General features: G+C 62.2%; 43 protein-coding genes and 1 pseudogene (1 of these 44 running past the window's edge). 30 read left to right on the forward strand and 14 right to left on the reverse strand.

All coding sequences use genetic code 11. The features are described from left to right. The coding region (locus D0T21_RS32590) for a hypothetical protein (RefSeq protein ID WP_229211673.1) at positions 1-321 on the reverse strand (321 nt) is incomplete at its 3' end. Between D0T21_RS32590 and D0T21_RS32895 the strand changes: the two genes are divergently transcribed. The 8 genes from D0T21_RS32895 (at position 202) to D0T21_RS27450 (ending at position 7,556) form a co-directional block, all read left to right on the forward strand. Continuing rightward, positions 202-993, forward strand: a complete 792-nt coding sequence (locus D0T21_RS32895) for a ferritin-like domain-containing protein (RefSeq protein ID WP_373995381.1) — start codon at positions 202-204, stop codon at positions 991-993. The genes D0T21_RS32590 and D0T21_RS32895 overlap by 120 nt on opposite strands. Continuing rightward, entirely contained in the window at positions 977-1,297 is a 321-nt protein-coding gene (locus D0T21_RS32900) for an SPASM domain-containing protein (protein ID WP_373995380.1), read from the forward strand. Before D0T21_RS32895 ends, D0T21_RS32900 begins: the two co-directional genes overlap by 17 nt. A 5-nt stretch (positions 1,298-1,302) precedes the next feature. Beyond that, the gene (locus tag D0T21_RS27425) at positions 1,303-2,463 is read left to right on the forward strand and encodes an NAD(P)/FAD-dependent oxidoreductase (RefSeq protein ID WP_116993158.1); all 1,161 of its coding nucleotides are present in this window, start codon (positions 1,303-1,305) and stop codon (positions 2,461-2,463) included. Next, positions 2,451-2,747: a hypothetical protein gene (locus D0T21_RS27430; RefSeq protein ID WP_116993159.1), complete on the forward strand. Its 297-nt coding sequence runs from the start codon at positions 2,451-2,453 to the stop codon at positions 2,745-2,747. Before D0T21_RS27425 ends, D0T21_RS27430 begins: the two co-directional genes overlap by 13 nt. Positions 2,748-3,107: 360 nt before the next feature. Beyond that, on the forward strand, positions 3,108-3,470 hold the full coding sequence (locus D0T21_RS27435; RefSeq protein ID WP_116993286.1) for a signal peptidase: 363 nt from the start codon (positions 3,108-3,110) through the stop codon (positions 3,468-3,470). Positions 3,471-3,619: 149 nt separating this feature from the next. Next, positions 3,620-5,320: a hypothetical protein gene (locus D0T21_RS27440; RefSeq protein ID WP_116993160.1), complete on the forward strand. Its 1,701-nt coding sequence runs from the start codon at positions 3,620-3,622 to the stop codon at positions 5,318-5,320. A gap of 114 nt (positions 5,321-5,434) precedes the next feature. Then, positions 5,435-5,587, forward strand: a complete 153-nt coding sequence (locus D0T21_RS32120; protein ID WP_158568057.1) for a hypothetical protein — start codon at positions 5,435-5,437, stop codon at positions 5,585-5,587. 1,009 nt (positions 5,588-6,596) lie between these two features. After that, the gene (locus D0T21_RS27450; protein ID WP_116994566.1) at positions 6,597-7,556 is read left to right on the forward strand and encodes an alpha/beta hydrolase; all 960 of its coding nucleotides are present in this window, start codon (positions 6,597-6,599) and stop codon (positions 7,554-7,556) included. A gap of 299 nt (positions 7,557-7,855) precedes the next feature. Here the strand turns inward: D0T21_RS27450 and D0T21_RS27455 are convergent, their stop codons facing one another. Further along, the gene (locus D0T21_RS27455) at positions 7,856-8,200 is read right to left on the reverse strand and encodes an ATP-binding protein (RefSeq protein WP_116993162.1); all 345 of its coding nucleotides are present in this window, start codon (positions 8,198-8,200) and stop codon (positions 7,856-7,858) included. 22 nt (positions 8,201-8,222) lie between these two features. Between D0T21_RS27455 and D0T21_RS27460 the strand changes: the two are divergent. After that, positions 8,223-9,458, forward strand: a pseudogene (locus D0T21_RS27460) (IS66 family transposase); the annotation flags it as partial. Between the two features lie 71 nt (positions 9,459-9,529). On the opposite strand, the gene D0T21_RS27465 reads toward D0T21_RS27460, so the two are convergent. Further along, positions 9,530-10,216, reverse strand: a complete 687-nt coding sequence (locus tag D0T21_RS27465; protein WP_116993163.1) for a hypothetical protein — start codon at positions 10,214-10,216, stop codon at positions 9,530-9,532. Positions 10,217-12,426: 2,210 nt separating this feature from the next. Between D0T21_RS27465 and D0T21_RS31860 the strand changes: the two genes are divergently transcribed. From D0T21_RS31860 to D0T21_RS31865, 3 genes are all read left to right on the forward strand, one after another. Further along, positions 12,427-12,735 (forward strand): hypothetical protein, encoded by a 309-nt coding sequence (locus tag D0T21_RS31860; RefSeq protein ID WP_147328181.1) that lies wholly within the window; start codon positions 12,427-12,429, stop codon positions 12,733-12,735. A gap of 240 nt (positions 12,736-12,975) precedes the next feature. Continuing rightward, entirely contained in the window at positions 12,976-13,209 is a 234-nt protein-coding gene (locus D0T21_RS27470) for a hypothetical protein (protein WP_147328182.1), read from the forward strand. A gap of 55 nt (positions 13,210-13,264) precedes the next feature. Beyond that, a complete protein-coding gene (locus tag D0T21_RS31865; RefSeq protein ID WP_147328183.1) occupies positions 13,265-13,576 on the forward strand; it encodes a hypothetical protein in 312 nt (103 codons plus the stop codon). A gap of 118 nt (positions 13,577-13,694) precedes the next feature. On the opposite strand, the gene D0T21_RS27475 is transcribed toward D0T21_RS31865, so the two are convergent. The 3 genes from D0T21_RS27475 to D0T21_RS27485 form a co-directional block, all read right to left on the reverse strand. Further along, positions 13,695-15,707 carry a methyl-accepting chemotaxis protein gene (locus tag D0T21_RS27475; RefSeq protein WP_229211657.1) on the reverse strand — a complete coding sequence of 671 codons (2,013 nt, stop codon included), beginning with the start codon at positions 15,705-15,707 and terminating at the stop codon, positions 13,695-13,697. 535 nt (positions 15,708-16,242) lie between these two features. Continuing rightward, positions 16,243-16,500, reverse strand: coding sequence for a hypothetical protein (locus D0T21_RS31870; RefSeq protein WP_147328184.1), 258 nt, complete (start codon positions 16,498-16,500; stop codon positions 16,243-16,245). Positions 16,501-16,694: 194 nt separating this feature from the next. Further along, entirely contained in the window at positions 16,695-17,090 is a 396-nt protein-coding gene (locus tag D0T21_RS27485; RefSeq protein WP_116994568.1) for a hypothetical protein, read from the reverse strand. A gap of 583 nt (positions 17,091-17,673) precedes the next feature. On the opposite strand from D0T21_RS27485, the gene D0T21_RS27490 reads away from it, so the two are divergent. The 3 genes from D0T21_RS27490 (at position 17,674) to D0T21_RS27500 (ending at position 21,231) form a co-directional block, all read left to right on the forward strand. Then, positions 17,674-17,901, forward strand: coding sequence for a hypothetical protein (locus tag D0T21_RS27490; protein WP_116993168.1), 228 nt, complete (start codon positions 17,674-17,676; stop codon positions 17,899-17,901). Between the two features lie 391 nt (positions 17,902-18,292). After that, positions 18,293-20,398, forward strand: coding sequence for a LamG-like jellyroll fold domain-containing protein (locus D0T21_RS27495; RefSeq protein ID WP_229211658.1), 2,106 nt, complete (start codon positions 18,293-18,295; stop codon positions 20,396-20,398). A gap of 218 nt (positions 20,399-20,616) precedes the next feature. Then, positions 20,617-21,231: a PEP-CTERM sorting domain-containing protein gene (locus D0T21_RS27500; protein ID WP_229211659.1), complete on the forward strand. Its 615-nt coding sequence runs from the start codon at positions 20,617-20,619 to the stop codon at positions 21,229-21,231. A gap of 38 nt (positions 21,232-21,269) precedes the next feature. On the opposite strand, the gene D0T21_RS32775 is transcribed toward D0T21_RS27500, so the two are convergent. Both D0T21_RS32775 and D0T21_RS32780 read right to left on the reverse strand, forming a co-directional pair. Beyond that, positions 21,270-22,874, reverse strand: a complete 1,605-nt coding sequence (locus D0T21_RS32775) for a methyl-accepting chemotaxis protein (RefSeq protein ID WP_116993170.1) — start codon at positions 22,872-22,874, stop codon at positions 21,270-21,272. A 119-nt stretch (positions 22,875-22,993) separates the two neighbouring features. Next, positions 22,994-24,589 carry a methyl-accepting chemotaxis protein gene (locus D0T21_RS32780; RefSeq protein WP_116993171.1) on the reverse strand — a complete coding sequence of 532 codons (1,596 nt, stop codon included), beginning with the start codon at positions 24,587-24,589 and terminating at the stop codon, positions 22,994-22,996. 393 nt (positions 24,590-24,982) lie between these two features. Between D0T21_RS32780 and D0T21_RS27515 the strand changes: the two genes are divergently transcribed. From D0T21_RS27515 to D0T21_RS27560, 9 genes are all read left to right on the forward strand, one after another. Continuing rightward, entirely contained in the window at positions 24,983-27,280 is a 2,298-nt protein-coding gene (locus D0T21_RS27515; protein WP_116993172.1) for an EAL domain-containing protein, read from the forward strand. Positions 27,281-27,623: 343 nt separating this feature from the next. Next, positions 27,624-29,189 carry a response regulator gene (locus D0T21_RS27525; protein WP_116993173.1) on the forward strand — a complete coding sequence of 522 codons (1,566 nt, stop codon included), beginning with the start codon at positions 27,624-27,626 and terminating at the stop codon, positions 29,187-29,189. Then, positions 29,189-34,534 (forward strand): two-component regulator propeller domain-containing protein, encoded by a 5,346-nt coding sequence (locus D0T21_RS27530; protein WP_116993174.1) that lies wholly within the window; start codon positions 29,189-29,191, stop codon positions 34,532-34,534. Before D0T21_RS27525 ends, D0T21_RS27530 begins: the two co-directional genes overlap by 1 nt. 98 nt (positions 34,535-34,632) lie before the next feature. Continuing rightward, positions 34,633-37,578, forward strand: coding sequence for a diguanylate cyclase (locus tag D0T21_RS27535; protein WP_158568058.1), 2,946 nt, complete (start codon positions 34,633-34,635; stop codon positions 37,576-37,578). 180 nt (positions 37,579-37,758) lie between these two features. Further along, entirely contained in the window at positions 37,759-38,391 is a 633-nt protein-coding gene (locus D0T21_RS27540; RefSeq protein ID WP_116993176.1) for a response regulator transcription factor, read from the forward strand. A 236-nt stretch (positions 38,392-38,627) separates the two neighbouring features. Beyond that, a complete protein-coding gene (locus D0T21_RS27545) occupies positions 38,628-41,801 on the forward strand; it encodes an ATP-binding protein (RefSeq protein ID WP_158568059.1) in 3,174 nt (1,057 codons plus the stop codon). Next, positions 41,785-43,347: a response regulator gene (locus D0T21_RS27550; protein WP_116993178.1), complete on the forward strand. Its 1,563-nt coding sequence runs from the start codon at positions 41,785-41,787 to the stop codon at positions 43,345-43,347. Before D0T21_RS27545 ends, D0T21_RS27550 begins: the two co-directional genes overlap by 17 nt. 15 nt (positions 43,348-43,362) lie before the next feature. Next, entirely contained in the window at positions 43,363-45,951 is a 2,589-nt protein-coding gene (locus D0T21_RS27555; protein WP_116993179.1) for a TonB-dependent receptor, read from the forward strand. Between the two features lie 158 nt (positions 45,952-46,109). Further along, on the forward strand, positions 46,110-46,505 hold the full coding sequence (locus tag D0T21_RS27560; protein ID WP_147328185.1) for a hypothetical protein: 396 nt from the start codon (positions 46,110-46,112) through the stop codon (positions 46,503-46,505). Positions 46,506-46,543: 38 nt separating this feature from the next. Here the strand turns inward: D0T21_RS27560 and D0T21_RS27565 are convergent, their stop codons facing one another. The 5 genes from D0T21_RS27565 to D0T21_RS27585 form a co-directional block, all read right to left on the reverse strand. Further along, positions 46,544-47,335 carry a Crp/Fnr family transcriptional regulator gene (locus tag D0T21_RS27565; protein WP_116993181.1) on the reverse strand — a complete coding sequence of 264 codons (792 nt, stop codon included), beginning with the start codon at positions 47,333-47,335 and terminating at the stop codon, positions 46,544-46,546. After that, complete coding sequence (locus tag D0T21_RS27570; RefSeq protein WP_116993182.1) at positions 47,286-47,744, reverse strand: cache domain-containing protein; 459 nt, start codon at positions 47,742-47,744, stop codon at positions 47,286-47,288. The genes D0T21_RS27565 and D0T21_RS27570 overlap by 50 nt, the downstream gene beginning before the upstream one ends. A gap of 200 nt (positions 47,745-47,944) precedes the next feature. Beyond that, positions 47,945-48,733 carry an enoyl-CoA hydratase/isomerase family protein gene (locus tag D0T21_RS27575; protein ID WP_116993183.1) on the reverse strand — a complete coding sequence of 263 codons (789 nt, stop codon included), beginning with the start codon at positions 48,731-48,733 and terminating at the stop codon, positions 47,945-47,947. 122 nt (positions 48,734-48,855) lie between these two features. After that, the gene (gene panB / locus D0T21_RS27580) at positions 48,856-49,686 is read right to left on the reverse strand and encodes a 3-methyl-2-oxobutanoate hydroxymethyltransferase (protein WP_116993184.1); all 831 of its coding nucleotides are present in this window, start codon (positions 49,684-49,686) and stop codon (positions 48,856-48,858) included. A gap of 77 nt (positions 49,687-49,763) precedes the next feature. Then, a complete protein-coding gene (locus D0T21_RS27585) occupies positions 49,764-50,705 on the reverse strand; it encodes a DMT family transporter (protein WP_116993288.1) in 942 nt (313 codons plus the stop codon). Between the two features lie 108 nt (positions 50,706-50,813). Here D0T21_RS27585 and D0T21_RS27590 point away from each other — a divergent pair, with 108 nt between their 5' ends. Further along, complete coding sequence (locus D0T21_RS27590; protein WP_229211660.1) at positions 50,814-51,734, forward strand: helix-turn-helix domain-containing protein; 921 nt, start codon at positions 50,814-50,816, stop codon at positions 51,732-51,734. Positions 51,735-51,762: 28 nt separating this feature from the next. On the opposite strand, the gene D0T21_RS27595 is transcribed toward D0T21_RS27590, so the two are convergent. After that, on the reverse strand, positions 51,763-52,662 hold the full coding sequence (locus tag D0T21_RS27595) for a LysR family transcriptional regulator (protein ID WP_199538597.1): 900 nt from the start codon (positions 52,660-52,662) through the stop codon (positions 51,763-51,765). 116 nt (positions 52,663-52,778) lie between these two features. Between D0T21_RS27595 and D0T21_RS27600 the strand changes: the two genes are divergently transcribed. The 5 genes from D0T21_RS27600 to D0T21_RS27620 all read left to right on the forward strand — a co-directional run. Beyond that, on the forward strand, positions 52,779-53,141 hold the full coding sequence (locus D0T21_RS27600) for an HPF/RaiA family ribosome-associated protein (RefSeq protein ID WP_116993187.1): 363 nt from the start codon (positions 52,779-52,781) through the stop codon (positions 53,139-53,141). A 41-nt stretch (positions 53,142-53,182) separates the two neighbouring features. Further along, a complete protein-coding gene (locus tag D0T21_RS27605) occupies positions 53,183-54,139 on the forward strand; it encodes a TerC family protein (protein WP_116993188.1) in 957 nt (318 codons plus the stop codon). A gap of 37 nt (positions 54,140-54,176) precedes the next feature. Continuing rightward, positions 54,177-54,599: a TerB family tellurite resistance protein gene (locus tag D0T21_RS27610; RefSeq protein ID WP_116993189.1), complete on the forward strand. Its 423-nt coding sequence runs from the start codon at positions 54,177-54,179 to the stop codon at positions 54,597-54,599. Between the two features lie 297 nt (positions 54,600-54,896). Beyond that, complete coding sequence (locus D0T21_RS27615) at positions 54,897-56,561, forward strand: DUF1302 domain-containing protein (protein WP_116993190.1); 1,665 nt, start codon at positions 54,897-54,899, stop codon at positions 56,559-56,561. A gap of 25 nt (positions 56,562-56,586) precedes the next feature. Continuing rightward, a protein-coding gene (locus tag D0T21_RS27620) for a DUF1329 domain-containing protein (RefSeq protein WP_116993191.1) crosses the window boundary here: on the forward strand, positions 56,587-57,671 show its 5' portion. The gene runs 280 nt beyond the window's last position; only the first 1,085 of its 1,365 coding nucleotides appear in the window; it begins with the start codon at positions 56,587-56,589; its stop codon lies beyond the right edge, outside the window.

Below are 57,671 nucleotides of genomic sequence, written 5' to 3' on the forward strand. Positions count from 1 at the left end.
CGGCTCCCCCTCCGCCCCCTGCCCCGCACCGGCACCGAACAAGGCTTGCCGTCGACCACGCCGCAGTTGTTGCGCGGCACGGTCGCGCCGGCGGCCGGCGCCAAGCCTGCCAGGACACCGGCGCTGAACCTGGAATTTTCGCCACGCGACTACATCACTTGCCTGCTGTCGATCGACGCAGAAATCGAACACTGTCTGATCGTGCAATATCTGTACGCCGCATATTCGCTTGGCGGCCCGCAGGTGCCCGAGGCGTTTCGCGACAGCGTGCGCACCTGGCAGGAGGTGATACTGGGTATCGCCAAGGAGGAGATGGGTCACCTGATCTCGGGGCAAAACTCGCTGCGCCTGATCGGCTCCCCGCTGCACACGGAACGCGAGGATGAGCCCTGGGACTCGTCGTTCTACCCATTCCCGTTCACGCTCGAACCGCTGACGCTCAACTCGCTGGCCAAGTACGTGTACGCCGAATCGCCGGTCGACTGGGACGGCGGCGTGCTGGGCGACGAAATCCGCCTGCGCGTACACGCCCGGGGCGAGGACCCGCAGCAGGTGGCAGCGCTGTTCAACACCCTGATTCCGCTGGTGGCCGATCCCGACTACCTGCCGGACGCCGCCTTCGACGCCTCGCCCCTGCCGGCCCAGGCCGACTTCGCCGAATGGGGCCGCGGCTACCAGGGCGGTTATCGTGCCCGCCCCAGCGGCCAGCGGCCAGCCGACGCAGACGCCGGACGTGTTGGTGGTGCCGCAGACCTGCTGCGACAACATGGTCGCCGCGCTGCACGCCATCACCCACCAGGGCGAGGCCACCAGCGGCACCACCGCCTCGCACTTCGTGCGCTTCCTGCGCATCTATGTCGAGATGCGCGAGCTGGTCGAGCTCGCGTCGCTGACGGCCGAACACTGGAACGCCGCCCTGCGCGAACTGCAGCGCGGCACGCACTGGCCCTACCCCTGCGGCGCCGGCTACTTCGGCGTGTCGGCCGTTGGTGATCTGTCGGCCTGCCACCGCTTCGTCGGCGACGAACAGGGCGCCATGGGCTCGCTCGATGGCGGGGGCGACCGCGCCCGCCAGGCGATCTGGCTGAACGAACGCCATGTGCACCGGCAGCAGCCCTGCTCGGCCTGCTGGGCGCGCTACCTGTGCGGCGGCGGCTGCCACCACGAGGTGCTGGCGCGCGGGCGCAGCGCCTGCGACTACATACGCGGCTGGCTGCACTACACGATAGGCGCGCACCAACGCCTGAGCCAGCTGGCGCCCGACTGGTACGCCGCGCCGACCGGCAAGCCGGACTGAGCCCGATGCGCGACGGCGACATCCTGTTCGACGCGCTGGTGATCGGCGCCGGCCTAGCCGGCGTCAGCACCGCGCTACGGCTGCAACAGCTGGGTTACCGCGTCCTGCTGGTCCAGCGCAGCGCCGTCTGGCCGCGGGCGCAGGTGGGCGAGGCGCTCACGCCCGGCGTGCGCAACATCATCGAACTGCTCGACGTCAACGACGCGCTGGCGGCGGTGCCCCACGTCGCCCATGCGGGCAGCCGGGTATTGTGGCGCAGCCGCACGCCCGACCTGCTGCAACAGGCCAGCTCGGCGATCGTCGACCGGGGCCACTTCGACGCGGCCTTGCTGGCGTTGGCGCAGCATCGTGGCGTCAAGCTCGAACAGCCGGCCCGTCTGCTGGACCTGGCCGGCGCGGCGGGCGACTGGCGCGTCAGCCTGCTGTGCGGCCAAGCGCGTAGCCGCCAAGTGCGCGCCCGCTTCATTTTCGACGCCAGCGGCCGCATCGACTGCGCGCCCCGGCTGGCGGCCTTGTGGAGCGAGGTCGACCAGTCGGCCCTGGCGGAGCTGGACGGCACCACCCAGGCCGAAGCGCTCGAACACGGCTCCCTGCCCGGCGGGCGCTATCGGCTGATGCTGGTCTGCGATCCGCATGTGGCCCGGCAGGCCACACCGGCCGGGCCGGAGGCCCGCCTGCGCGCCGCCTGCGCGGCCAGCAAGCTGCTGCGCGCGGCGGCCGAGCTGCCCATGCTGGGCGCGGTGAAAATGTGCTCGGCCACGCCCTACCTGGCGCCCGACAGTTGGCAGGACGGCCGCCTGAAGCTGGGCGACACGGCCTTCGCGCTCGATCCGGTTTCCTCGTCCGGCGTGGAAAAGGCGATGCGCTTCTCGCAGCAGGCGGCGGTGGCCCTGCATACCGTGCTGGGAGACGACCGCCCCGGCCGCCGCTGGCCCGCTGCTTCTTCGAGGGCCGGCTGGTGGAGGCCTGCGCGCGCCACGCACACTGGACCGAAGCGTATTACGGCCAGGCCTGGTGCGCCGACCAGCCCTTCTGGCAAGCCCGCGAGCGCTGCGAGGCCGGCGGCGGCGGCGCGATGCGGTCGGAACTGCTGGCCGCCCTTTCCGCGGAGCGCACCCGGCTGGCCGGCTACCAGCCGCCGGAACTCAAGCCGTTGGCGTGGCTAAACCCGGCCCTGCCGCTGCGGTTGCACGGCGGCGCAGCGATCGTCGAGCTGCCCTGTGTGGTTGAAGATCGGGTGTGCCTGCACCAGGCGCTCGACCACCCCCATCTGGAGCGGCCGCTGGCCTTCCTGGAAAACGAGGCGCTGTTCCCGCATCTGGCCAGGCTGGCGCAGCCGCTGCCGCTAGCCCAGCTGCTGCAGATGCTGGGGGACGGCATGTCGGGCCACAAGGCCCAGCGCATCGCCGTCTGGCTGTGGCAGCGCGGCCTGCTGGAAAGCGTCGGCTGAGGCGCGTGTCGTCGCATTGGATGCACCACACCAACAGGCACTTCTTCATTACTCATGCGAAACTGTGACGGCTGAGTGCGAGCGGTTCGTCACTGTACGTCCAGTTCGCTCACAGCCATGCAGCACAAGGCGATTATGTATTCTGCCGCTTGCGCCAGCTAAGCCATCCCTTCAATTGTATAACAGCCGCTCACGCTTGCTTTCGTTGGCGAGTTGCGATGTTCGTATTGTTAACTAAAACATTTTACCCATCAATCTATGCTGCGAGTGCCATTGGTGCCAGTAACCAGCTACCACGCTCGACATGGTCGCCTTCGGCTCAGGCTTCCGATTTATCCACATCATTGAAGGGTATTGAAAATGAATAACAGCAAAATCATTGGCAAAAAGACGATGTTCGCCGCAGTCGTGGTTGCTGCTTTGACGGCAGGCTCCGCTAGCGCCGATGAGACTCCTCCTGGTGCCAATAATGCCCATACGCCGGGAACTACACCGACCAGCACTACGCTGATGGGACAGAACTTCACCAAGGGTTGCGTGCGGTTCTATGTGAATGGTCAGCGGGATGTTCAGGCCGGCAAGAGCTCTAACTTTGGTACGGTGGCCGCGAATAAGCAGTTCATGGCTTCCGTTTATCAGAATGGTTGCGGCGGCGCCGCCGTCAAGAACGTCTGGTTCAAGACGTCGGGCGCACAAGCGACGAATTGGTGGACGATTCGATAAGCAAGCCCTGCTTAGATAAACACTTGCTCCGGGTGCTCATTTCGCTGCGCCTGCCGAATGGTCCTTCCTGTCTTTGCCGTGGTGGGGTTGCGTCGGGACTGTCCGATGAGACGCTTTAGGTCTCCCAACAGCCGAGCAAGACCTTAACGATGACATACGAATTCAATTCGGGCGATAACACCGCCAACGACTACCCCAACCCTTTTAAGACAGAGAACTGGTTTTTGCTCTTGTCCTTCCTCGCGCTGACCGCCGGCGCCGTCGCCATCTTGTTTGATGCGCGAACCTACTTTCATGACCGCGAAGATAAAGTGGCAGCGATCGCGGTCATCCTCGCAGCCACCCTTTTCGGCATCGCTATAAAGTTCCTGATTCAAGCGCTGTCGCAGATTCGTTTTTACTTTGGACGCAAGTATCCAATGGGATTGGCTGACGAAGTACCTGCGAACAGCTACGGCCTGGCGAAAGGCGGAACGGATGTGATCGATATGCTGCGCCAGGGTGTTGTTGAGTTCGCTGAGCCGCAAGGTCCATTGAATGGTGTTTTGTATGCCCTGATTAAGCCGCTGATCACGGCACCACCTCCCATCCAGGCGGCCGCAGTTCAGCACTTCCATGCGGGAATCGCGATGACAGGAATCCTGTTGTCGATGGCTGCGTCCTATTTTTTCGCTGCAGGGACAGAGTACGAAGGCGTGATCTCGTGGATGTATCTGCCGATGACGGGCCTGTCGCTTCTGACACCCTTCATGAAGTCAGCGGCGGAAGACTTCAATACGCAGGAGGTGGCCAACTCCGACAAGATGCTGTGGAAGTTGATCGGCCTCGTTACGTATGCGATTCTGGCGCCAGTCCTTGTGCCCCGCTATTTACCGGCGTTGCATGTCCCGCCGCTGTGGATTGCGCCGCTGCTGCTGTTGACGACGTCGATGGTAGCATCGGTAATCTTTCTAGTGTCGCTGTTGTCCCAACTGGACAATGTGGAACAGACCAGTGTCTCGGTAGAGCAAACCACGATTTCCATGAACTGCCATCCGGCCCAACTGTGGCCCAAGCTCAGTCGCGATATGCAGGACAGCTGGGTGGGCGGTATCCCGAACCGTGTCTACGGTAACGTTATCCCCGGCATGACCAATTCGGAGCGTGCCTCGTTCCAAGGTTATATCCTCGAGGAGACTCAACCTTCTGCATTTTTGAACATGAGTGCCGAGAGCGTGAGCGACAAAGTAGGTAGCCGTCATCGTCGCTACCTGATCGCGCTAGGCGCTTGGGGACTCGTCTTAAGTGTCCTGGCTGCGTCGGTTGGCGCGTACTATGCGCCGCTGTTTGTCGATATGCAGCGTATGGAGATTTTACGTGTTCTGCTCGTCGTCATAGCTCTCGGCGTTGCAATGGTACTGGCGTTCCGGATTGGCCATCTGTTGTGGTCCCGCATGTACTTCAAGTCACGCTTGATCTTGGTCGGGATTGAAGGAACATTCCAGACTGGCGAAATGCGCATCGGTAACCAGTTCAGTGGAAATGTGCAGTCGCATGCGACAGTCACGCGAGTGCAAGATGCAACGCTGCGCATGTGGGTCTCTGACATTGTCACCGTGTCTTTCGGCAAAGCAGGAAAACGTTTCGTTATGGCGCTGGCGCCGGCAGATGGCTTCGCCAGGGCGACTGTGAGCGGACTGAAGGAGTTCGCGATGAGCCAGAGTGCCGTTATCGCGCCGACGTCAACTGCCGATGTCGAGGTTGCCAAGTCGATCGGTCGAATGAATGAAGCGCTCGGTCCTTCGTTCGGCGGCACGATTCTGGGTGCTTCCACTGGCAACCGTGTATTGGCGCCGAATACGGTGCAATGAGCTGCATCCAAAACGGGGTTGCATGTGCACCACTCGGGCATACCATGAATTTACTGAAGCGGCGACGAACGAACGTCGCTTTAGCTCTCACTATCGACTGACGGAAAATGAATCATGGCTCACTTTTTGATGGACCACTGGCAGATAGTAACGCTGGTTTTGATGTTGATGTTTGGCGGCAGCGTTTGTACGGATGAACTGCCAGAAGAGGATGATTGGCATGCCCACCCAATGAATAAGGAGGGCATGAACTGGATGGGTGATTGATCCCTCTCGTTGGTGGTGGGGATGATCGGATGATTGCAGTACGACGATGCGCCTCAGGCTGTACGGTCGACATGTACCCAGCACCGACGAGAGCAAGGCGCTGGCACAAAGCTGGTTCCACGTTGGCCAGGCAGCGATCAGGGCAAAAAGAAAAGCCGCAGCTTCCACAGGATCATCCTCAGGTTACCTGGTCGAAGGTGTGTAAGGTGAAGCCGTCCGTCCGTGCGAGTCTGCCCTCGTTTCTTGGCGCATCAGCGTAGGTCGAAGTGTTGGTTTGTGGATTCTGTGAGGTAAGCGAACATGGTACGATCAGCAGTCCTGTCCGGTTCGATCTAACGATGATACGTCGATTTCTTGTCAATACCTTCCCGCGTTTGTCGATTTTCCTGGGCCGACCGTCTGAGTACGCTCGGTCGGCACACGCCGCCTGTGCAGGAAGAGGACGTTGACGGCATTCGGATTGAATGGATTGGCTGTATCGCCGATGTCGGGAAAGGTACCCGAGGGCCATATCATGCCCAAGTCTTCCCGTGCCGTCAGGGACCTGGCTCGCAAACGTATGCAGCTGGTCGATATGAGAACCGCGAATATTCTTTCAATTGAGATCTGCATGGCACAGCAAACAGGTTGCTACCTTACCTGCAGAGAAATCAAGCTACTGACCGAACTAGACGTCGACAGCATGCCATGCCTATCGGCTCGGTCGAAGCAAGCGGCATGAAGGCTAACTTGGCTATTATTCGGGCCTTGCTGTCAATCGTCGGCGCTTTGGCGCCACCCATTGTCGGCGTAATGGCGCCACTTAGGCCATTCGTTTTGGGGCTCAAACTGGGTTGTAAGAATGCGTGATTTCGGGCGATTTTGCAATACCGATCTCAGCCGAAATAGCGTGTATTTTGGGTGGGGATTTTTTGGCCGATTGTCGAATCCATTTAATAACGCGACTGCACAACAAAAAACGCGACTGACCGAAAGTTCAGATCCGCAGTCCTGCTGAGGTACACTGCCCTTGCCGAACTTCCGCTTTCGGCCAAAGCCGCCGAACGTGCTCGACTACCCTGCGCCCGACCTTATGCTCATCCGAACCCTAGTTAACGCCGCGCTGAAGCGCACAATACGGCACTTGTGGGATGATCTGCCCACCGTCGGCGCCATGCGTAAGACGTATATGGACGCTGACCGTCTGGGCGCGATTGGCCGTAAGCGCATGGCCGTGACGTTGGATGACGTCGGCGGCGTGCGCGTGGAATGGATAGGGCCGCAGCACCTAGCGCGTGAGGGCATGGTTGTTCACCTGCACGGCGGCGGCTTCGCGATGCGCCCGACGTTGACGGACCGGCGCTTCGGCGGGTGGCTAGCGGGTAAGCTGGGCCGGCCGGTCTTGCTGGTACCCTACCGCCTCGCCCCCGAGTTCCCGTTCCCGGCCGGGCTCGACGATTGCTCCGCTGTTTATGCGGGCTTACTGGCCGCCGGCGTCCCGGCAACCAGGATCGTCGTGACCGGCCACTCAGCCGGCGGTAACCTGGCGCTGGCCATGCTAATGCGCGCGCGCCGCGTCGGCCTGCCGCAGCCGGGCGGCGCGATCCTAATGTCTGCGCCAATCGACCTGACGGCTGCAAGTCCGTCCGTTGCGGCGAATGCGACCAAGGATTGCATGATGGGGCCGAACGCTTGGCCATGGACGTGGCAGGTCTACCTCGGCGCTATACCGCCCGACCATCCGGACGCCTCGCCGCTGCTGGGCGACTGGGCCGGTCTGGCGCCGATCCACCTGCATGTCTCCAGCCAGGAAATCCTGCTTGACGACAGCCGACGCGGCGCCGAACTTGCGCGCACTGCTAACACGCCAGTGCGCCTGACGATATGGCACGACGTGCCGCACAGTTTTTACTTCATGGAGTTTTTGGCGGAGGCCAGGCGCTGCCGCGCCGATATGCTGGCATTCGTCCGCAGCGTGCTGCGATGCTAGCCACTGTCTGCAATGGGTGGAAGCGGCCGGTTACGTAATGGCGTCCAGGAGAGTCCGACTGATTGCGGACCGCGCCAACCTAGTCGCTAATTCGATGTGTATCCGGACCTCGCCGCGAAGTTTCGTGGAAGCAGTCGTATCAATAGATGGAATTGACACCGATTGGCCGGAATCCGTCAACAAGGCCGCTGGGGAGTGGTGTTCCCCAGTGGCGGCCGACGGCAATGCGGGGTCTGGGGCGACGTCCCAGGGCGCGAATCGCGCTGGAGCGGCCGCTCACATTGCCGTGCAGTTTGCGATCAGGATGCGCCGGGCCTGCCGGTCTTCGCGGCCGGCGGCCTCGATTTCTCCGAAGCCGGCTTCAAGCTTCGGTAGCTATCCCCGTCGAGTTCGATCTTGTAGGCACCGTGGCGTAGGCGGTCGAGAGTGGCGGCTGCGATCATCTTGTTGGCCGGGAAGGCCGCACCCCATTCTTCGAGATCGAGATTGGACGTCAGGACCGTCGCCGTCCTCTCGTAGCGCTCGGCGATCAGGTCATGGAAGTCCTCGTCCTCCGGCGGGCGAAGTGGTTTGAGTCCGAAGTCATCGATCAGCAGCTGCGGCACCTTGGCCAGGTAGTTGAAGCGCCGCTCGTACGTGCCCATCGTCTGCGCGGTGCGCAGGCTGCCCGAGCATCTGCCACGTGACGAGAAAGTGTATGTGCCCACGGCCGATGCCTGCCCGGTCTGTGGTGGCGGCCTGCGGCCGCTGGGCGAGGACGTGGCCGAGCAATTGGAGTTCGTACCGGCCAGCTTCTGTGTGATCCGCCATGTACGCCCCAAGCTGGCATGCGCCTGCTGCGACGCCATCGTCCAGGCGCCGGCGCCAAGCCGGCCCATCGAGCGCGGCATCGCCGGCCCTGGCTTGCTGGCGCACATTCTTGTGGCGAAGTTCGCCGATCATCAGCCGCTGTACCGTCAATCCGTGATCTACGCTCGCGAAGGTGTTGACCTGGACCGCGCCTTGCTGGCCAGTTGGGTCGGCGCAGCCAGCGCGTTGCTGCGTCCGTTGGTCGATGCCATTCGACGTCATGTGCTGACGGCATCGAAACTGCATGCTGATGACACCCCGATCCCGGTGCTGGCGCCCGGCAACGGCAAGACTAAGACTGCGCGCCTGTGGACCTATGTGCGCGACGACCGGCCAGCCGGCGACGCGACACCACCTGCGGTATGGTTTACCTACACGCCCGACCGCAAAGGCATCCATCCACAGACCCACCTGCCCAAGTTTGAAGGCGTGCTGCAAGCTGATGCCTATGCCGGCTTCAACGCCTTGTTCGAGGATGGTACGATTTGCGAAGCTGCTTGCTGGGCGCATGCACGCCGAAAATTTTACGACTTGCATGCAGCGCGCCCGTCACCCTTAACTACCGAAGCGCTACGGCGCATCGGCGAGCTGTATGCGATCGAGGAAGGCATACGCGGCAAGCCACCTGACGAGCGGTGCACTGCTCGTCAGCAGCATGCCAGGCCACTGCTCGACGACCTCGAACGATGGCTGCAAACCGCGCTCGCTACGCTGTCGTGCAAATCCGATACGGCGGCCGCCATCCTTTACTCGCTCAAGCTTTGGCCGGCGCTGCTGCGGTACTGCGACGACGGCGCCATCGAGATTGATAACTCGGCCGCCGAACGCGCCTTGCGTGGCATTGCTATTGGGCGCCGTAACTACCTGTTTGCTGGCGCCGACAGCGGCGGCGAACGCGCTGCCGCGATCTACTCGCTGATCGGAACGGCTAAGCTGAACGCTGTCGACCCCGAAGCCTGGTTGCGTCACGTGTTGACGCAAATCGCCGATCATCCCGTCAACCGGGTTGAGGATTTCTTGCCTTGGAAATGCAACTTACCGGCAGCCCTTTGAGCTATGCCACTTCCCAGCGGGTTGATGCAATCATCGATTATCAAAAAGTCCGTAAGAAAACGCTTACTACATTAATAGCGCCAATTCCAAATCAAAAAACTTCCCTGCCAAGCTACGGCCGTGGCCCTTAAACACGCCAAGGCAAGCGCCATGGAGTGAACCCGGCTCACCAACGACGCCTCCCGATTGGGCCAAGTTAGCCATACAGCCCGGAGCGCAACGGTCGTGCCGCCCACCGCGAGCCATGCCAAGATCTGAACTACGCGCAAGAGTATGGCGCAGGTGGGCAATGCAATGAACAGGGAGTTATTCAAGTAGGCCAGCAAAATGCCACCATACAAAGCCCATGGCAGCAATGACAGCAACCCGGCCAAGCGCATGTGGTTCCTGGCCGTACGCAACACCGGCGACAGAGCGGCTTGTGGGCCAGATCGTATGCGCCAAATAACGGACAACGGCCACATCAGAACGCTTAGCAACACTGTAGCAATCGACAAGACCAAGACGGGAAGCATCACCAGCTTATGCTGATACCAGGACACCTTTTGCATGATCTGCATCGGGTCCCCGTTTCTGCTCATCTCCCAATCGCCTTGCGCATTCTTGAGAAAGTAGCGGCGACGAAGCGGGTTTGCCGCGTTTTGCCACACGCCTGGCTCCACTTCATGCCACTCGACAGGTTTGCCATTCGATCCACGCACTGTGTCAATCACGAGTGTTCCGGGCTCCACCATGTGCACGACGTTTTGATCGAGCAAGAATGGCAAAGACAGCGGGCTCGATTCAAACCGCCGAGTGGTACGGTAGCAGGGCTTTGAGTTCTTCAATGACTTCGCGATCGAGTTATATGAAGGAAATTAAAGTGGAAGGGCTGACATTTTAGGCCCTTGCCCCGCACCTTATTCTCACCAATTCCCACATCATTGCATGTAGAGCGAAGTGTATCGCTGCACGAATAAAGTGTTCCGTAACGAAAACCATAAGTAATTGAAAATAAATCGATATTTATTTGTAGCGCACTTAAAGTGTGACGCCCATCTCCGAGCGTCCGCCGCTCGTAAGAAGGACATAGCGGCGCTGAGAATTGAACCCGCCTAAATGGAGAGTTGAAATTAAGTGAATTGTCCGTGTTTTTATAAAATTCTTTTTAAATCAATTGCTTAGTAATTTTAAGTGGATTTAAATGAAAAATTAGGGCCACTGCGAAACGTCTCCTCCAGGCGCTGCTAAAAGCTACCGATTCAGCTTCCTGCCTCAGTTGGTTTAACGGCCAGGTCACTGAGGCTCTGGCAACGAGAAAATGATTTTTCTTTCTCACACGTTTATGGAGGGGGGGCGCTTGGAATAGACGACCTTGTCAGCGTCGTCGGAGACGACGACAAGGCAGTTGTTGGAATGAAAATCAATGCCACAAAATAACATGACGGCAGCCTCGATAAAGTTCGGATTCGTACCGTGACTTTATGCTTCGGCTCGGCCGAAGGGAGGACGGCTAGATGATTATCAGATTCCGTTGCAAATTCGTGGGGAAGATGGGGCAATTTTCAGTGCAACTCAACATGGTGAGGTATGTTCTTGACGGCCCCGGGGCGGAATCGAACCACCGACACAAGGATTTTCAATCCTCGTGTTAGCAGTTATTCATTAGCTTGGCACGGATTTCACGTTGGACGTTAGCGAAAAATAGGTCAGTCGCTGCAACTAGCGGTTTTTAGTCGCAGAATTGTGGCGCCAGTTGCAAATACATTGACGCCCTACAGCTTGCTTCCTTCCTCGCTTGGTGACGTACCAGACTTTTTCGTTTCGACGCAACCCTGTTGTTGGTATGTTTAAAAACATTCTCTTTTGAATTTAAATAATATTCCTTGCAATGTTACAAGCAATGGGTGATGGCCCTTCTTAAGTATACTCGTTTCGATTTGCATCCCATCTATTGCTATTTTTGCAAATCGCCCGACCCTCGCGGTTACGGGTTGCTTGCCCTTGGGCAAGTTCTGGTCTGTTCACGCGTTCCTCGCGTAGCGCTTCCAGCATGAGCCGGTTGTGGGGTGGCGCTATCACCCTTTATTTTTCTACCCTTTCCGCCCTCAGGCGTCGCAGCTTCCAATCCCCCTAATCGTGCCATTTCACGGTTCAGGACATGTGGGTGAAGTACCCATCGCTGCTCTTTCTTTCTTCGATGTGGACGCTCATGGGCGTCGTGTTGACAGCGTTCGTCCGGACCAGGGACAAGAAGGACGAGGTAGCCGGAATTGACGCTTAGCAGGAGGTCTTGACCATGATGGTCGGAGGGCGCGTTTCACTTGTGTAAAACACGTTTAGTAGGACTTTAGTATTCGTAAATGCCTCGTTTGCCGCAGGCGTTTGTGGTTATCTCAGCACTCAGTATTTATTTGTATTACGAACTTAGTAGGAAAAAAATGCCGGTACTCGACATGCTCAAACGAGCACAAAGAGAAACCAGCTGATGATTGATCCGCCAAACACTGTTGGCTAAGTTTGCCGCGAAGCGGCACTTGAATTCTTTGCTTTCCAGGACTGGACAGCGAAGAGTGGTGATTTGGAACGTGCGTGGACTAAATATCTGCCGGGAACCGACGACACCGATTTTAGAGTAACAATTGATTCGGCGCAATATTTTTTTCAAGTTGTGAACGGGCAGATCGATCCAAGCAACGTCATAGTACTTGCGATGGCAATAGGTAACATGGAAGAGCGACATGTCGGGTGCACCTAAGGTGCATATGGGGTGCACATCGAGTGCACATCGAGTGCACATCGAGTGCACATCGAGTCCACATCGGGTCCACTCAAGGGACATTTCCGGGACACTTTGTCTGTAGTAGGTTGAATCTCTGTTTTTCCCCCCTCATTATCGATGGGATAGGGAAAGCGCCGCCCAATACAATATATTTTCGCAGCCAGAAGAAAAAGTACCTGGGCAGCCAAACCGAAGCTAACCCAAATAATGAAAAATAAAAATGACCAACCAGCCTTTCTGATCACCACCGAGGTTGCTCTTACCAGTATCTCTGCGACCAGGCGATTGGAAGAAAAACTAGATGCCATTGAAGGGTTACTCAAAAGTGGAATCAGCCGTCAGGCAGTAGTAGAACTTTTGAATAAAAATAGATTTAAGTTTACGATTAGTAGTTTTGCCTCTGTGCTTAAGCGAGTTAGGAAAAAAAGCAATCTTCCGATTGATCCTTCAAATGAAAATAATATGGTTGCTGGATTGATGGCGATGGCCAATGTTGCCCAACCTAAAACAAAATAACCTCGGAAATTTATATATGACATTCATTCTCCAGTTGAGTGGAAACGAGCAAAACATTGAAGAAACAAATGAGTAATGTCAACTTCATTTTAGCCGATAGTGGAAATGTCAAAATGCTCTATATTTCTACCGTGCTGGCGCAATGCAATTGATACGGGGTTGCAGTGGATAGGAGGAGAGCTACAATTCGTCTATTGACACTTTGAGAGGTAACCGATGCAGCACAAAGATCTAGAGAATATGACTGACTCCGAATATCGCGCTTGGTTGGTACAAACGAATGGTGTTATCGATCTGTCGGTATTGTCGGAGAAAAATCTTGTCGATCTTTTTAGCACGACGTTGCGAGAGACTGATCCGAATGTCCGTGCGCAAGGGTTGGCGGATGTAGCCAACATGTGTTTGGCCATGGCCGATTTAATGCTGGGAGCCCAGAGTTACGTCGCCACATGCGTGGTGCTAAATAAGCACTAAAGGCTTAGTTTAGCGAAGCGATTTGCGAGTGAACGGGCTGAGTTGACACAGTTTCATGCGCATTCGTTTCGATACAGGATTTGTGCCGCTTAACGGGATGAAAATGGAAGCAGTGGCGATATGCTATTCGTATATAGCCTCGATAGAAAAATGGAAACGTTGTGATATGCCACTGCCGAAAATCGACACACTCAGCTGCCTGCCAGTGTCTATGCCCGGCGAAAATACTTACCGCCAAACGGCTGCACTATGGTTGGCGAGGGAGCTGCTCGACCAAATACTTTTTGAAAATTGTTTTGATTTCAATAGGGTAGAAATTCGGAGTTTAAACCAGTTGTTTTGTGATGTAGTTATCTTCGCAATATGAGTTCGGTCTAAATCGCTATAAGTGTGCTAGATGCTCGCGCGCCGCTCAAAATACAACTGGTGCCCTGAATACTTGGGAGCTGAGAATTCGGTCACTGCCGGGTAGGGCTGGGATTACTTCAACGCCAGCCGGCACGGCACGGGGGGGCGCTGTCGTAACCGTCACCTAGCTTGAAGATCAGCACTACCTGTTCCAGATCGGAGGCTTGGTCTTGCAGCGCGTGTGCGGCGGCGGCCGCTTGCTCGACCAGCGCGGCGTTCTGCTGCGTGACCTGGTTCATCTGCGCGATGGCCTCGTGCACCTGGCCGATGCCGGCGCGCTGCTCGTCGCTGGCGGTGCTGATCTCGGCCATGATGTCGGTCACGCGGCGCACGCTGACCACCACTTCCTGCATCGTGCTGCCGGCCTTCGCCACCTGCGCGCTGCCGATGTCGACCTTGCTGACCGAGTCATCAATCAGCGCCTTGATTTCCTTGGCCGCAGTGGCCGAGCGCTGCGCCAGGTTGCGCACTTCCGACGCCACCACCGCGAAGCCGCGGCCTTGCTCACCTGCGCGTGCCGCTTCCACCGCCGCGTTCAAGGCCAGGATATTGGTCTGGAAGGCGATGCTATCGATGACTGAGATGATGTCGACGATCTTGCGCGAGGACTGGTTAATTGAGTCCATCGTGTCGACCACTTGCGCCACCACTTCACCACCCTTGGCGGCGATGCCCGAGGCGGCCAGCGCCATCTGGTTAGCCTGCGCAGCGTTGTCGGCGTTCTGCTTAACGGCGCTGCTGAGCCGTTCCATTGACGTGGCGGTTTCCTCCAGGTTGGAGGCCTGCTCTTCGGTACGCGACGACAAATCCAGGTTGCTGGCGGCGATCTCGTTGGAGGCGGTGGTGATCTGCTCGGCGCCCAGTCGTACCTGGCCGACCACACCGGACAGGTTCTTGCAGATGCCGTTCAGCGCGTACAGCAGTAGGCCGATCTCATCCTTGTTATCGATGGCCAGTTGCACATCCAGGTTGCCCTGGGCGATGCGGGTCGCGGCCGCTTCGGCGCGGGCCAGCGGGCGGGTGATGTTGGCGCGCACCAGCAGGAACAGGATCGCGGCGAACAAGGCCAGCGACACCAGGCCCAGCGCGGCGTAGCGGTTGCGCAGCTGGCCTGCCTCGCGGGTGATTTCTTCCGTGTAGGTGCCGCCGACGATCAGCCAGTTCCACGGCTTGAAGGTATGGAACTCGACCATTTTCTCGCGCGGCGCGGCGCCGGCGCTGTCGGCCCAACTGTAGCGCATCGAGCCTTCCTTGGCCTCCAGCATGTCCTTGACGAACGGGCGGCCGTCGCTGCTGGCGTTGTCGATCAGGCTCTCGCCTTCCTTGGCCGGGTGCACCAGCGCGGTGCCCAGCGCCTTGCCCGGCGCGGCGTTGACCACGTAGATGTAGCCGCTGTCGCCGATCTTGATGGCCTTGATCTTTTCCTTCAGCATGGCCATGTTCTTCGAGATGTCCAGGCCGATGAACAGCACGCCGATGACCTGGCCGCCGGCGTCCTTGATCGGATCGTATTGCGTGATGTACTGCTTGCCGAACAAGGTGGCCAGGCCGATGTAGTTGTCGCCGGCGCGCAGCGGCGCGTAGCTCGGGTGGCCGTGGTCGAGCTGGGTGCCGACCGCGCGCTCGCCGTTTTCCTTCTTCAGCGAGGTGCTCACGCGCACGAACTCGTCGCCGCTGGCGGCAAAGATGGTGGCGACCACGCCGGTGTCGGCGGTGAACTTGTCGGGGATGGCGAAGTCCAGGTTCAGCGTCTTGCCGTCGTGCTTGAGCGACGGTGTGGCCTTGCCGCCGATGTCGACGATGGTGGTGCTGTCCCGCGTGAACTTGCCGTCGCCGAAACCGGCGGCGAACAAGCGGGCGAAGCTGGATGCCTCGTTGGTCATAGCGGTGTTGAACACGTCGACCGTGTTGCTGATGCCGCCCAGCGTGTTGGCGACATTGGCTTTGGCACGCTCGGTCAGCATGGTCGAAGTGTTCATGTTGATCAGGCTGAGGAGCATGACCAGGATGACGGCGATCAGGCCGAACGTAATCACGGTGATCTTGGTGCCGACGCCCCAGTCGCGGGGACTCATGGTAAAGGTTTGCATTATTCTTTGTAGGTAAAGGTGGTGCGGATTGAGGGTGCTCTGGGGGAGCGACTGCGTGAGGCGATAAGGTGCTGCCAAAGCGCTTCGCGAGACGAGACGTGCAGGCTCTGCCGGAGTGCTGCGTGGGGTTGTAAGCCAGAAACCCAGTCTGAGGTTCTTGTTTACATTGCCAATTAAGGACAATCGCTCGGCCCTGTCGAAAGCCGGCCACTGCAGCCGGCCTCTCAATCAATACCGCATTGTTCTAGGTCACGTAATTTATTTAATTGATCGCTCGGTTGTTCGATGCCAGGTTATATGAGGTTGCAACAGACTACTCATAAAGCACTTATTGCATCTTGCTAACCTAAAATTTCTCTTATGGAAGTCATTTAAAATAATAGCCTAGCCTGATGAAATTTCATCTCGGGAAATCCTGATTTTCTTGTAGGAAGCTGGGATGGTTTCGGTTACGGGGACAGAAGATAGGTTCGCTAATCAAAGTTTAAGCATTAGGAGCGGGGGCGTTGTCCGCAGACTAGCCGTTTGCCTGAAACTATTGGCCAACATCCTCTTCGGTCTTGCTGCCAGCCGCAAAGTGGGTATCGATACTTTCGTGAACAATTTGAAAAAGATGGCGCTGCTGGCGTTGATGTAGACCGTCGTCGCCAGCGTGCAGCAAAGTGTGACCGTGACGGGACAGAAGAAGACATCTCCGTGGATGAGGACCGAGAGCTAGCACTTCATTGTCTTTTCCAACACCAGCAATGACGCCGTGCGCCAGTTGCTGGACAACTTGGAAAAGCTGGATCAAGTGCCGCGCATCCAGACCAGGGACTGCCAGATCGCCGCCGTCGCCCGGCACAAGTTAACGCTGTACTATCACGATCGCCTTGGCAGTTTCAACGACGCAGTCGTCGATCACCGGCACTATCGACATGCGCTCCGGCCTACGTTAATCTCTGTGTGAGCTGGGCCATCTACTATTTTGAGCAACAGTACGCGACTTCATACCCGGTTTCCGGCTAGTGTAAGCACACAGTAGCGTTGGAACATCTGCGCTGCATGCTGGCGCATAGCCCTACCCTCTACCGCCAGCAGATGCTCGCTTGGAGCACCGCGGGCTAGACAGCTGATGATGTCGACTAAGCAGTCGCAATTTTCGCGTATCAACGTAACCAGAACTAGATCGATCTCAAGTTCCCTTCTGCGAATCTGCGCCTGCAGGCGTTCGGTTATGCCGGTGAACAATACCATCACGTCCGCACTCATTTCGAGGATTTGAAGACTCGGTGCATGGCCTTGCTGCTCGCTGACCTTGATCACCTCTGCCGCCAGCGTCATTGCCCGTAGCACCGTTTGGTATTCCATCACGTAGTGCTGCAAATGTGCCGAGTTACTCATCCCTTCCCCCTATCCTTCTTTGTTAACCCCTCAATCTCTTTTTTCTCACCACGTCCAGCATTTAGTTTCCCGTTTCTAATTGGCTACGGCAAGCTATCTCACCAGTGCATACAGTACCCCGTCGAAACAGGATGGATTGACGCAGACAAATTTTCGCTCTACCGGCTCGCCAGTAATGGTGCAAGCCATCACAGTTATCTTATCGCGTCGTGTCGGTACATATTCATGTACCACCTCTTTACCTGCTTTGTCATTGATGCCGCAGATCAGCACAAAACGTCCATCGGGCACATCGCTGGCCCTCCATATCTGGCCGATTCTCATTACGATGGTTCCCCTGTTTCGGCGCCTCAGCAAATCGCGGCATGTTCAAGTTACCAATACAGGCGACATTGCATCAATGTTCATACTTCTGCTATCGGCAAGAGCGGATTCTCATGTAGGGATTGCCTCGACACCATGTAGGGCAATAAGACCAGCTTTCCAGTTTAGAAGCAGCTTGGCGCCTGTCAACAATCGAGCGTAGCACCTTGCCTTCCATATGAATTGCGTAAGGAGGCCGCGAATTACTTGTCGGTGTAATTTGATCGGCCAGATCATCGTCAAACCCGTACAGTATCGTAAGTTCAGCCTGTTATTCGTCAGTTTCCTCCTGGCTGGAGGTCTGCTCTTCACGAACTGGGTGCCGACGGCGCGCTTGGCGTTTTCCTTCTTCATCGAGGTGCTCACTCGCATGAACTCCTTGCCGCTTGCGGCGGTGAACTTGTCGGAAGCTGTGATGCTCTCGGCCGTGAGGTGGACGATAGTGTGATCGTATTTAATATGTTTGACGCTGGCCTCGACTTCGTCCACATAGCCCCTCGTGTTCTGGAATGAAAGACGGTGTGGACTAGTGCGATCAGTCGCCTTGAGCGGCGGCGGCGATCACAAAACTTCGCTGATGGGCCGCGAACTTCGTTTTTGCAAGCAAAGGACTTGCAGAGCGTGGGTAAGCTCCTCAGGAAAATGTTTTCATATGGAAACTTTTCCATCCGTCCTTAGATGGCATGTTGCTGAATCTGACGTCTATTGTGCCCACCATTGATTTCCCCATCCATACACTGATAACCGCAAAGGTGACTATGTCCAAAACCAAACAACTCATTTCGCCGGAACGCCGGGTCTTTTGCGTAGGCTCTCTCGGCTTGGCGGCACTGGGGCCGTTGGCACTCGCTGGCTGTGGTGGAGCCAACGAGACCGGCCACGCCGATGCGCCGGCCGGCGCAGTGCGGTTGCGCGCTGGTGGCGCCGTCGTCGCGCGAACCTTCACGCACCCCGGCCTGCTGCACACCGAAGCCGACTTCGCCCGCATGCGCACCAAGGTGGCTGCCGGTGAGCAGCCCTGGCTTGCCGGCTGGAACGCCTTGCTGAACACAGGGCGCTCTCATCTCGGTAATTGGCCGCGCGCGCTAGAAACCGTCGTGCGCGGCGGCAGCGGTAGCAATGACGCCCAGCTCTATATCGACATTGCTCGGACCTATCAGCTGGCGGTGCGATGGAAGGTGACGGGCGACATTGCCTACGCCGATCGGGCGGTATATTTCCTGAATGCTTGGGGCTACATCCTGAAAAACCTCACCGGTAACGCCGACCGCTTTTTGGCCGCCGGCATTTATGGCTACCAGTTCGCTAACGCCGCTGAAATCATGCGCACCTACACTGGCTGGGCGGCAGCCGATCTGGCGCAGTTCCAGAGCATGATGCTGAGCGTGTTCTATCCGCTGAACCATCAGTTCCTGATCCAGCATAACGACGCCGACATCACCAACTACTGGGCGAACTGGGATCAATGCAACCTGGCTTCCATTTTGGCCATCGGCGTGTTGTGTGATCGTGAGGACCTGTACAACGAGGCGGTCAGTTACTACAAGAGCGGACCGGGCAACGGCGCCGCCAGTCAGGCGGTACGCTTCATCCATCCCGGTTATCTCGGCCAATGGCAAGAGAGTTCGCGCGATCAAGGTCACTGCACGCTCGGCGTCGGGCTGGCGGCCTCGTTCTGCGAGATGGCATGGAACCAGGGCGACGATTTCTATGGTTACGACAACCGCCGCTTCCTGGCCGGCGCCGAATATGTCGCCAAGTCCAACCTGGCCGATGCCGGCGGCAACCTTTACTACACGGCCATGCCGTTCGACCCCTACACCAATAACCACGGCACGGGATTCGGCATTTCGGGCGCCGGCCTGCCTTTCTTCCGCCCGGTCTGGGAAATGATCCACAATCACTATGTGAACCGCCTGGGCCTGGCCGCGCCTTACACCACGCTGATGGCGGCCAAGGTTGGCGTCGAGGGCGACGGCGGCAACGGCGACCAGTTGGGCCTCGGCACGTTGACCTTTAGCCGAGATCCGATCGCCCATGGCGCCGATCCGAGCGGGCTGAGCGCCCGTCTGGTCGACGGCCAGGTCCAGTTGTCCTGGTGGGGAAGCGCCTATGCGACCGGCTACAACGTCAAGCGCGCCGCCACCGCAGGTGGTCCCTACACCACGATCGCCGGCGGCATCGTGGACTTGCTGACGTACACCGACAGCGGCATGTCGCCGGGAACGTATTACTACGTGGTGACGGCGATCATGGCCGCTGGCGAAACCGCCCCATCCAACGAAGCCAAAGTAAGCACCGCGCCGGTGCTGCGCACCCGCCTGCCGTTCGACGAGGCCAGCGGCACAACGGCGTCGGACGCGACCGGCAACGGCAACAACGCCGTCCTGATCAACGGACCCACCTGGACCGCCGGGAAAACAGGCAATGCCGTGGCGCTGGACGGCGTGGACGACTACCTGGCACTGCCGGCCGACCTCGTCGCCGACCTCGCCGATTTCACCATCGCGGCCTGGGTGTACTGGGATGCGGCGCGCGACTGGGCCCGCGTCTTCGATTTTGGCTCGGGAACCAACCACTACATGTTCCTGACGCCGCGGGCTTATCGCGGTGGCATGAGCTTCACCATCACCACCGGTGGCGGCTACGGCAGTCAGAGTTTGTGGACGGACCCGCTGCCCACCGGCCAATGGGTGCATCTGGCGGTGACACTGTCCGGCACCACCGGCACCCTGTACGTCAACGGCAGCGCGGTCAGCACCAACACGGCGATGACCGCGTCGCCGTTCCGGCTGGGCAGCACCGGCCAGAACTGGATCGGCCGTTCGCAATATTCGGCTGACCCGTATTTCAACGGCAAGGTGGATGACTTCCGCATTTACCACGGGGCTTTGAGCGCGCAACAGATGAGCGCCCTGTTCTCCAGCGGAGCCTTGCTCCCGTAGACGGCACCAGACTGTCGTGGTGCTGGTCATCAAAACGGCATCACGACAGCTCATCAACCATGCGAGGTAAGGAAAGCCTTACAGCAGGATCAGCATTGACCGATATTCTTCCGATGGCCGCCTTGGTATTATCAAAATGAAATTTTAATTTCCATTTATTAATATGATCTGCACGGCGCGCCTTTCGCTCGACCGTGCTTTTCCTAAAAAAGGTCCCCATGTCTATCCGAAAGTTCTGCATAGCCGCCGCCATGCTGACGGCGAGTATTTCCTCCCATGCCGCTGTTACCGTGTTCTCGGACAATTTCGACGCCGATGCGACCGGCAATAACGCCACCCATTTCGTCAAGGGGTGGAGCGTCACCAACGGTACTGTCGACGTTGACGGCCAGGGCTTCGTGCACAACGAACTGCCCGGCCATGGCCACTATATCGACCTGGACGGGACGAGCCTCCGCGCCGGCGTGTTCAGCAACAGCATCAGCTTGCACGCCGGGTCGGTCTATACGATGAGCTTCAATATCGCGGGAAATCAACGCAATTGGGGCTCGGACACCGTTGACGTCAGCTTTGGCACCACCCATCAGACTTACGTGATCGGCCAGTCGGCTCCTTTGTCGACCAAGACGCTGACCTTTACGCCATCGAGTTCCGGCTTCTTTGGTTTCAGCTTCCATAATCGCGGCGGCGACAATCGTGGCGCGTTCCTGGACCAAGTGACCATCACCACCATGACGGCCGTGCCGGAACCGGATGCGTACATCATGCTGCTGGTTGGCTTGGCCGGCTTGGGCTGGTTGGCCCGCGGCCGCCGGAGTATCCGGCAGCCATAGTCCAGGCTGCAAGACCCGAACCGCTTCTTCGCTTTCTTCTAATTCGTCGCCGTACCTGCCAGCGCCAGGCGAGGCGATGGCAGGCCGGCGCCAGTTTGCGGCGCCAGTCTGAACGAGCCGACCATCTCGGTCAACTTGTCAGCCTGCTCTCTCAGCGATGCGGAAGCGGCCGCCGCCTGTTCCACCAGCGCCGCATTTTGCTGCGTGGCGGCGTCCAGTTCGGCCACTGCCTGGTTGATCTGGTCGATGCCGACTTCCTGCTCGTGTCCGGCCACGCTGATCTCACCCATGATGTCCGCCACCCGCCGCGTGCTGGCGACGATTTCATCCATCGTCGCCCCGGCCTCACTGACCAGCTTGCCGCCACTGTCCACCTGCGCCACCGAGTTCGTGATCAATGTCCTGATGTCCTTGGCTGCGTCGGCGCTGCGCTGCGCCAGATGACGCACCTCGGATGCGACCACGGCGAAGCCACGTCCTTGTTCGCCGGCGCGCGCCGCTTCCACTGCGGCATTCAGGGCCAGGATGTTGGTCTGGAACGCGATGCCGTCGATGACGCCGATGATGTCGCCGATGCGGGTCGACGATGCCCGGATCGCGTCCATGGTGTTCACCACCCCCGATACGATATTGCCGCCCTTGATCGCCACGTCCGAGGCGACGCAGGCCAGCTGGTTCGATTGGCGCGCATGTTCCGCATTCTGCTTGACCGTGGAAGCGAGTTGTTCCAACGACGCGGCGGTTTTCTCCAGGCTGGCGGCCTGCTGCTCGGTTCGGCGGGACAAATCCAGATTGCCGGCGGCGATCTCGCCGGTGGCGGTCGTGATGGCAGCCGTACCGTCGCGCACGCCACCCACGGTCGTGGCCAGCCGGGCCTGCATCGTCGCCAGGCCGCGCATCAGGACCGCCATCTCGTCATGGCCGTTGCTGGTGATGGGCTGGGATAAATTCCCTTCCGCGATGTGGGTGAAATGAACGGAAATCTGCTTGATCGGGTCCAATATGGAGCGCGTCAGTGAAACCGAGGCGAACAATATCATCGCGACACCCAGGGCAATGGCACCCGCCGTGAGCCACCACAACCGTCGGTAGGTGGCCTGGCTTTCCTCATCGTGCAGGCGATTGGCGCGATCCTGGAACCCTGTAAGCGCGGTGGCGCTGTCGGACAGGCCGGTGAACAGAGGTTGCATCAGCTTCATGGTGATCGTATCCGCCCCCGCGACATCCTTGGCCTTCAGCGATTTCACCAGGGGTTGCATCGCCTGCTCCATAAACCGCTTGCGCTGGAGGTCCATCTCGCTGGCCAGCGGCTTTTCCCCTTCATCCTGCGGCAGCGACAGATACAAGGCCCAGGCCTGGTCTGATTCCGCCATGAAGGCTTCGGCGCGCGCCAGCGTCTTTTCGGCACCGGGGGCTTCTGGATGCAAGGTCACGCGGTCCAGTACCAGCCTGGCACGGCTCATCGCCAATTGCGAATTCGCGATTGCTATTGCCGACGGCATGGTATTGCTGCTGAGGTCATTCAAACTGGCGTTTACCGTGCTCATCCCGTATAGGCCACTGATACCGGTGACGATGATCAGCAGCCCGAGCAACGACATGGTCGCGATCAGACGCAGTCGAATGGAAGTGTTGGAAAACATGTCCCCCCCTCTTTTTAGAGGCTAATTGAAGCCGACAAGATGTCGTGGCCAAAGGTCATGTTAGAACAATACCCGAATGCAAAATATCGGGCCATCCTGATAACTTGGTAAGGGAATCCTTATGGTGCCAGCGCGGGGCGGCGGGAACGATGGCGAAGCTCGGTGGCGTGCGGGGCGGCGGTCTTGAACGCCGCCACCATGGAGGTCAGACCGTCGGCTTGCTCCAGCATGGCCGCGGCGGCGGCGGCCGCCTCTTCAACCAGCGCGGCATTCTGTTGCGTGACATGGTCCATTTCGCAGATGGCCTGGTTGATCTGCTGGATGCCGAGGCTTTGTTCGGTGCTGGCGGTTGTAATGTCGCCGATGATGCCGTTGACGTCGTTGATGCTCTTGGCCACCTCGTTCATCGTTGCGCCGGCGTGGTCGACCAGCTGGGTCCCCTTGTCTACCTGCGCCACCGAATTGCCGATCAGCGCCTTGATCTCCCTGGCGGCGTCCGCCGAGCGATGCACCAGGCCGCACACCTCGGCCGCGACAACCGCGAAGCCACGCCCCTGTTCGCCTGCGCGCGCCGCTTCCACCGCCGCGTTCAAGGCCAGGATATTGGTCTGGAACGCGAAATTGTCGATGACGCCGATGATCTCGACGATCTTGTGGGATGATGCATTGATGGCGCCCATGGTATCGACCACCAGGGCCACGGCGGAGGCGCCCATGGCGGCGGTCTCGGTGGCCGTCATCGCCAGCAGATGGGCCTGGTGTGCATGCTTGGCGCTTTGCTGCACGGCGCTGGTCAGTTCTTCCATCGACGATGCGGTTTCCTCCAGCGCGCTGGCCTGCTGCTCAGTGCGGCGGGACAGGTCAAGGTTACCGTTGGCGATCTCGCGCGACGCGCCGGCGATCGCGTCGGCACCGCCGCGCACACGGGTGACGATATGGCTCAAGCTGGTGTTCATTTCCCGTAGCGCCAGCAGCAGTTGCCCGGACTCGTCGCTTGAGGTCACGTTGATGTCGCTGCTTAAATCGCCCGCGGCGACCGGCCGGGCAAGTTTGACCGCCTGCGCCATCGGGGCGGTGATCGAGCGGGTGATGCACCAGGCGATGGCGGCGCCGAGCGCCAGCGCCACGACCGCGACGATCAGCATCAGGCGCAACGCACCCTGATAAGCCTCCTCGGCATCCTGCTCGTCCTGCCGGCTTTTCGCTTCCTGCAGCTGGATGAAGTCATCGATGGCCTTTTGCCAGGCGTTATTGGTAGGTCCCGCTTGTTGCAGCAAAAAAAAGACCGCTTCCTGCCGGTTGGCGTGGCTCATCGAGAGGAATTGCTCGTTCAGCGGCCGGGTGGCCGTCTGCTGTTGTTTGATGTCCGCCAGCATGCGCCGCCCGGCCTCGTCCAGCGGCATCCGTTCCAACGCCGCATTGGCCTCGTCGTAGGTGCCACGCGCCGCGTCGATCTTTTTGTGTTCCACCGCCGCCACCTTCGAATCGTCCAGCAAGGCGATGGTGCGTATCACGCGCGCGACGATATGGGTCTGCGTTGCCATTCTTTCGAGCAACAGTACTTTTTGCGTATTGACATCGGCGATGTGATGCAAGGCGCCGTTGGCGCGCACCAATCCCTGTACGCCGCACAGGGCCACCCCGGCCAGCAGCAATAGCAGCAACGCATGGCTTGCGCCGAGCCGGGCCCCGATTTTCCAATTGGCGATCTTCATGTGGCAAAAACTCCGATAAGTTTGGGGCCATATCCCGCAAGTTACATCTGGATTTGTTACCCGCGGTAACTGTCTAGGTTAGCCAAACTGGCGCCGATACGGATAGCGGAAATTGATGCCTCCCGAAAGCTGCTGTATTTGGACGAGGTGGCCACATGTCGTAACAATTTATTGCGGGTGGTTTGCTGTCCCCGGGTGGCATGAGCGGCGGCCGCGCTCTTCATAGCGCACCTCGCCCGCCGACATGCGGGAACAGTAAGGATTTCCTGATGGGGGATCGCGACTGCCCTACATCAGGTTCAAGAATGCCCGATAGTAAATGCCTGGCCTTCAAGGCATGCTGGCGTCTAACGCCGTCGGCGGCCGTCTGGACAACTGAATGAGAGCGATGTGATGAGTAATGCCGTCATTCCCGAGGCGGAGGATGCAGTGGAGCGCCTGGGGCAAACGATCCTGATCGTGGACGACCAGCCGAACAACCTCGGCTTCGTTGTCGACCACCTGGAATCGCTCGACTATCGCGTGATCGTCGCCCAGGGCGGCGTCGAGGCGCTGCGCCGCATCGGCTTTGCCCAGCCGGACCTGATTTTGCTGGATGCCATGATGCCGGACGTGGACGGCTTTGAAGTGTGCCGGCAATTGAAGGCGGGCGGCAGCATGGCGGACATACCGGTGATCTTCATGACCGCCCTTAAGCAAATCGAGACCAAGCTGTCGGCCTTCTCCCTGGGCGCGGTCGACTATGTGACCAAGCCGTTGCAGGTGGACGAAGTGGCGGCCCGGGTATCCGCGCATCTGCAGTTGCGCCGCACGCGCTCGCAGCTTCAGCAGCAGACGCGGCAGCTGTTGCAGGTGCGCCAGAATTTGCTGAATGAAGTCGAGGTGCGCACCACCGAACTGCGGGAAAGCAACCACCGCCTGCAAATCGAGCTGGCCGAGCGGTATGCGGCCGAGCTGGCGTTGCATGCCAGCGCCGTGGGCTACCAGGAAATCTTCGATCATGTGTCGGACGCCCTGTACTTGATCGAGGGCAGCGAAGACGGTCAATTCCGCTACGTGCAGATCAACCCGGCCTTTGCCCGGATGGTCGGCTTGCCGTCGGCGGCCATCATCGGCCAGCCGGCGTCCCAGCTGTTCGGCCTGGCCGCCGGAGAACGCCTGCAGGCCGCATGCCAGCGCTGCAGCGCGCAGGGCGAAACGGTGGACGAGGAGCTGGTGCTGGAGTTGGCGGCCGGCCGTTGCATATTGCAACTGACGATGGTGCGTTCTTGCGTCCCCAGCCGCGCCCCCAGCCGTCTGGTCGGTATCGGCCGCGATGTCACCCGTTTGCATGACTACCAGTCCCAGCTGACCTTCCTGGCCAGACGCGACCCCCTGACCGGCTTGCCGAACCGGCTCAACTTCCGCGACAGCCTCACCCAGGCGTTGGCGCGCGCCGACGCGTGCAACACCAGTGTGGGTGTGCTGTTGATCGGTCTCGACCATTTTCGCGAGGTCAACGATGGCCTCGGCCGTCCCCTCGGCGACCGCTTGCTGACCAGCTGCGCCGTGCTGCTGGAACAGGCGGTGGGCGGCATCGATCTGGTCGCGCGCATAGGCGGCGACGAGTTCGCCATCCTGGTCGAATGCAGCGGCGACAGCCTGGCGCTGCTGGCGCGCCGCCTGCTGCGCCTGCTGGCCAAGCCGATCGATATCGACGACTATGAACTGGCGGTTAGTTGCAGCATCGGCATAGCCCAGGCCCCCCAGGACGGCCGCGATGCCGATACGCTGTTGTGCAATGTCGATACCGCGATGTACCGCGCCAAGGCCGAGGGGGGCAACCGCTACCAGCATTTTACGGCGGAGATGAGCAGCAGCACCCGCCGGCGGGTCGAAATCGGCAACGCCTTGCGTTACGCTATCCGCAACGCGGAGCTGTCGCTGCACTACCAGCCCCGGGCCAGCCTGCTCGAAGGCGGGGCGGTCGGCATGGAGGCGCTGTTGCGCTGGAATAGCAAGCTGCTGGGGCAGGTCGCGCCGTCGGAATTCATCCCGCTGGCCGAACAGAATGGCCTGATCCTCCAGATCGGCGAATGGGTGCTGCACCACGCATGCCGGCAGGCGCAGGAGTGGCGGCAGCGGCACCGCAATCCGATGCCGATCGCCGTCAATCTGTCGGCGCGCCAGTTCCGCGACGCCGACCTGGTGCGCATCGTCGAGGCCGCGCTGGAGGCCAGCGGTCTGCCGCCCCACCTGCTGGAGCTGGAGCTCACCGAGAGCATGCTGATGCACGACGCCAAGCGCACCTTGCGCACGCTGGCCGCCCTCAAATCGATCGGCGTGCGCTTGGCGATCGATGATTTCGGCACCGGCTATTCTTCGTTGAGTTATCTGAAGAGTTTCCCGCTGGATTATCTGAAGATAGACCGCTCCTTCGTCCGCGGCCTGCCAGAGGACCGCAACGACGGCGCCATCGTGCGCGCCATTATCGCCATGGCGCACACGCTGGGCCTGAAGGTGATCGCGGAAGGCGTGGAGACGGCCGGCCAGCTGGACTTCCTGCGGACCCAGCATTGTGACGAAGTGCAGGGTTATTTCTTCAGCCGTCCACTGACCGCGTCCGCGATGGACGCCTATTTATCCCGGCCCGAAGCCGCGTCCAGCGAGGCCTTTTCCGGCCCCCACTTGCCTGTTGTCGGGATGAAGTAGTAACGCCGGCGCAGCGCTAGCCTGGTGGCATCAACACCGATCGTGGACGCGGCCATAGGGATTTCCCTACTCGTCCCTTCGGTTTGACTGACAGGCGTATCGAGAATGTCTGATAGGAAACCGATGGACGCCCGTGCATACTTCCTCATGCCAACACGTCGGCGTGTCTGTCGGGATGGTGCCGCGTCGCCGGCGCTGTTTCCCTTCGCTTGCCGAGCCGCCGCTCAAGCCGACGCCCGCCCGCAAACGGGATCGCCTGGCCCTGTTCGAGCATGTGCGCCGCATCCGTCTCCGCGAGCGCGCCGTTTCTCTGATCCACCCGCACCGCACATTGGAGTGAAGCATGACCATGTCGCCTGACCTACGCGATCGTACCATCCTGATCGTCGATGACAACCAGGCCAACCTGGCGTTGGCGGTGGGGGTGCTGAAGCAGCAGGGCTTGCGGCTGTCGGTGGCGCAGAGCGGGGACGAGGCCTTGCGGCGGGTGGCGTTCGCGCCGCCCGATTTGATCTTGCTCGACGTGGTGCTGCCCGGCATCGACGGTTTCGAGGTGTGCCGGCGCCTGAAGGCCGGCGCCGCGACTATCGCCGCCGTGCCGGTGATCTTCATGACGGCGCTCAACAGCACGGCCGACAAGGTGGCCGGCTTCCGGGCCGGCGCGGTCGACTATGTCACCAAGCCGCTGCAGGCCGAGGAGCTACTGGCGCGGGTGACCACCCACCTGCGCCTGGCCGCGATGCAGGCCAGGCTGGCCAACCAGAACACTTTGCTGGCGAACGAGAACCGCGAGCGCCGCGAGGCCGAGCGCGTACTGCAGCATTACCGGGACAATCTGGAGCGGCAGGTGGCGGCCCGCACCGTCGAATTGCGCGAAAGCGAAATCAAGTTCCGCACTCTCAGTGAAAACCTGCCCGATCCCATCGTCCGCTATGATTGCGCGCTGCATCGCACCTATGTCAATCCGGCGTATGAACAGTTGCTGTGGCAGGGCTCCGCCGAGGCGCTGGGCCGGATGCTGCCGCAGGACTGGCGCGCCGACCTGTCGCTGCCGCAGTACCAGGCCGTCCTGCAATCGGTGATCGACAGCGGCGAGCCGGCCGCCATCGATCTGCGCGTCCAGGCCGACGGCGGCGCGCCGCTGGAAGTCGCGGTCCGCATGGCTGCCGAACGCGGCGCCGACGGCGACATCACCGGCGTGCTGGCGATCAGCCGCGATGTCACCGCCCATAAGCAGGCCGAGCGCGACCTGGCCGCATCCCATGCGCAATTGCGCGAGCTGGGCGCGCACCGGGAAAGCGCCCGCGAGGACGAGCGCAAGCACATCGCCCGCGAGCTGCACGACGAGCTGGGCCAGTCGCTGACGGCCCTGCGCATGCAGGCCGCGCTGCTGCGGGTGCGTTTCGGCGCCGACGTGCCGGATTTGAACGAGCAAGTGCACAATATGACGGCGCTGGTCGACCGCACCATCGGCGTGGTGCGCAACGTCGCCACCACGCTGCGCCCGTCGGTGCTGGACCTGGGCATCGGCTCGGCGCTGGAATGGCTGGTCGACGAGCTGCGCCAGCACAGCGGGATCGATTGCAGCCTGACGCTGACGCTGGACGAGGGATGCCTGAACGAGCCGCAAGCCATTGCGGTGTTTCGCATCGTCCAGGAATCGTTGACCAATGTGGCGCGCCATGCCGACGCCAGCGAAGCCGCCGTCACGCTGTGCTGTTTCGCCGACCACTGTCTATTGCAGATCGACGACAACGGCGGCGGCTTCGACCCGGCGCGGCTGCGGCCGCGATCGTTCGGCCTGCTCGGCATCCGCGAGCGGGTGCTGAGCCTGAATGGCGAGGTCACCATCGGCCGCCGCTCCGGCGGCGGCACCCGCATCGCCGTCATCCTGCCGTTGGCGCAGTGATGGGCAAAGGCATCCAGCTTCCCCCATGCGTATGGCGCAGCGCGGCCCGCGGTTTTCTCGCCGCGGCCGTCTTCGCCCTGGGCGCGCTGATGAGCTGCACGGTCGGCGCGGCGCAGCACGAGCGCTGGTCGCAACTGGTCCTGCCGCAGTTTCAGAGCATGGGCATGCAAAACGGCCTGTCCAACATCTCGGTCACGGACATCAAGCAGGACCGGGACGGTTTTCTGTGGGTGGGAACCCAGGGCGGGCTGTCACGCTGGGACGGCTATCGCTTTCGCAACTATCTTTCCATCCCCGACGACCCGCGTTCGCTGCCGGACAACTATGTGCTCACCCTCCACGTCGATCCTCACGGACGCTTGTGGGTGGGAACGGCAAGCGGCGGACTGGCGCGCTACGAGCCGGAATACGACGGCTTCGTCACGTATAACAACAAGAACGCCGGCCTGCCCGGCGGCGCCGTCGCCGCAATAGCGGACGATGCCGCCGGCGGCCTCTGGGTAGGGAGCGATACCGGCCTCTATCATTTGGCCGACGCGGCCGCTCCCGCGCGCGCGCAGACCACCCATTTTCGTCATGTCGACGGCGACGCCCATAGCCTGCCGGCCAACGTCATCAAGTCCTTGTACCAGGACCCCCACGGCACTTTGTGGGTGGGAACGCTCAACGGGCTGGTGCGGCGCGATGCGCCGGCGGCGGGATTTGTCAGCGTACCGCTGCCCATGCGCCGAACCGGCGCGCCCTGCGTGCTCTCCCTGTTCATGGCCAGCGACGGTAAGTTGTGGATAGGAACGATGGGCAATGGTCTCTTTGTCCTCGATCCCCGCAGCGGCCAGGCCCGGCCGTTCGACGTCAGTGCCGAGGCGGTTTCATTGATGAAAAATGAGAATATCGGCGGCATCGCGGAGACGGACGGCGGCGAGATATGGATCAGTTCTTACAACGGTGGCGTGGTGGGCTACAACCAGGCCACCGGCCAGCTGCGGCGCATCGTCCATGGCACCCAGGCGCCGGATGGCCTGGTCAGCGGCGCTTTGTTCCGCGACCGCGCCGGCTCCCTGTGGCTGGCGACCGGCACCGGCCTGCTCCAATACCAGCCGGTCCAAGCCGCCATGTCGCTGGGCCGGCGGCGCGATGGCCAGCCTGGCCTGTCCAACGCCGATCCCATGACCATCGTCGAGGCGTCCGACCGTCGCCTGTGGACTGGCTACGCGCGCAACGGCGCGGACCTGATCGATCCCGGGCGGGGCGACGTGACGAAATGGCTGCCCGCCACGGCGCCGGGCGAGCGCCTGATGCCGAACACCACTATCACCGCCCTGCTCGCCGACGATGACGGCATGGTCTGGCTGGCGACGCCCACCGGCCTGTATCGCTCCGGCCAGCGCGGCGAGCGCGCGGCCCGCGTCGCGGCGCCATGGCTGGACACCAAGCTATACATTCGCGCCCTGGCCAGGACGGCGGACATCCTGTGGATAGGGACCAGCACCGATGGCTTGTACCAGGCGCGCATCGATCCCCGCACGGGACTGGAACAGATTCGGCATGTCCTGGGCTTAACCGGCCTGGACGTCACAACCATGCGCGCCGGGCCGTCCGGTTCCCTGTGGGTCGGCACCACCAACGGCTTGAATCGGGTGGACATCGCCAGCGGCGACGTCGTCGAGCGGATTGACGGCGATCCCGCCGACCCGTCGTCGTTGTCGCATCCCTACATCGCCGCGCTGTACACCGACCACCGGGGCCGGCTGTGGGTGGGCAACGGCAGCGGCATCGAGGTCATGGAAGCCGGCCATGGCGGCGCCCGGCGGCGGTTCCATCGCCTCGGCACCGCCCAAGGCCTGCCCGACACCAACGTCAACACGCTGCTGGAGGACCGCCAGGGCCGCGTCTGGAGCAGCACCGACAACGGCATCGCCGTCATCGATCCCGCGACGTTTGCCATCGGGGTGCTGGGCCGGGCCGAAGGCGTGCAGTACTCGGCCTACTGGGCCGGTTCCGGCCTCGCCACCGCCGACGGCGACCTGGTGTTCGGCGGCTCGGGCGGCATCACCGTGGTGCAGCCGGACCGCTACCGCCCCTGGAGTCTGAAGCCGCCGGTCGTGGCCACCGAAGTGCTGCTGGGCGGAAGGCCGGTGGCGCCGGGCCGCCACAACGGCGCCAGGCCAGCCACGTTGCTGGTGGCGGCGGAGGCCAACAGCTTCGCCGTCGGTTTTGCCGCACTCGATTTCACCGCGCCCGAACTGAACCGCTATGCGTATCGCCTGGAGGGCTACGACCACAGCTGGACCTTGGTCGACGCCGCCCACCGGGTGGCGTCCTATACCAACCTGCCGCCCGGCCAATATCGCCTGGTCGTACGCGGATCGAACCGGCAAGGCGCCTGGAGCGACAATGCGCTGCAGATCCCGGTCGTGGTCTCGCCGTGGTGGTATCAGACATGGTGGTTCCGCCTGGTCATGACGCTGCTGGCCGCCGGCCTGCTGTATTCCGCCTATCGGCTGCGCACCTGGCAACTGGCGGCGCAGCGGCGGGCGCTGGAGCGCGAGGTGGCCACGCGGACGGACGAGGCCTTGCAGCAGAAGGCGCTGGCCGAGTACCAGCGTGGCGAGGCCGAGCGGCAACACCGGGAGGCCAGCGAGCGCAATGCCGAGCTGGCGACGGTCAACGCCGTGGCGCAGATGCTCGCCGGTAAGCTGGACCTCGATAACCTGATCGCCGTGGTCGGCAATCAGCTGCGCGGCATGTTCAGCGCCGACATCACCTATATTGCCTTGCTTGAGCGCGACAGCGGCATGATCCACTTTCCCTATGCCGATGGCGGCGCCATCGCCCCGCTGCGTTACGGCGAAGGCCTGAGCAGCAGGGTCATCGATACCGGGCGCAGTGCGCTGATCCAGGGCGAGCAAATACCGCGCGCCGCCGAACTGGCCGGCCGGCCACCGGGGCCCGGCGTGCTGTCCTGCCTGTGCGTGCCCATCATCGCCAACGGCGTGGCCCAGGGCGCCGTGTCGGTGCAGAGCACCGGCGTGAGCGGCGCCTACAAGGCCAGCGACCAGCGCCTGCTGGAGACCATCGCCGCCCAGATCGGCGCCGCGCTGCACAACGCGCTGCTGTTCCAGCAAGCCCAGTCGGCCCGCGCCAAGGCGGAGGAGGCGACCCAGGCCAAGTCGATGTTCCTGGCGAACATGAGCCACGAGATCCGCACGCCGATGAACGCGGTGATCGGCCTGTCGTATCTGGCGCTGGACACGGATCTGCAGCCCAAGCAGCGCGACTACATCCAGAAAATCCACAACGCCGGCAATTCGCTGCTGGGCATCATCAGCGACATCCTGGATTTCTCCAAGATCGAAGCGGGCAAGCTCGATATCGAGGCGGCCGACTTCGATCTCGACGACCTGCTGGTGCATGTGGCGGCGGTCAGCGGCGGCGGCGTCGGCGGCAAGGGGTTGGAGTGCAACTTCGTGGTGCCGGCCGGCGTGCCGCGCCGCCTGCGCGGCGACGCGCTGCGGCTGGGACAGGTCCTGATCAATCTGCTCAACAACGCACTCAAGTTCACCGAGCGCGGCGAGGTCGCGCTGGAGGTGGTTCTGCTTGAGCAGCAAGTCGGGCGGGCGCGCCTGGAATTCTGCGTGCGCGATACCGGCATCGGCATGGCGGCGGACCAGATAGGCCGGCTGTTCCAGGCGTTTACCCAGGCCGACGGCAGCGTCAGGCGCAAGTTCGGCGGCACCGGCCTGGGCCTGAGCATTTGCCAGAAACTGATCGATCTGATGGGCGGGACGATCAGCGTCGATAGCCAGCCCGGCATCGGCAGCCGCTTCATCGTCGCCCTCTGGCTCGATGGCGCCGCCGACGCGCTCCTGCCGGTGTCGCCGTTGCCGGCGCCGCTGCGCGGTTTGCGGGTGCTGGTGGTGGACGACAACGCCAGCGCGCGTGCCGCGCTGCTGGCGGTGCTGGCCAGCCTGCAGATCGACGCCGTGGTGGTGGATAACCCGGTCGAAGCGCTGTCCCGCTTGCTGCATGCCGAGCCGTGTTTCGACCTGGTGCTGGCCGACGCCCGGTTACCGGACGGCAGTGGCGCGGACCTGATGTGGCAAGCGGTCGCCGGGCTGGCGCCGCCGCCCAAGGTTGCACTGTTGAGCAACGCCGGCGACGCGCCGCCGCCGGGCGCGGCGCACGCGGACGACGCCAGCGTATGGCTGCTCAAGCCGGTGACCCGGGCCGGCATGTCAGATGCCCTGCTGCAGCTGTTTATTGCCGAACACCGCCGCGGCACCCCCGGCCAGCGGGCATATGTGCCACGCTTCGACGGCGCGCGGATACTGCTGGCCGAGGACAACGAAGTCAATCGGGAGATCGCCGTCGGACTGCTGGAGGCGTGCGGCATACGGGTCGAGCTGGCCAACAACGGCCGCGCCGCCGTCGAACGGCTGCTGGCGGCGGACGCTGAACGGCGCTACCAGCTGGTCTTCATGGACTTGCACATGCCGGAGCTTGACGGCCATGCGGCGACGTTGCTGCTGCGCCAGGATGCCCGCTTCGACAAGCTGCCCATCATCGCCCTGAGCGCCAACGTCATGCCGGATCAATGGCAGCGCTGCAAGGAGGAAGGCTTCGACGATCACCTGAGCAAACCGGTGATCCCCGCCGAGCTGCACCGCATGCTGCAACAGTATCTGCCCGCTGCCATGCACGCCGGATGGCGCGAGCCGGGCAGCGAGTCGGCGGCGCCGGTGCTGCCCGGCAGCGTGCCCGGGCTGGATCTGGCGCATGCGCGCCTGGGCGTCGACGGCAATGACGCGCTGCTGCTCAAGGTGCTGCGCCTGTTCCGCCGCGACGAACATGATTGCGCGGAAAGGATAGGCGTGGCGGTCGGGCGGCGGGACTACGGCGCCGCGGTGCGTCATGCGCATTCGCTGCGCGGGCTGGCGCAGGGCATCGGCGCGGCGCGGATCGCCCAGTTGGCGGAGCAGCTGGAGCGCGCGGGAAGACAGGAACTGGCGGCTGGCGCGATGAGGCCCGCGCTCGACGCCTTGGGCGCCGCGCTGGCGGAGCTGTGCGCTGTGCTGGACCGCAGCTTGCCGCGGGAAGCGGCGACCGCCGGCGGCGCCGTCCGCCGGCCTGCCGCCTGGCTGGACGAGCTCGGAAGGTTGCTTGCGCTGACCCGCGAGCGCGACAGCGAGGCGATCCGGCTGTTTGCCTCTTGCGCACTGGAGTTCCAGGCCAGTTTCGGGGTGTGGGACGCCGAGGCCATCCAGCGCAGCCTGGATGACGTGGATTTCGACGGTGCGCACGCGGCGTTGCGGTGGCTCGTACACAAGCATGAATTGCCGCTGTAAGGATTTCCTTACGCAACAATCAAGATTGCCCGATGGAAAAAATAAAGTCCGAGAGGCATGATGACTGGCCGCGACATATCGCAGGTTTAGAAGGCACCATGTACCAACCCCGCCATATTGATCGATTGAGCCCAGGCAGCGCGCCCTGGCGTTGCGTAGCGATGCTGCTGGCCGTCTGTCTGCTGGCACTGCTGGGCGGCGCGGCGCGCGGCCAGCAACTGCCCTTGCGCAACTTTGGCCAGCTCGACGGACTGGCCAACCTGACCGTCACGGCGCTGGCGCAGGATCGCGCCGGCTATTTGTGGGCGGGCACCGAAAACGGCCTGTACCGTTTTGACGGCAGCCGCTTCCACCGCTACGGGCGATTGCAGGACTCCAGCGTCACCAGCGTGACGGCGCTGCACGTGGACCCCGCCGGGCGGCTCTGGGTCGGCACCGACCACGGCCTGCTGCTGCTCGACGGCCAGCGGCTGACGCCGGTGCGTCGCATCGACGGCAAGGCGCTGGAGGTCAAGGCTGGCCAGCATTTCGCCTCGGTCGACGCCAATCATTTGCTGGTACAGAGCAATGGCCGACTGCAGCAGGTGCAGGCCGACGGCAAGGGCGGCTGGCACGGCGTGCCGGTGTTCACGCCGGCCCAAACCACCGCCCAGCCGGAACTGACCGATCTGGCTGGCATCCTGCGCGAGCCGGACGGCACCCTCTGGCTCGGCTGTCAAACCAAGCTGTGCCGCTACCGCGACGGCGCGCTCGTCATGCTGGGTGGCGCCGACGGCTTGCCGGAGCGCCGCTGGCACGCGCTGCTGCGCGACCTTGCCGGTGCCTTGTGGGTGGGCGCTTCCGACCGGCTGATGACGCTGGCGCCGCGAGAGCAGCGATTCAGCGACCGCACGCCCGGCCATTACGGCGAACTTGAAAATGGCTTGCCGGTGGCGCTGGCGCAGAACATTGATGGCCACCTGATCAGCGCCAGCGACAATGGGCTATTCCGCGCCGGCGCCGGCGGCTGGGAACATTACGGTGGCGAGCACGGGGTGTATTTCGGCAACGGCGTCCATGCGCTGCTGTTCGACCACGACGGCGACTTGTGGCTGGGCTTTTCCGGACGCGGCCTGGTGCAGTGGCAAGGCTATCGGCACTGGGAGAACTGGGCCAAGGCGCAAGGCGTGCCGGACGACGATGTCTGGTCGCTGTTGCGCACCCGGGACGGCGTGCTGCACGCCGGCACCGGGCATGGTTTGGCGCAGCGGCGCGACGGGCGCTTCATTGCCGATACGGCCGAGCACGCCAATGCCCAGCCATGGGGAGCGCTGGCGGAAGACAGCCAAGGCGACCTGTGGGCTGGCAGCTTCAATGGCATGCTGATCCGCCGGGACCGGCGCAGCGGCCAGAGCCGGGTGGTGGCGCGGCTGCAGGACAAGATCATATACCGGCTGTTGTTTGACGATGCCGGGCAGCTATGGATCAGCACCGATCGCGGCATCTATCTGATCGCCGATCCGCGGCATGCATCCGCGCCGCAGCGGGTCGAACCGGCCGTGGCGCTGCTGGGCGTTAACGCCGGCTTCCCCAGCGCCTGCCGCGATGCCCGCGGCCGCCTGTGGTTTGCCAGTCCCTATGGACTGCTGCGGCTGGAAGGCGGCCGCTGGTCACGCCCGGTGCCGGCCTCCGGCGACCATGTGTTCGACCATGTCGCCTGCGACGGCGAGACGCTGTGGCTGGGTGAAAGCCATGGCACGCGCCTCTGGCGAGCCGATGCATCGCAACAACAATTGCAGCTGCACCCCTTCAAGCACGAGTTGCTCGAGGGGCGCCTGATACAGTCGGTGTTGTTGGACCGGCGCCACTGGCTGTGGCTGAGCACCGATACCGGTCTGATGGTATGGAATGGCAGTCGCTGGAGGCTGTTCAACCAACAGAGCGGCATGATATGGAACGACACCAACCAAAATGCGCTTTACGAGGACCGCGACGGCTCGATCTGGGTCGGCACCAGCAACGGCGTTTCCCACCTGCTGCGGCCGGAAGCGCTGTTTGCGCCGTACACGATCCCGCTGCACCTGGTCTCGATGCGCTACGGCGGCGCCGCGCTGACGGGCGCCTCGGCGCCGTGGAATGGCGCGGCGGTGGAGGTGCAGGTGGCGGCGCCGCTGTACCGGAATCACGAAGCCCTCAGCTTCCGTTATCGGCTGCTTGGCCAGGAGGACGCGTGGTCAACCAGCAACAATGGTGAGTTACGCTACGCGGCGCTGGCGCCCGGCCAGTACCGCTTGCAGATCGTCGCCGACGATACCGCCTTGCAGGCCAGTTCGGCCACGCTGGAGCTGCCCTTGACCATCCACCCGCCCTGGTGGCAGACCCGCTGGGCCTATGCCGCCGGAACCTTGCTGACGCTCGGCCTGGTGGGTCTGTTGCACCGCTACCGGGTGGCGCGCGTGCTGCGGCAACAGGCCCTGCTGGAACAGCGCGTGGCTGAACGCACCGCCGCGCTGGAGGCGTCGCGCGAGGAGCACCGGCTGCGTGCGCTCAAGGACGGCTTGACCCAGGCATGGAACCGGACCGCGCTGATGGAACGGCTGGCGCTGATGACCGCGCCCGGCGCGCCGCCGTTCCTGCTGGTGCTGCTGGATCTGGACTACTTCAAGCGCGTCAATGACACCTACGGCCATCTGGCGGGCGATGAAGTGCTGAGGGAGGTCGTGCGGCGGGCCCAGGCGCTGTTGCGCGCCAGCGATACCGTGGGCCGCTACGGCGGCGAAGAATTCATGCTGCTGATGCCGGGGCTGGACATGGGCGGCGGCGGTCCGCGCCTGGAACAACTGCATCGCGCCATCGGCGCCGAGCCGGTCAGCGTCGATGGCGTCGGCCCGCTGCCGGTCACCTGCAGCGCCGGCGTCGTGGTGGGCCAGCCCGGATTGCGGCTGAGCGCGGAACAATGGATAGGACTGGCCGACGAAGCGTTGTACCGCGCCAAGGCGCTGGGCCGCAATCGCATCGAATATGCGGCGGAGGCGGCGGCGTTGGCGCTCCAGAAAAACGACTAAAACAGGACAACGCCGGGCCGGCGTGGGACGATGCTGGCGTACCTGCGGCGGCATGGCCTATACTAAGCTCAGGCGTGGCTGTCTGTTGTCATAATGGAACAGGGATACGATCAGGGCCAGTTGTCTGCTAGCATGACAGCCACTGTTCATTTGGTTTTTTCTGGAAAGCAGTCCCCTCTCATGATTCGAATTTTGATTGCCGATGACCACGCGATTGTCCGTGGCGGCCTGTTGCAATTATTTGGCTTGGCGGGAGACGTGATGGTGGTCGCCCAAGCGACCAACGGTGGGCAGGTGATCGAGAACCTGCGCTCCACGTCGTGCGACATGGTCTTGCTGGACTTGTCCATGCCGGGCATCAGCGGCATCGAGCTGATCGCGCGCATCCGGGCCCACGCCCCTGACCTGCCGATCCTGGTGTTGAGCATGCATAATGAGGTGCTGGTGGCGCGCCGCGCGCTGAAGGCCGGCGCCAACGGCTATATGACCAAGGACAGCGATCCGGAAACCCTGCTGATGGCGGTACGCAAGGTGGCCTCGGGCGGCCGCTATATCGACCCCGGTCTGGCCGAACAAATGGTCTTCGATAGCGAGGGCGGGCAGCACGAACACGCCCATGAGCAGTTGTCCAACCGCGAACTGAGCATCTTCCGCCTCTTTGTCTGTGGCAAAAGCGTGAACCAGATTGCCGATGAATTAGCGATCAGCAACAAGACCGTCAGCACCCACAAGGCGCGGCTGATGCAGAAGATGGGCTTCCAGAGTAATGCCGACATGTTGCGTTATGGCATAGACCACGCCTTGGGCAAATGAAGCATAGGGATTTTCCTACGACAACACCGGGCTGGGCCGACAGCCACATCAAGAATGTCTGATAGGAAACAAGTCGGCAGTACGACATACTGGCTTGCGTGGGGGTGCCGACGTGTCCGTGGGGATCGGGCGCCGTCGTGGGTAAATGCGGAGCGGGCATGGTAGACGGGCGAGTGCCGGGGGCGGCGACAGGGATGCGCAAGTGCATTTGTTTAGTGGCGGTGTGTTGCTGTTGGTTGACGTCAGCGGCCGCCGGGCCATCGCTATCCCAATGGCGCGACGAGCTGGGGCGGGTGTCCGCACTGGCCGAGCAGGATGCGCCGGCGGCCAATGAACAGGCGCAGCGCCTGCAAGCGGCGCCGGCCGACGCCACCGGCGTCGACCGCACCCGGGCGCTGAACCTGCTGGCCCGCACCGAATTGCTGCTGGCGCACACCGAAACGGCGGGCCAACTGGCCGAGCGGGCGCTCGAACAGGCGCACCAGCAGGGCGACCGCGTCGGCCAGGCCGAGGCCGACCTGATGCTGTCGCTGAACTCCGTGAACCAGGGGCGCATGGATCGTTTGCTGACGGTCACGACCCATGCGGTCAGTGTCCTCGACGGCGTGGCGCGGCCGGACTTGCTGACCGAAGCGATGCTGTTGGCCGCCATGACCTACAACCGGCTCGGCAAGCTTGACGATTCGGTATCGATCTGCGTGCGGGCGATGGAGATCGCCCGCGTCAGCGGCGCGGCGCGCGCCCTGGCGTTTGGCCACCGCTGCATGGCGCTCTCCTTTGCCCAGAGCGACAACGTCACCGAGGCCTTGCAGCACTATGTGGCCATGGCCGATGCCGCAAGGGACGATGGCTCCAAATTATTGCGTGGAGTAGCCATTGCCGGCCAGGGCACCGTGATCGCCGCCGGCGGCGACCTACGCGGCGGCGAAGCCCTGATACGACAGGCCACGAAGCTGTATCGCGAAGTGGGCAGCCCGTTTTACCTCAGCAACAGCCTGTACGGCCTGGCCAGCAATCTATCCCAGCAGGGGCGGCATGCCGAAGCATTGCGTCTGTTCGACGAAGTGGCCGACATCTACCGGCACTATCCGAACCGCATCGCCCTATGGTGGACGCTGACGGCGCGCGGCGCCGAGCATGGCATATTGGGCAACCGGAACGCGGCCTGGAGCGATGTCGAGTATTCGTATCGGCTGGCCAAGGAAATCGGTGTGGAATTATATGTGGGCGGCAGCGCGCGCCAGCTGGCGGCGCTGGCGGCGCAACGCGGCAACTACAAGGGCGCCTACGCCTATTCGCTGGAGGCGGCCGAGCTGGCGGCCAAGACGACCCGCGACAAGACCAGTGCGCGGGTCATCGAGCTGACCAAGCGCTACGAATTGGAAAGCAAACAGCGCCATATCGACAGCCTGACCCGCAGCAACGCCAGTCAACAAGCTGAGCTGGAGCGGCGCGCCTTGCAGCAGCGCTGGCTGTGGACGGTGCTGGGCGGCAGTCTTGTATTGCTGGTCTGCATAGCCGTCTTCATGGCCCGGCTGCGCCGTTCGCACCGCCTGGTGGGCCGGCTGAACGCCGAGCTGGAAGTCACGGTGCAGCTGCGCACCGCCGCGCTGCGCCAGCAAACCCGTTACCTGCGGGTGTTGATCGACACGCTGCCGTGGTGGGTCTGGTTCAAGGACACCGACAGCCGCTACCTGGCGGTGAACCGCGCCGCCGCGACCACCTGGTCGCGCGAGGTCGACGCGATGGTCGGCCTGGCCGACGACGACATCATGCCTGCCCTGGCCGCGCATTTCCGCCAGGAAGACCAGGAGGTGATGGCCTCGCGCCGGGCGCGCACGGTGGAGACGCAGCAGGCGACGGCGGCCGGCGTCATCTGGGTCGAGACCTTCAAGGCGCCGGTGCTCGACGAAGACGGCAGCGTGCTGGGCACGGTGGGCTTCGCCCGCGACATCAGCGAGCGCAAGCAGGCCGAGGCGGCGCGCGAGGCGGCGCTGGAGGAGGCGCAGCGCCTGGCCAGCCTGCGTCACGAATTCCTGGCGCAAATGAGCCACGAGCTGCGCACGCCGCTCAACGGCATCCTCGGCTATGCACAGCTGCTGCGGCGCGATACCGGCCTCAGCGAGCAGCAACGTGCCGGCGTGGCGGTGATCCACGACAGCGGCGATCATTTGCTGACCCTGATTAACGACCTGCTCGATTCGGCCAAAATCGAGGCCAACAAACTGGAACTGCAGCAGAGCGCGGTGCCGCTGCGCCAATGCCTGCTGGGCCTGGCCGACATGGTGCGGGTGCGCGCCGAACAAAAGGAGCTGGCGTTTCACTGCGAAATCGGCGCCGGCGTGCCGGCGATGGTGCTGGCCGACGAGCGGCGCCTGCGCCAGGCGCTGCTCAACCTGCTGGCCAATGCGGTCAAGTTCACCGACCAGGGCGGCGTCAGCCTGCGGGTCTGGGTGCTGGACGGCGGCCGCCTGCGCTTCGAGGTGTCCGATACCGGCGTCGGCATCGAAGCCGGCCAGCTGGAGCGCATCTTCCTGCCGTTCGAACAGGCCGGCGAAACCCACCGGCGCCAGGGTGGCACCGGCCTGGGCCTGGCGATCAGCCGCCAGTTCGTGCGCTTGCTGGGCGGCGAGATCGCCGTCGAGAGCCAGCTCGGGCGGGGCTGCCGCTTCTGGTTCGAGCTGACGCTGCCGGTGCTCGAAGCGGCGCCGCCGGAGGCGTCCGTGCCCCAGCTGATCGTCGGCTACCAGGGCCGGCGCCGACGCCTGCTGGTGGCCGACGACCAGCCGGAAAACCGCCGCCTGCTGACCGACATGCTGACGCCGCTGGGCTTTACGGTGGAGCAGGCCGCGCACGGCCAGGCGGTACTGGACCTGGTGGCGCGGCAGCGGCCGGACCTGATCCTGATGGATGTCGCCATGCCCGGCATGGACGGACTGGAGGCGATGCGCCGGCTGCGCGACGACGGCGGCCTGGACGGTTTGCCGGTCGTCGCGGTCTCGGCCGGCGTCGGCGGCGAGGACCGCCAACAGCACCTGGACGCCGGATTCGACGACAGCTTGCCCAAGCCGATCCACCTCGATCTGCTGCTCAATACGCTGGGTCGACTGCTGGGACTGGAGTGGCAGCGCCAGACGCCGGCGCATTGCGCGCCGGAAGAGGACTGCGGCGCGCCGGTGGTGGTGCCGCCGGCGCCGGAAATGGCGATCCTGCACCACCTGGCCCAGCTGGGCAATATGCGCAAGATCATCGAGCGCGCCGACTATCTGATCCAGCTGGACCGCCGCTACCGGCCATTCGCCCGCCAGTTGCGACAGCTGGCCAAACGTTATCAATCACAAGCCCTGCTGCAACTGGTGGAGCGCCATTTGGGCCTGCAAGCCGGAGTCAACCATGATCATGCCGCCTGACCTGCACGATCGCACCATCCTGATCGTCGACGACACGCCGGCCAACCTGGCGGTGGCGGTGGACATGCTGGAGCAGCACGGCCTGCGGCTGTCGGTGGCGCAAAGCGGGGACGAGGCCTTGCGGCGGGTGGCGTTCGCGCCGCCCGATTTGATCCTGCTCGACGTCATGTTGCCCGGCATCGACGGCTTCGAGGTGTGCCGGCGCCTGAAGGCCAGCGCCGCGCCTATCGCCGCCGTGCCGGTGATCTTCATGACGGCGCTCGACGACACGGCCGACAAGGTGACCGGCTTCCGGGCCGGCGCAGTCGACTATGTCACCAAGCCGCTGCAGGCCGAGGAAATTCTGGCGCGGGTGACCACCCACCTGCGCCTGGCCGCGATGCAGGCCACGCTGACCAGTCAGAACGCCCTGCTGGCGAGCGAGAACCACGAGCGCCGCGAGGCCGAACGGGGGTTGCAGCATTACCGGGACAATCTGGAGCGGCAGGTGGCGGTCCGCACCGCCGAATTACGCGCCAGCGAGACCAAGTTCCGCACCCTCGGCGAAAACCTGCCCGATGCCGTGGTGCGCTACGACCTGGCGCTGCACCGCGTCTATGTCAATCCCGCCTATGAACGGGCGCTGCGGCTGGAGCCTGGCCAGGCGCTGGGGCGGATGCTGCCGCAGGACTGGGGCGCCGACCTGCCGCTGTCGCAGTTCGAGGCCATCCTGCAATCGGTGATCGACAGCGGCAAACCGGCCGAGGTCGGCCTGCGCTTCCCGAACGGCGGACTGCCGGCGGACGTGGCGATCCGCATGGCCGCCGAACGCGGCGCCGACGGCGCCATCACCGGCGTGCTGGCGATCGGCCGCGATGTCACCGCCCATAAGCAGGCCGAACGCGACCTGGCCGCATCCCACGCCCAATTGCGCGAGCTGGGCGCGCACCGGGAAAGCGCCCGCGAGGACGAGCGCAAGCACATCGCCCGCGAGCTGCACGACGAGCTGGGCCAGTCGCTGACGGCCCTGCGCATGCAGGCCGCGCTGCTGCGGGTGCGCTTCGGCGCCGACGTGCCCGGCTTGAACGAGCAGGTGCATAGCATGACGGCGCTGGTCGACCGCACCATCGGTGTGGTGCGCAACGTCGCCACCACGCTGCGCCCGTCGGTGCTGGACCTGGGCATCGGCTCGGCGCTGGAATGGCTGGTCGACGAGCTGCGCCAGCACAGCGGGATCGATTGCAGCCTGACGTTGACGCTGGAGGAGAAGCGGTTGACCGAGCAACAGGCGATCGCGGTGTTTCGCATCGTCCAGGAATCGCTGACCAATGTGGCGCGCCATGCCGACGCCAGCGAGGCCGCCGTCAGTCTGAGCGGCGTCGCCGGCCGCTGTGCGTTGCTGATTGACGACAACGGCGGCGGCTTCGACCCGGCGCGGCCCCGGCCACAGTCGTTCGGCCTGCTCGGCATCCGCGAGCGGGTGCTGAGCCTGAACGGCGAAGTCGTGGTCGGCCGCCGGCCGGGCGGCGGCACCCGCATCTCCGTGACCCTGCCGCTGACGCCATAACAAGATAAGGCCATAATGAATTCAGTCGGCAACAAGCGATATTATCTTGGATGGGCGGCGGCGCTGGGCGCCGCCTCGGCCGGCGCCCAGGATGCGGCGCCGGACACGACGCCGGTCGCGGTGGTGGTGGTCGAAGGCAAGCGCGCCAGCCTGATGACGGCGCAGCAGATCAAACGCGGGCAGCTTGCCATCGTCGATTCGGTGGTGGCCGACGCGATCCAGACCTTGCCCGATTTCAGCGTGACCGATGCCCTGCAGCGGGTGACCGGCGTGCAGATCGCGCGCGACCGCGGCGAGGGCGCCAACGTCGCGATCCGCGGCCTGACGCAGATGGAGACCACGCTCAACGGCCGCGAGGTCTTTACCGCCGGCACCGGCCGCAACCTCGACTTTGCCGACGTGCCGGCCGAGCTGGTGGCCGGCATCGACGTTTACAAGAGCGCCGCGGCCGAACAGATTGAAGGCGGTCTCGGCGGCACCATCGACTTGCGCACCCGGCGCCCCTTCGATTTTGCCGGACGTCAGCTGGCCGGCACCGCGCGCCTGGTGCGCGACGAACTGGCGCAGCACACCCAGCCGCAATGGTCGCTGCTGGCCAGCGACCGCTGGCGCGCCGCCGGCGGCGCGGAGTTCGGTGCGCTGCTGAGCCTGGTACATCAGCGGCGCGCCTGGCGCGAAGACCAGAACAGCTTCGGCGCGCCGGTGCTGCGCGGCGACCTGATACCGGGCCGTCAGGTGGAAGTCGCCGGCGGTACCACCGAGTCGGCCAGCGCCGGCCGGCGCCAGCGCGACGCCGCCGCCGCCGCGCTGCAATGGCGCCCCGCGCCCGGCCTGGAACTCTATGCCGAGGGGCGTTACGAGCAATTCCTCACGCGACAGGATACCTACCAGATCACCCTCGGCGCGCCGCCCTCCTTCGCGCCGGGCAGCGTGACGCTGTTTGACGGCACCAGCGACGTCAGCGGCATCAACTGGACCGGCGCTTCGGCCAGCATCCTCAGCTTTGCCCGCGATACGGTGGACCGCAACCGCTCGCTGGCGGTGGGCGGCAGCTGGCGCGGCGGCGCGCTGCGGCTGAAAGCCGACCTCAGTCACAGCGACAGCCACAACGCGCTGTATTTTGCCGGCCCGACGCTGACCGGCAGCGCGCTGACGCTGCGCACCGATCTGGCGGGGCCGCAACCGGCCGTCACGGTCCCGGGCAACGAATTGCGCGATCCCGCCCGATTGCAGGTTGCCAGCATCGCCTATCGTTATCGTCCTTTCGACGGCAAGCTCAACGCGTTGCAGCTGGACGCCAGCTATGGTCTGGGCGCTTGGCTGGAGAGCCTGTCCGCCGGTGTGCGCATCGGCCGCCGCGACGCCGCCAACGGCGCCGGCCTGGTGCTTGGCGACGCGCCGGTGGCGCCGGGACTGTCGCTGTCCGCGGTGCCCTCCCTGGCCGCCGCCTATCCGTTTTCCAGCTTCTTCCCGGACGGCGGCCAGGGACCCAGCAACTACCTGGTCGGCAGCCTGAACCTGGCCCGCGATGCCGCCGCCTTGCGCCGTCTGGTGGGGCTGAACGCACCGTTGCCGGTCGCCGGCAGCGCGCTGGGCGTCTGGCGGATCAACGAGAACACCAACGCCGCCTATGTCCAGGCCCGGTTCAACGGCGGCCCGCTGCCGCTGGAGGGAAATGCCGGCCTGCGCCTGGTGCGCACATACGAGGCGGTGGAGGGCAATCAGTCGTTGCCATCGGGCGGCGCCATCGTCCCGATCGCCATCGACCATGCGTATCGCGATTACCTGCCCAGCCTTAACCTGCGCTACGGGCTCGGGCCGGATCTGTATCTGCGGGGCGCCGCCTCGAAATCAGTGACCCGGCCCAATTTCGACCAGCTGTCGCCGTCGCTGACCTTGACGCCGAACAGCATTACGCCGATCTCCAACAGTGGCAGCGCCGGCAATCCGGCGTTGCAGCCCATCCGCGCCAACAATGTCGATCTGGCGTTGGAGCGCTACCTCGGACCGGCGGCCTCGGCCACGGTCACCGTGTTCTACAAACGGGTGACCGGCTTCATCAGCAGCGCCAGCCAGCAGGAAATCCATGATGGCGCGGTGTATCAGGTCACACGGCCGTACAACAGCGCTAACGCCATCATCAAAGGGGCGGAGCTGAGCTACCAGCAAATGTACGATTTCCTGCCGGGTTGGTTGAGCGGACTGGGGATGCAGGCCAACTACACCCTGGTCGACAGCGCCACGCCGAGCAGCCTGTTGGGGGCCGACGTGCCGCTGGCCAATCTGTCGCGCCACAGCGCCAACCTGGTCGGCATCTACGAGGGCGGACCGTGGTCGGCCAGACTGGCCTATAACTGGCGCGATAAATTCCTTAGCAGTATCAACACCTACGTGGGCCTGGGCGCGCTGCCGATCTACAGCGAAGGCTATGGCTGGCTGGACGCTTCCCTCAGCTACAAGGTCAGCCCTACTCTGACCTTGTCGATGGAGGGGAATAATTTGCTGCGTACTGTGCGCAGCGCCAACTACGGCAGTCCCACCCGGCCTCAGAGCTTATGGACCAATGACCGGCAATGGAGCGCGACGGCGTTGTTCCGTTTCTAAGGGCTGCGTTGTCGGGATATTCCTACCGTTTCATCTGATATCCCTAGCTGAATATCCGGCCATCCCTATGACGCCTTTGTTCGCTCGCTGGCATGCTGTCGACAGCTAGGATGGCGCCATACGGTAATGGTGGAACAGACAATGATAGGGAGGTGAAAATGGCAACGACAGCGCGCATTCAGCACTACCGTACGGAATACCAGATGGTGGTGCGGGCCATGAAGCTGCTCATGGAGACGGTTGAAGTCAGCGAGCGTCAGGGGAGGACGTCCAATGAGCAACTGTTGGAGCTGAGCGCGGACTTGGTGAGCGTGTTTGCCTCCTTGTCCGAGCGCCTGCTGGCGCAAGTCCGTCGGCGCGAACTGGAGATCGACCTGGTGCTCGCCGCGCTGATCCGCGAAGGTTGCGATTGCATGGCGAACGTCACCGCGCGTATCACACGCGGCGATCCGCGCGCACACCTCGTGGCGTCACAGAGCCGCGTCATGGATGGACACGCGGCGCTGATATTCGAACGCAGCTGTGTCCGCGCACTGGCGGGCAACGCCGCCTGACGCGGCATCTACCGTCGATTCCACCGCCTCGGCCGAGACTAAGCGTCATTCTGTCCTGGCATGTGCGTGCCTCGATCATGCGCCGAGACAAAAAGCCGCAGCAGAGGGACATCGACAAACAAGAGTCCTTTCCGAGGTTCGCTGCGGACCAGTCCACTCGATTTTAGCAGGCTGATCGCGATATTGACCCTCTGCCGCGATAGCCCGCAAATCAACGCGAGCTCATGCTGCGGAACCAATAAGGCTTGCGCGTCGCCGCCTTTGCTGTCGGCCAGCATCAACAACGCTTTTGCCACGCGCATATCCGGGCTGAGCAGACGCGATGCTTCGAGTATTCCAACAACTACTCCCAAGCGTTGATTCAGGTTGTCGCATAAGAAGTGATTGAATTCGATCGAGGAGCGACGCAAGGTCTCGAAGGTCCTGGCAGGAATCAGGCATAGTTGCGATGAAGTCAGCGTGCGTAAGTCGTATTTGCGGGGCTCTCGCTTCAGCAAAGACCCTTCGCCGCCCCACTCGCCCTCAGGCATGCAGTACAGTGTCGTTTCGGAACCGTCCGCACCGACAATATACATTTGCAAAATGCCTTGCAACAATCCGTACCAATAGGCGCTGGGCTCGCCGGCGCGCGCGATGTATTCGCCGGGTTCGGCGGTTCTTTCAATCGCCGTTTCGAGTGTCAATGACCGCAGTTCGGATGACAGGCCCCGGAACCAGGCCCACTCCTCCAGAAACTCCGGCACCGAGATGGACGCTAACGCCCCTTTGCCGGCAGGGACGCTAACGGTACACTCCGACTGCAAAGCCCAACCCGTCGATCGGTTCGACATACGTCGACTTCGATTCAATTTGTTTTGTGACGGGGTTGACCCACTTATAATCGACCCACCCGGCTTTGTTTGCCGTTACCAGGGCGATGATTTGCTGAACGAAATAGGTGCCATCGGCATCCCTGACCTGGCTGAGATCCTTACCAATGACCTTGGGAGTTGCACCATGGGCGAGGATGATGCCCTTGGTATCAATCACATATACATACAGATCGCGATCAACAAAGCGCTCAGGGTTGCTGTTGATCTCTGCATAGGTTTTAGCGCCGCCATTGGCGCCGAAGAAGGCGACGGCCTTCTTAGTCAGAGATACGGCCTCGTCCCGGCTTCCTTTGTCGCCGGCCAGAACGGGGCTAAGCAACGCGCAGGATAACAATATGCCAAAGCCAAGGTTTTTTAGCAGTTTCATCTTATTTCTCCCGTCACCAAAACAGCGTAGCTGCCAAGGCCTTCAATCAAGCCCTGCAATACCGATTTGAACATGTTCCATGTGTACATCCATCATTACCTGGCAAACCGACATTGCAGTTCAATTGGCGCAAAGTAAGACCCCAGCAACACCAATGCCCGTGGGCAGCAAGGTTAAGCTGACATCGCTTAGCCTGTCTGTCATGATTTTACGCTCGTCCGCTTGTTCATGATCTCCTGCCGACGGCGGTCTTGTGCCCGGCGATTGCCCGGATCGCTCATACCGGCGGGCAGATGCTCATCCAAGGCCCCTGTGCGCTCGCCGATTTGACGCATGACGTTATCCTGCAACGCCCGCTTGGACATCGCGTAAGCCATGTTGCAATCCGGAGTGATGCAGCGCGCATAGCGAATTGCGGTGGTCAGTAACTGCTCCGGCGGCACCACCTCATGGAAGAATCCCAGCCGCTCTGCCTCGTCGAGTTCATACAGTTCGCCGCGCAGCGTCGCCAGTGCACCGACCTGATCGCCCAGCGCGTATTTGATGATTTCCACATAGGCTGCGGGCATGGGGATGCCGATAGGGACTTCGTTCAGGCCAAAACGCGCTGGCTTCCGGGCAGCAACCCGGAAATCGCAATCCAGCGCAGTGATTAGCCCGCCTGCGATGGCATGGCCATTGATCGCAGCGACAGTGGGGCGCGGGTATTGGAAGATGCGCAGATTGGTTTCGCGATAGGCTTGGTACCACTGGGCGGTCTGCGTTGGATTCTTGCTGCCGAAAATGCCGAAACTGTACTCAAAATCGATACCGGCCGAGAACACATCTCCCTGCCCTGTCAATACCACCGGCAATGCGCCGAACTCGCGCTCGAGCCGGTCGAAGGCGCCGTGCAAATCGGCGAAGAAACGATCGTTTTGTATATTGACCTTATTGGTGTTCATATGCACGACCGCGCAGTCGTCCACCACCTCGATATGCCATGCCATTGCCGTCTCCTAGTCTGGTCTGTCAGCTTAAGTCGCTGTGAGGCCAGATTAGCAGAGGATTAGCGCCGCCCATGTCGCCCAAATGACATGCGTTGCAGGTTGAGCGCAGTGCTCCGTAGTGGTCAGAAACAGTGCCCTACCGCAGGAAATACCCCGTCTTTCACCGCCGCGACGTAGCTCTGAACAGCGCCCTCAATACTCAACTGTCCCTCCATGAAGTTATGCACGAAGCGCGCTTTTTTACCGGGAAACACGCCGAGCATGTCATGCATGACCAGCACCTGGCCTGAGCAGTCAGGTCCGGCGCCGATCCCGATGGTGGGGATCTCCAGTAAGTCGGTGACCTCCTTGCCCAGCATGGCGGGAATTGCCTCAAGCAGCAATAGCGAGGCGCCGGCAGTTTGCAACGCCAGCGCATCGGTTTTCAGCCGCGCCGCCGCTTCAGGCGACTTTCCCTGAACCTTGAATCCCCCGAGTTGGTGCACCGATTGCGGCGTCAGTCCAAGATGAGCAAACACCGGAATGCCGCGATCCGTGAGGAAGGTTACCGTCTCCAGTAACCACTCTCCGCCTTCAAGCTTAACCATCTGCGCGCCCGCCTGCATCAGCTTGACCGCGTTGTCGTAGGCGCACTGCGGAGTCCCATACGTCCCGAACGGCATGTCCGCCACCAGCAGCGCGGTGTGGTTGCCGCGAGCGACACATGCGGTGTGATAGGCGATATCGGCCAGCGTTACCGGTAAGGTCGTGCCCAGTCCCTGTATTACATTGCCGAGAGAATCTCCCACCAACAGCATATCGATGCCACAGCGATCCATTAATGACGCGAAGCTGGCATCGTAGCAGGTCAGCACCGCAATCTTCTCTCCGGCGCTACGTGCCGCCAGGAGTGACGGTACGGTAACTGCTTTGATGCGCTGAGGGTGTTCACTTGATTGCAAATAGCCAGACATGATGCTTCCTGAATAGAGGTATTGGCCACTGCTCCAGCGCAGCGGAAGATACTACGGCGACTAGCCGCCTGTGCCAGTTAGGCTGCCTTACGTTTGACATGCACCGCCCAAGCCTGTGTCAGCCAGCCATAGCCGCAAACAAGCATGACGCCGGCCAGTACCAGCCCTGCCCCAGCAATGAAACTGGGTTGTATGTGTTCGTCAAGCAGCCATGCGCCCAGTACCGTGCCAAACAGCGGCGTCATGAAGGAGAAGATGCCCAAGCGAGAAGCCAGGTATCGACGCAGTAGATGGAACCATGCAAGCAGGCTGGCAAACGACACAATCACCGATTGGAACACCAGGTTGGCGATGGCCATCGGGGTTGGAGCGAACACCAGCTGGTCGGACGCAATGGCGGCACCAAGCAGCAGCACGAAGGCGCCGATCAATTGATACAACGCGGTCTGGGTCGCCTGCAACTTTGATAGGCTCGAGCAGCGTATCACCACCGTTGTAACGCCCCATGCGGCACCGGCCGACAGACAAAGGAAATCGCCCCACAAGGTGCTGACCTTGGCCGCTTGGCCGGATGTTCCAGGATCGAACAGGAAGGCGATGCCGACGCCCGCGAATGACACGCCAACACCCAGCCACTGGATAGGCGCCAGCCGTTCCAATGGCAATTTTAGGTGCAAACCGAGTGCGGCGAATAGCGGCCCCGTATAAAGAAAGACCACCGCATGCGCAGCGCTGGTGTAATGCAGGCCTGCACCGAGCAGCGCGTATTCCAATGCGAAAAGGACGCCGGCCGCCGCCCCCGGCCGCCACGCGGCCAAAGCAGGTGTGATGCTTTCCTTGCGCGCCCACATCACGAGGCCCACCAGCACCGCAGCTATCCCCGAGCGCAATCCTATTTGCAAGACAGGGGCAACATCGCCGGCAGTCGCCTTGATTCCCACTTGCTGCATGCTCCAGACCAGGCACAGGACGATCATGATGCCGATCGCTTGCCCGTCCAGCGTTTTTCGCGTTTCCACGGTCAAAGTCTTTCTCACGGTGATGGTCAGTCGATTATGTCGGCGCCAGCTTTTCTTGATATAGTGAGAAACCGACACAGCATTTCGCAATTCCGACAAAGGCAGGATATGCGAGCAATCATCACGCTAGAGTTGGGGGGGGAGGAACTTAGCTACGCGGATGGTGGCGTCATTTTATGTTCCAGTTATACACATTCAAAATATGATCGATCATTGGCCATGACTAAACACTCACTGACCGCACCGTTCACGCAGACCTTACCGACGGAAATTTATTTTCGCAGTGCCGCGATGCCGGCGGAGGCCACCTATCCTTGCCACCGCCACTCCTGGGGCGAGTTCGTGTATGCCTTTAGCGGCGTGATCGACGTGAAGCTGGCCGATTGTCACTACCTCGCGCCACCACAGTACGGTATTTGGCTACCACCTCATGTCGAGCACACCGGAACGACCCGGTATGAGGCATTCCACAGTTCGCTCTATATTGCGGAAGAATTGTGCGCCCGCCTTCCGGCTACGCCCTGCGCGCTGGCGGCAACGCCTTTGATCAGAGCGCTGCTCGAGCATCTTCGACAGCAGCCGCCGGGATTGCCTCAGACAGAGCACGAGGAACGTCTACTGGGCGTTCTGGTAGATCAGTTGGCCTCCGCCAGACGCGTGGGAAGCTACCTCCCCACCACCGAGGATGCCGTGCTGGGAACGGTATTGCGCATACTCGAAGCCAATCCCGCCGATGGTCGTTCGCTGCCTGAACTGGCGCAGGCAACCAATACCACCGAGCGTACGCTGATGCGGCGCGCCCGGCGCGACCTCGGCATGACGTTGGCGGAATGGCGCCAACGCCTGCGGGTGGTCAAGGCGATGTCTCTGCTCGAACAGGGGAGCAGTGTAGAGAGCATTGCGTTTGATCTGGGCTATGCCAGCTCGTCTGCGTTCATCACGATGTTTCGCCGCTTGACGGATGAGACCCCCGACCAGTACCGCAAGCGTGTCGGACATACCCTCACCCGTCCAGCCAAGCGCCAGTGACGTGATCAAGCCTGGCGCGTCCAGGCGATCACGTCGAGAACGCCTCCCGTGCTGCCTGGCGGATGGCCAGCGTGGCTGGATGGCTGATACGCCGTTCGGTGGTGATGGCATACACCTGTTCGCGCAATACCGGAATCGTCCCTAGCATGACCACGTCGTACTGCGCGCAGATGGTCTGCGCAATGGCGGCCGGCGCGAAAAACAAACCGACGCCAGACTGACCGAAAGCCTTGATCATGGCGCTGTCGTCGAACTCCCCGACTATGTGCAGGCGCGGCACATGCGTATGCAGCCACTCCATCAGCCTGGCTCGCACGGCAAAGTCTTCTCCGGGCAGCAGCAGCGGCGCAGCGTTCAGGCATGTAGGGAACGGGCCGGTCAGCGTGGCGGCCAGCGCCGCAGCCGCAAACACGCCCAATTCGCTTTCGCCCAATAAATGGTTGTAGCCGCGCACGCTCAGGTGGCTGGGCATGGGGCGGTCCGCAATGACCAGGTCGAGGCGGTGCACGGCCATGTCCGCCAGTAGCGCGGCAAGGCGCCCTTCACGACACACCAGTCGGGTCGGCACGGCCAATGCCATTGCCGGGGCGACCAGGCGGCAAGCCACCGCCTTCGATACAGAGTCGGACACGCCCACCCGGAAGATGGTGGTCTTGCTGGCGGCCTGATCCCGTACAACATCCAGCAGGACGTCGCCGGCATTAAAAATGTCTTCGGCGTGGGGCAGGATGCGGCTGCCTGCCTCGGTCAGTTCCAGACGCCGCCCCACACGCCGAAAAAGCTCGACGCCTAACGTTTCGGCAAACTCGGTGAGCTGGCCGGAGATCGATTGTGGCGACAGATGCAGCTGTTCAGCTGCTTTGGCAATGCTGCCGCTGCGGGCCACCGTCCAGAAGTAGCGCAAGTGCTTGTAGTTAAGTGTCGACATGGCGCGCATTCGTGATACATCCATTTTTTCGATGATTTAATCAAGTATATTCGAATTGTGCGATGGATTGGGCGCCCCTATCATGGTCTTGTCATCCACTACAAAAGGAAATGGTCATGCAAATAGCAATCCAATCGAGCGGCCTGGTTCTGACCCGTAGCCTACGTGCCTATGTGCAGCGGCGTCTGCAAACTTCCCTTGGATGGGTGCTGATTCGCCGGCTGACCGTGTGGCTATCGGATATTAACGGACCACGCGGCGGCCGGGACAAGCGCTGCAAGATTCAGGTCAGCCTGGACAACGGCAAGACCGTACTGATCGAAGACACCGAAGCCGATCTGTATGCCGCCATCGACCGTGCGGCCGAACGCGCCGATCACGCTGTGGCGCGCCAGATTGCGCGGCGCCGTTCTTTTGCGCACAAGAAATTAACCATGCCGCCTGTCGATGGCGAGGCTGACGATAACGACCATCGCTAAGCGCGGGCAACACAAGATCAACCTGAAGGCGGAGGGCAGCAATGAATGGAATTGAGAGCATGGCCAGTGGCCCCATGTGGGCGGGCTTTATAGCGTTTGTGCTGGCGATGCTGGCGCTCGACTTGTGGGTCTTTGGCGGCAACAAGGCGCACAAGGTGTCGGCACGCGAAGCGGGCTTTTGGTCGCTCGGCTGGTTCGCCTTGGCATTGCTGTTCAACGGCGGCATGTGGTGGTACCTTCAAGGGACGGTTGGGCCGGAAATCGCCGAGAAAAAATCGCTCGAGTTCCTGTCCGGCTACTTGATTGAGAAGGCGCTGTCGGTCGATAACGTTTTCATTTTCCTGCTAATCTTTTCCGCCTTCCAGGTCCGTCCCGAATATCAGCGCCGCGTGTTGATCTACGGTGTGCTCGGCGCGATTGTAATGCGCGCTGTCATGATTCTCGCCGGCGCCTGGGTCGTCAGCGAATTTAGCTGGGTGCTGTATCTGTTCGGCGCGTTCTTGCTCTATACCGGCCTGCGCATGTTGAAAGCGGTCGATCATGTGCCGGACGTGCGGAACAACCCGGTGCTGCGACTGGCCCGGCGCATGCTGCCGGTATCCGATGGCGATCACGGTGAGAAATTCATCGTGTGGAAGGAAGGCAAGCGCTTTGTGACGCCGCTGTTGTTGGTGCTGGTCTTGATCGAGGCGACCGACCTGGTGTTTGCGGTCGATTCGATCCCGGCGATCTTCGCGATCACGTCAGACCCGTTCATCGTGTTCACCTCGAACCTGTTTGCGATTCTTGGCCTGCGTGCCCTGTACTTCCTGCTTGCCGATATAGCCGACCGCTTCCACCTGCTCAAGTATGGTCTGGCACTGGTGCTGTGCTTCATTGGTTTGAAGATGCTGCTGCTACCTTGGCTGCACGTGCCGGTCCACGTTTCGTTGATCATCGTGGCAATGCTGATCGCTGGCAGCATCATCGCCAGTCTGTACACGACCCGTAAGACCTGATGACTATGATTGTTCGTATATTTAAAGGAGTAAAGTAATGCGGAAATATATTCCCGACAGTGCCAGCGCTGCTGGCCGCATCGTGGCCCTTTGCATGGTAATCGACGGCGACCTGGCGTCATCCGAATTGCGGGCGCTCCAGCGTTCGCGGTTGCTAGAGTTCATTGAAATCGATATCGACAGCTTCCATGCTTTGCTTGATGAACTGTGCCAGGATATGTTGAGCAGCGCTGTCAGCGACGGTCATGTGGAACTGGCGCCGGACATGATAGCCGCGCTGCTCGATGAGATCCGCGACCCGACGTTGCAACAACGCTTGTTGCATGCGCTGTGGCGCATCGCCAATGCCGACGGCGTATTGGCCGATGCCGAGGTCACGTTGCTGGAGCGCGCCCGCGCCAGGTGGGCACCCGAGTCGCGCTTCGTGCCGGGCGAGGCGGAGTTGGTCGCTACGCGCTGACCGTCGCTCCCTCGCAGGGGCACCAGTACCCAAAGCCAATCCACACGGATTGGCTTTTTTTTTTCAATACGGAAAGCCGTCTCCCGGCCAAGCATAGGCCGCGTCAACCCACGCTTCGCTTCCCTCGTAGTCGTATCGCAGATTCGCGACAATTATATTTGCGCACATTACTATAAACTATGCACAAAATTTAAATTGATGCATAATGAAACGACACCCGGGGAACGGGACCGCTAAGGCAGCAAACCTAAGCGTGAAAAAAACGTGGCCATTGGCCGCCATAACGAGGAGATTGCAATGAAAAAAACAAGCCATCAGCGGCTGCGCGCCAGCCGTGGCGGGTATCTGCTGCGGCCGGCGATCGCCGCCGCCCTGCTGCAATACATGTCGGCCGGCTGGGCGGTGGATATTGAGTCGGCCAATCCCGATCTCAAGCTCAGCTGGAACAACACCGTCAAGTACAGTGCCGCCGTCCGCATGAAACAACAAGCCCCGGGCCTGATCGTCGACGCCAACACCGACGACGGCGACCGTAACTTCAATCGCGGACTGATCTCCAACCGGATCGACCTGCTGTCCGAGTTCGACCTGGCATACAAGGACAGCGGCCTGCGCATGACGGGCGCCGCCTGGTACGACACGGTCTACAACCGCGCCAACGACAATAATTCGCCCGCCACGGCCAGCCCCTCCAGCGTCAGCTACCAACAGTTTTCAGCAGGAACGCGCGACCTGCACGGCCGCAAGGCGGAACTGCTGGACGCCTTCGTCTATACCCGCTTCGATGCCGGCGGCATGCCAGCCAGCGTGCGCCTGGGCCGCCACACGGTGTTATACGGCGAGACCCTGTTCTTCGGCGACAACGGCATCGCCGCCGGCCAGGCGCCGGTCGACGTGGTCAAGCTGCTGTCGGTGCCTGGCACCCAATTCAAGGAATTGCTGATGCCGGTGAGCCAGTTGTCCGGCCAGCTGCAACTCAACCCCAACGTCACACTGGGCGGCTACTACCAGTTCCAGTGGCGCGCCAACCGCATTCCCGGCTCCGGCAGCTATTTCTCCGGCGCCGATTATGTCGGCCCGGGCGCCGAACGCTTCTTCGCGCCGGGCTCGTTCGCCCACGTCTACTTCGACCGCGACAGCGACATCAAGCCCAGGAACAGCGGCCAGGGCGGCCTGCAGCTGCGCTTCCGTCCCGACAGCGAGATCGCCGAATTCGGCCTGTATGCGATCCGCTATCACGACAAGGATTTCAACCTTTATCTGCTGCCGTCGGCGACGCCGGCGCTGCCTTCGGTGGGCAGCTACCGGCAAGTCTACGGCGAGGACATCCGGGCCTACGGCGCCAGCGCCAGCACCACGCTGGCCGGCGCCAACGTCGCGCTCGAACTGGTGACGCGGCGCAACGCGCCGCTGGTCAGCGATCCGGTGGTCGCCTTCGGCGCCGACAACGACGGCAATCCCGCCTACGCGGTCGGCAATACCGCCCACGCCAACCTGTCGGCGATCTATGTCATGAACGGCAGCCGCCTGTGGGATGGCGGCACCCTGTTGGCCGAACTGGCGTGGAACCGCCGCCTGAGCGTGAGCCGCAATCCGGCCGCGCTGGATCCCAACAGCACCCGCGACGCGTCCGGCCTGCGCGCCCTGTTCATTCCCGAGTACTACCAGGTGCTGCCCGGTATCGACTTGTCGCTGCCGATGGGCGTGGGCTATGCGATCAGTGGCCGCTCCTCCACCAACGTCAAGTTCGCCGGCGGCGCCGAGCATGGCGGCGACTTCAGCATCGGGGCCAGCCTGGACTTCCGCAAGAAATTCAAGCTCAGCATGAACCTGGTGCATTTCTACGGCGCGGCGGGCACCTTCATCTCGCCCAACACGCCGCCGGCCGCCACCATCCTGCCGTACCGGCAGACCAACAAGGACCGCGACTTCGTTTCGGTCTCGCTGCAAAGCACGTTCTGACCACAAAAATATTGAGGAGACAAAGATGGATACATCAAGCATGCGCGCGGCCGTGTCGGCCCTGTTGCTGACGGGCCTGGCATGGTCCGGCGCCACGCAGGCGGCGGTCGGCGCCGACGAAGCCGCCAGACTGAAAAGTGAACTGACGCCGGCCGGCGCGGAAAAAGCCGGCAATAAGGCCGGCACCATCCCCGCATGGGACGGCGGCTACACCAAGGTGCCGGCCGGCTACAAGGAAGGCGACGCACGGCCCGATCCCTACCCCGGCGAGAAGCCACTGCTGTCCATCAACGCCAAGAACATGGAGCAGTACGCCGACAAGCTGACCGACGGCGTCAAGGCGCTGATGAAGAAATACCCCAGCTACCGCATCGACGTCTATCCCACCCATCGCACGGCGGCCATGCCGCAATGGGCCTACGACAACACCTTCAAGAACGCCACCCGCTGCAAGACCAAAGATGGCGGCCTGACGATCGAAGGCTGTTACGGCGGCGTGCCCTTCCCCCTGCCGAAGACCGGCCATGAACTGATGTGGAATCATTTGCTGTCCTGGAAAGGGCAAGCCAATTCCATGCTGTTCCGCCTGTTCGTCACCACGGCCGATGGCAAGACCACCATGGCCTCGGACGGCATGAACGAAGTGCAGTCGCCGTACTGGTTCAAGGACGGCTCGCTCGACAAGTTCAACGGCGACTACAGCAACCTGCTGCTGGTGACCTACGGGCCGCCGTTCAAGGCCGGCGAATCCATCCTGCTGCGCGACACGGTCAATGCCGACAAGGGGCGCCAAGCCTGGCAATACCTGGTCGGCCAACGCCGCACCCGCAAGGCGCCGACGCTGGGCTACGACACACCCGACAGCGTGGCCTCGGGCGCCTTTTACTTTGACGAGGCCTTCGGCTTCTCCGGCGCGCTGGACCGCTACGATTGGAAGATCATCGGCAAGAAGGAACTCTACATTCCCTACAACACCAACCGCACCTGGCAGGCCAAGAGCACCGACCTGCTGGGGCCGCAGCACCTGAATCCCGACCACGTGCGCTGGGAGCTGCACCGCGTGTGGGAAGTCGAGGCCACCGTGGCTCAGGGCAAGCGCCATGCCGTGCC

The sequence above is a fragment of the Duganella sp. BJB476 genome (assembly GCF_003416895.1).
Classification (GTDB): domain Bacteria; phylum Pseudomonadota; class Gammaproteobacteria; order Burkholderiales; family Burkholderiaceae_D; genus Rugamonas.

What these genes read in the sequence shown, in the direction of transcription:
- D0T21_RS27425 (WP_116993158.1), top strand. Translation starts at nt 1,303, where the DNA reads ATGCGCGACGGCGACATCCTGTTCGACGCGCTGGTGATCGGCGCCGGC.
- D0T21_RS27435 (WP_116993286.1), top strand. Translation starts at nt 3,108, where the DNA reads ATGAATAACAGCAAAATCATTGGCAAAAAGACGATGTTCGCCGCAGTC.
- D0T21_RS27440 (WP_116993160.1), top strand. Translation starts at nt 3,620, where the DNA reads ATGACATACGAATTCAATTCGGGCGATAACACCGCCAACGACTACCCC.
- D0T21_RS32120 (WP_158568057.1), top strand. Translation starts at nt 5,435, where the DNA reads ATGGCTCACTTTTTGATGGACCACTGGCAGATAGTAACGCTGGTTTTG.
- D0T21_RS27455 (WP_116993162.1), bottom strand. Translation starts at nt 8,200, where the DNA reads ATGGGCACGTACGAGCGGCGCTTCAACTACCTGGCCAAGGTGCCGCAG.
- D0T21_RS31860 (WP_147328181.1), top strand. Translation starts at nt 12,427, where the DNA reads ATGAAAAATAAAAATGACCAACCAGCCTTTCTGATCACCACCGAGGTT.
- D0T21_RS27470 (WP_147328182.1), top strand. Translation starts at nt 12,976, where the DNA reads ATGACTGACTCCGAATATCGCGCTTGGTTGGTACAAACGAATGGTGTT.
- D0T21_RS31865 (WP_147328183.1), top strand. Translation starts at nt 13,265, where the DNA reads ATGCGCATTCGTTTCGATACAGGATTTGTGCCGCTTAACGGGATGAAA.
- D0T21_RS27475 (WP_229211657.1), bottom strand. Translation starts at nt 15,707, where the DNA reads ATGCAAACCTTTACCATGAGTCCCCGCGACTGGGGCGTCGGCACCAAG.
- D0T21_RS27485 (WP_116994568.1), bottom strand. Translation starts at nt 17,090, where the DNA reads ATGAGTAACTCGGCACATTTGCAGCACTACGTGATGGAATACCAAACG.
- D0T21_RS27500 (WP_229211659.1), top strand. Translation starts at nt 20,617, where the DNA reads ATGTCTATCCGAAAGTTCTGCATAGCCGCCGCCATGCTGACGGCGAGT.
- D0T21_RS32775 (WP_116993170.1), bottom strand. Translation starts at nt 22,874, where the DNA reads ATGTTTTCCAACACTTCCATTCGACTGCGTCTGATCGCGACCATGTCG.
- D0T21_RS32780 (WP_116993171.1), bottom strand. Translation starts at nt 24,589, where the DNA reads ATGAAGATCGCCAATTGGAAAATCGGGGCCCGGCTCGGCGCAAGCCAT.
- D0T21_RS27515 (WP_116993172.1), top strand. Translation starts at nt 24,983, where the DNA reads ATGAGTAATGCCGTCATTCCCGAGGCGGAGGATGCAGTGGAGCGCCTG.
- D0T21_RS27525 (WP_116993173.1), top strand. Translation starts at nt 27,624, where the DNA reads ATGACCATGTCGCCTGACCTACGCGATCGTACCATCCTGATCGTCGAT.
- D0T21_RS27530 (WP_116993174.1), top strand. Translation starts at nt 29,189, where the DNA reads ATGGGCAAAGGCATCCAGCTTCCCCCATGCGTATGGCGCAGCGCGGCC.
- D0T21_RS27535 (WP_158568058.1), top strand. Translation starts at nt 34,633, where the DNA reads ATGTACCAACCCCGCCATATTGATCGATTGAGCCCAGGCAGCGCGCCC.
- D0T21_RS27540 (WP_116993176.1), top strand. Translation starts at nt 37,759, where the DNA reads ATGATTCGAATTTTGATTGCCGATGACCACGCGATTGTCCGTGGCGGC.
- D0T21_RS27550 (WP_116993178.1), top strand. Translation starts at nt 41,785, where the DNA reads ATGATCATGCCGCCTGACCTGCACGATCGCACCATCCTGATCGTCGAC.
- D0T21_RS27555 (WP_116993179.1), top strand. Translation starts at nt 43,363, where the DNA reads ATGAATTCAGTCGGCAACAAGCGATATTATCTTGGATGGGCGGCGGCG.
- D0T21_RS27560 (WP_147328185.1), top strand. Translation starts at nt 46,110, where the DNA reads ATGGCAACGACAGCGCGCATTCAGCACTACCGTACGGAATACCAGATG.
- D0T21_RS27565 (WP_116993181.1), bottom strand. Translation starts at nt 47,335, where the DNA reads ATGTCGAACCGATCGACGGGTTGGGCTTTGCAGTCGGAGTGTACCGTT.
- D0T21_RS27570 (WP_116993182.1), bottom strand. Translation starts at nt 47,744, where the DNA reads ATGAAACTGCTAAAAAACCTTGGCTTTGGCATATTGTTATCCTGCGCG.
- D0T21_RS27575 (WP_116993183.1), bottom strand. Translation starts at nt 48,733, where the DNA reads ATGGCATGGCATATCGAGGTGGTGGACGACTGCGCGGTCGTGCATATG.
- panB (WP_116993184.1), bottom strand. Translation starts at nt 49,686, where the DNA reads ATGTCTGGCTATTTGCAATCAAGTGAACACCCTCAGCGCATCAAAGCA.
- D0T21_RS27590 (WP_229211660.1), top strand. Translation starts at nt 50,814, where the DNA reads ATGCGAGCAATCATCACGCTAGAGTTGGGGGGGGAGGAACTTAGCTAC.
- D0T21_RS27595 (WP_199538597.1), bottom strand. Translation starts at nt 52,662, where the DNA reads ATGTCGACACTTAACTACAAGCACTTGCGCTACTTCTGGACGGTGGCC.
- D0T21_RS27600 (WP_116993187.1), top strand. Translation starts at nt 52,779, where the DNA reads ATGCAAATAGCAATCCAATCGAGCGGCCTGGTTCTGACCCGTAGCCTA.
- D0T21_RS27605 (WP_116993188.1), top strand. Translation starts at nt 53,183, where the DNA reads ATGAATGGAATTGAGAGCATGGCCAGTGGCCCCATGTGGGCGGGCTTT.
- D0T21_RS27610 (WP_116993189.1), top strand. Translation starts at nt 54,177, where the DNA reads ATGCGGAAATATATTCCCGACAGTGCCAGCGCTGCTGGCCGCATCGTG.
- D0T21_RS27615 (WP_116993190.1), top strand. Translation starts at nt 54,897, where the DNA reads ATGAAAAAAACAAGCCATCAGCGGCTGCGCGCCAGCCGTGGCGGGTAT.